This is a genomic window from Actinospica sp. (assembly GCF_035552695.1).
In the GTDB taxonomy this organism is placed as follows: Bacteria; Actinomycetota; Actinomycetes; order Streptomycetales; family Catenulisporaceae; genus Actinospica.
This window is the reverse complement of sequence record NZ_DASZKT010000001.1, coordinates 1-45,259: the sequence shown is the minus strand read 5'-3', so window position 1 is coordinate 45,259 and position 45,259 is coordinate 1. Positions and strand designations below refer to the sequence as shown.

The window sequence follows — 45,259 nt, the reverse complement described above, 5'->3', positions numbered from 1 at the left end:
AGCAGTAGGTGGGTGACCGAGACGTGCAGCAGGCTGAGGGCGCACAACACGGTCAGTGTGTAGCCGAACAGCAGGCATAGCAGGCGGAACGTGCCCGCGCGCGCGTCGCCGAGTCGCCCCGGCACCTGGACCAGGCCGATGACGTCGCTGGTGCCGCTGCGCACCGCGATGACCGCGGTCACCAGGAAGACGACCGCGCCGACGACCGCGATCGTCTCGTGCAGCGTCTGATAACGCCCGGTGCCGAGCAGGCCGCCGTAGTGATACGAGACGATCAGCGCCGCGAGGGCCACGAGCGTGGCCAGGAACGCACGGTTGCGCAGCCATCGCAGTATGCTGTGACGAATGCCGGTTCGCGGTCTCGCCTTCGCGGCCGCGGTCGCGGTGATCGGTTCCTCCGAGTCTGGATGCAGGAGCAGGAGAGCACGCTCCACGTGCGATCTTCCTTTCGGTGGATTTCAAGACTCCGTGCGCGCGGGCCCAAAGGCCCACGGCCGCCTCAGCCTTCGCGCCCCAGGCCGTCGCGCAGCTGCCGACCGAGGTGGTTGAGCTCCTCGCGCGGGCAGGCGTCGATGAGCGCCGGGAGCAGCAGCGTCTCCTGCTCCTCGATGTGCCGCTGGATGTCGATCACCAGCTGGTTGACCAGCGCCTCGTACGCGACGGTGTCCTCGTCCGCGCGGGCGATGCTCAGCGCGATCCGTTCGGCCGCGTCGTCCTGCCGGGTCTGCTTGACCGCGTCGTGCGGCCCGTCCGGCAGGAAGCTGCGCAGCGCCGGATAGAGGTAGCGCTCCTCGGCGCGCGTGTGGCTGACGAACCGGGCCGCGACCCGGCGCACCAGCTCGGCACGCTCGGGGCACGGACCCAGTCCGGCGATCCTGGCGGCGAGGCCCTCGATCTCCTCGTGCTCGCGGTGCAGTTCGGTGGCGGCGTTGGCTCCTTCGGGCATGGGGCGCTCCCTCTCGTCGATTCGCGGTCCGCGCCCGTTACCCGCCACAGGGCGGGCCATGCATGCAGACTCCAGAACGGCGGTTCAGGACGCGGTCAGCGCGGCGAGCGCTTCAGCGTGGTCCCGGTACGTCGGGAGCACTCCGTCGGCGCCGGCCAGCTCGAACACCCGGGCAACCGGATCCGAGGGAATGACCAGGATCGGAACGCTGACGCCGTGTGCCGCCTCGTGGTGTGCGCGCACCAGCGCGGCGAAGCCGCGGGAGTCCATGAACCCGACGCCGGTCAGGTCCACGATGACCGGCCTACCCGGGGCGAGCGCATCGGTCAGCGCCTTGTACAGGCCCTCGGCATTGCCGAGGTCGATATCCCCGGACACCACCAGTGTGACCGTGTCCTCCAGAATCTGGCTGGTAATGGAGAGCGGGGGCATGTCAGGCCTCCTTGGGTCCCGGGTGCCGACGGCGGCTTTCCCGTTTGCGGGCGGTTGCGGGGGTGGTGAACAGCGCGAGCAGCGGACCGACCGGATAGTCGGCGTGCGCGTGGTGCCGAAAGGTCCGGTCGGGGTCGACCGTGTACCGGTTGCGGCGGCCCACCCGAGTGTGGCTGACGTAGCCGGTCTGCTCCAGATCGGCCACGATGCGCTGGATGGCGCGCTCGGTCATATTGCACTCGGCGGCCAGGTCGCGCAGGCGGACGTCGGGATCGCGGGCGATCTCGACCAGCACCCTGGCGTGGGTGCTCAGCAGGGTCCAGTCTCCGGTTCCGGCGTCCGGCCGCTCGTTGTCCACGGAGCAGAGGGTAGCTCAAGACGGCGAGAAACACGATACCGATTTCGTGTTTCCAAGGACCGGTTTCTTCGGCCGGCCGGGCTCCGGGGAACAGCGGCGCGCGCATGAGTCGAACGGTCCTGGGTATAAAGGGGCGTCGCCTCGCTGCGGGCGAGGTCTCGGGCCCCGAAAGGTGGTGAAGCGGTGACGGCGACGCGCGAGGTCGGGGCGGTGAGCGGCCTCGACACTCTCGAAGGCGGCGACCACGTCGCATGGTTCCTCGACCGCGCCGCGGACTTCGCCACGCAGGCCGGGAGGTTCTTCCAGCAGGGCATGACGTGCGGCGACAAGCTGCTCATGTTCGCCCCGCAACGATGCGCGGTGTCCCGGCTGCCGATCGGCGACGGCGTGACGGTATTCGATCCCCGAAAGGCGTTCCTGGCCGACAGCGGCCGTGCGACGGTGCGCTACCGGCGATTCGGCAGCGTGCTGCGTGAGCAGAAGGCGCTGGCGAGCACCGAGGGCTACCGCGGCGTCAGGCTGATCGTCGACATGGACTGGCTTCTCGACAGCACCGTGACACACGAGGACGTCATCGAACTCGAACTAGGGCTGGACGAGGCGACTGCGGCCGAGAAGGCGCTCGTCGTGTGCGCCTACCGGCTCGAGAGCTTCACCGCGGCCGAGATCGCCGATGCGGCCTGCGTGCATCCGGGGACTCTCAACGACGCTCCCGGCGATGTCGGGTTCCGGATGTGGGCGGTCAGCTCGAACAGCTGGCACCTGTCCGGGGAGATCGATCTGCGGGCGAGGAGCGTCTTCCCCGCGTTGCTCACGTCTGCGGCGCGTGGCCGAGAGCGGTTGCGGCTCGACTGTGCGGGTCTGGACTTCATCGATGCCGCCGGAACACGCGCGATCGCCCACGTCGCCTGCGAAACCGCTACGCCGCTGCACCTGGAGCACGCCAGCGACTCGCTACGCAGTCTGTGGCGGCTGCTGGACCTCGAGGCCTACGCGCCAAAGGTGGATCTACGGCCATGAACAACGTCACCACGCGGAACGAAGGCTTTCGGCACGAAGCGCTGCTGTACGCCGGGGACGAGCAGTTCGTCACCGCGACAGCCCAGTTCGCACGCGAAGGCCTGGGTGGTGGCGAGGCCGTGCTCGTCGCGGTGATCGAGCCGCGGGCGTCGATGTTGCGCGCCGAACTGGCGATCGACGCGCCGGAGCTCGAGTTCCTCGACATGGCCGAGGTCGGGCGCAACCCGGCCCGGATAATCCCGGCCTGGCATGAGTGGGTGGAGCGCAACACCGTGGCGGGACGGGCGTTCCGCGGCATCGGGGAACCCGTCTGGGCCGCGCGCACGCGCACCGAAATAGTCGAATGCCAGCGGCATGAGCAGCTGCTCAACACCGCCTTCGACCCGGGTCCGGCCTGGTCCCTGCTGTGTCCTTATGACGTCAGCACCCTGCCGCCCGATGTGATCGAACGTGCCAGCCACACCCATCCGGCCATCGTGAGCGACGGGACGACGCACCCGAGCGCCTCGTATCCGCACGAGGACCTGCTCGCCGAGCAGATGTTCGCGGCGCCGCTGCCGGACGCCGGCCCCGCGTTGTGCGAGCTCTGGTTCGACATCGACGACCTCTCCCGGCTGCGCGCCGCCGTCCAACGATGCGCCCCCGCCCTGCGGCTCGACGCCCGCCGCGTGCCCGAATTCGTCCTCGTCGTCAGCGAACTCGCCGCCAACAGCATCTCCTACGGGGGTGGAAAGGGGCGGCTTCGCGTGTGGCAGGACGGCAGCCACGCGGTTTGCGAGGTACAAGACGAGGGCCTGATCAGCGATCCCCTCGTCGGACGCCGCAAGCCTGAGCCGCGCGAGCGCGTCGGAGGCGCCGGCCTGTGGACCGTGAATCAGCTGTGTGACCTTCTGCTGATCCGCTCCACCAGAGAGCGCGGCACCACGGTGCGCGCATACATGGCCGCTCGGCCCGAAGAAGCGCTGCGGAGCTAATCAAAAGGCATCTTGGGGTTTGTAGGACAAGCGAACGGCAACCCGGAAGACGAGGGATTCGAAAAGAACTTTCCGTCGAGTCCTCACATACCCGAGTGCATAAGGAGCATCTCTCATGGGTGTCATTCTGCTCGTCCTGTTGCTCGCCCTGGTGCTCGGCGGACTGGGCTTCGCCGTTCACGTGCTGTGGTGGATTGCCCTGGTCGTGCTCGCCGTCTGGCTGATCGGCTTCGTCATCAGGGCCGGCGAGAGCGTCGGCGGGCGTCGGCGGTGGTACGGCCGGTGGTGATGAGAGGCGTAGGCCCTCGCACCGAATCCTGGCTCCTCGCTCTCACACGAGGAGCCAGGAGGGCGGAAATATGACACTTCCGGCCAACGAGATCCTCCACGCCGAGAATTACACCGAGAATTACACCGACGAGGATACGGACACCGCCGCCGAACTACGGCAAAAGCACGAGGAATCGATAGCGGACAACTTCCGGCACATCGTGTGTTTCCTGTGCTATCCCGCCTTCGCCACCACACGCGTCGCCCCGCACGACGCCGAGTGTATCTGCGGCAAGCCGGTCAGGACCGGTGACATCCCCGGCCCGAGTACGGCGCCGGAGTGCGTGCTCTGCAACGAGATGGCCGAGGGCCACCGCTCCGCGACCCACGCGGAGACCTGACTCGCGGAGACCTGACTCCTCGTCCTCAGCTCAACTGCTCGGCCAGCGCGAGGATGATTCCGCTCGGCCCGCGGAGATAGCAGAGCAGGTAGCTGTCCTCGAAACGGGCCACTTCGCCGACGAGTTCGGCGCCGTGCGGGCGGAGGCGGGCGAGGGTGTCCTCAATGTCGTCGACGGCGAACATGACGCGGTGCAGCCCCAGCGTGTTCGACGGAGTGATCGCGGGCTCGGGAGTGATCGCCGCAGGGGCGTGATACGTCGACAGTTCGAGCCGGCCCGGAGCGCCCGGGATCCGCATCATCGCGATCTCGCATCGCATATCGTCAAGCCCGACGACCTTCCCCGCCCAGCTTCCTTCGATCTGCGCCCTGCCTTCCAGCTCCATGCCGAGTTCGACGAAGAAGGCAACGGCGGCGTCGAGATCGTCGACGACAATGCCGACGTTGTCCATGCGCTGAATCGTCATGCCCCCGAGGATAGGCGCCCCGCCCGACACCGTCGCGCCGCCACGAGAGCCGCGCCGGTTCCTGCCTGAGCTAGAACCTGCCCTGCGCGTGACGGGAGCCAGAGCGGCGTTCATTGACGTTGATTCGGCACTGGGAGCTCTGATGACGAGCCGACGAGCGGATAACGCCTGTCGGGGGTGGTGGCTAGCATGACTTCCGGGAACGGAGATCACGGAGGCGTTCGATGGCAAGGTTCGTGCTTATCCCCGGGGCCGGCGGCAGCGCATGGACCTGGCATCTGCTGGTGCGCGAACTCGCTGGACGCGGGCACGAGGCGGTGGCGGTGGACATCCGCGAGGACGATCCGGCGCTCGGCCTGGAGGACTACGCGGCAACGGTGCTCGAGGCCGTCGACGGACGTGCCGAGACCGTGCTCGTGGCTCATTCGATGGGCGCGTTCACCGCGCCGATGGTGACCGAGCGAACGCCGGTGCGCATGCTCGTCCTCGTCAACCCCATGACTCCGGTGCCCGGCGAGACGCCCGGCGTCTGGTGGGAGGCGACGGGCCAGCCCGCGGAGCGCGAGGCCGCGGAGCGGGCCGCCGGCCGCGAGGCGACGATGAACGAGGACGTGATGTTCTTCCACGACCTGCCGGAGTCTCTCCGCGAGGCGGCGCGCCAGGACGGCCGCGGACCGTCCGACACCCCGTTCGGACAGCCGTGCGCGTTCACGCGATGGCCGGAAGTCCCGTTGCACGTCATCGTCGGACGCGACGACCGGCTCTTCCCTCTCGCGTTCCAGCAGCGCGTAGTACGCGAGCGGCTCGGCATCGAGCCCGACGTGATGCTTGGCGGCCATCTACTGGCCCTGAGCCAACCGGCCGAACTAGCCGACCGACTCGAGACGTACATCCGCCACGACCGGGTCGGCGACTAGGACGAATCTTCGAGCGCCTGCCTCGGTCTTGGCCGGTCAACTGCGACGCAGCAGCATCACGACGAGAACGATCAACACGATGAGCACGACGGTACCCATGCCGATATACACGATTACGTACTTTCTCACTTGGGATAACGGACGCGGCGGGCGCGTCTCGTGGTCCCGGGTACCCCCTCTCGCCGCACGAAACGGGGTGGCCGCGGCCTGGGGAAACGGCCTTGGGCGCGCGACACGCACGCCTCGATCGTGCTCCGGTAGGCTCGGAAAACCTGCGACGGTGTGCACATGAGCAATGGAGCCGCCGCACCGCCCCCCGGCACCCGTGCCTACTCGTCCGCCCGTACCAAGCTCCTGACCTGCACGGCGGCCGGAATCGCCGCGGGCGTGGTCGCCGCGGTCCTCGGCACCGGCCGCGAAGCGCCCCTGATCGGCTGGGGCACCCTCGCGGGCGCGTTCTGCATCTGGGCGTGGGCATCCGTCTGGCGCATGGACGCGGACGCCACCGCCGCGCACGCCATGCGCGAGAGTCCGGGCCGCGACCTCACCGACCTCATCCTGCTCGGCGCGTCGGTCGCCAGCCTCGTCGCGGTCGGCGTGGTCTTATTCGGCGCCGGCAATCAGAACGGTGCGACCAAGTACATCCAGGCCGCCCTCGCCGTCGCCTCCGTGACCGTCTCCTGGATCCTCGTGCACACCGTATACACCCTGAAATACGCACGCATCTACTACGGCGAACCCGTCGGCGGCATCGACTTCAACGAATCCGACCTCCCCGAGTACAGCGACTTCGCCTACCTCGCCTTCACCATCGGCATGACCTTCCAGGTCTCCGACACCAATCTGCGGAACAAGACGATCAGGCGCACCGCACTACGCCACGCCCTGCTCTCCTTCCCCCTCGGCACCGTCATCATCGCCACCTCGATCAACCTCGTCGCCGGACTCGCGAAGTGACGGCGGACGTGCGGCGACGTGACGTGCGGCTACGTAGCGCGGCGTCCGCCGACGAATGCTCCGTCGGCGAACGCCAGGCGCTCCGCTTCCCGGCCGGGGGGGTGACCGGGAGGGAGCTGGACGCTGCGGAACGGGGGGATATCCCGCCGCGCCTTGCCTCCGAGTACCCGCCCGGCCGGACTCCACACGGGATGCGAGGACCGAAATCCCCGAATGTCACCAAGAGCAGAACCCTGTCCTTGGATCAGGTGTGTCCTGCCAGCAGGGTGACCAGGACCAGCCACGACGTGCGTGCCGGCCGCTATGGCAGGCCGATCTGCACCTTGCCGCCGAGAGTCTTGTAGGTACTGGCCTGGCTGCCGGTGACCTGCGCGTAAGTCATCGAGGTGGTCGGGCTCGAGGGCTGCTCGACCAGGTAGGACGAGCCCGCGGTCACCGGCACCTTGAACGTGCTCGCGGTGGTGGCCGCGAGGATCACGGCGCCGGTCGAGCCGTTGACGACCTCGGCCTGTTTTCCGGGCCAGGGGTTGCGCACGGTCATCGTGGTGGTCGAGCCGGCCTGGATCGCGGCGGTGGCCAGGATGCCGCCCTCGACCTGGACGTCGACCTTCGAGTTGCCCTGGATGGCGACGGTGCCTGAGCCGTCCCACCCGGAAGGCCAGGCCGGGGCGAAGCGCAGGGTGCCGTCGTAGTCGGTGGCCAGTGCTTCGTCGAGGGCCGTGGCGACCGTGGCCGACTGCTCGAGGTAGGGGTCGTTCCAGTTCGTGCCCGTGGTGAGGTTGGCCAGGCCATTGATATGGGTTTGCAGCTTCTCGACGCCCGCGGTCAGATCGGCCTGGACCTGGCTCGCGTTGTCGAGGCGGGCCGCGTCGACGGCGTCGAAGTTCCAGTCGTTGCCGTTCTGGTTGGGCCGGTACTGGTAGGTCCGGTCCTCCAGCGCGGTGAGGTTGTCGCCGCCGACGACCGAGTTGTCGCCGACCACGCCCCAGGGCCAGACCGGTTCCAGTCCGATGTTCTCGCCGTTCTCCAGCTTCGCGGTGGGCTGGTACGAGTCGGCGATCACGTCCGTGCCCTTGGCGTCCACGCTCGCGGTCGTCGTCGGGGAGGTCGGCTGCGGGTTGAGCAGCTGCTGCTTGGTCGATTCGTCGGTACGCGCGTACGGACCGATCTCCGTCTCCGCCGTCTTGAGCTGGGCGACGAGGGAGGAGTCGGTGTTCAGCAGCGTCGCGGCGGAGACGACCGCGGGGAACAGCGCCTGGTCGGCGACGAGGTCCGTGGTCGGGTCCTGCACGGCCCACTGCGTCTCGTGCGCGTTGGCGACCGCGTGCAGGTAACCGTCAGAACCCTTCGTCTGCCAGGCGAGCAGGAACGTGACGGTCTGCTTGAGGATCGGGTAGTACTTCTGCAGGAAGCTGATACTGCCGGTGTCCTCGTACTGCTGCCAGATCCACATCGCGAGCTCCGGCCCGCTCGTGATGTCGAGCGCGTTCCACGCCGGGCTGGACGCGGTGGCACACGAGGCGTTCTGGGTGTTGTTCCCGCCGCTGAAACCGTTGCCGTTGAACCGCATCGTCTCCGGCACGCATGCTCCGGGCTTGCCGCTCATCTGGGCCGTGGTCCACGACTCGATCGCGGGCAGGTCGTTCAGATACATGTCGAAGATCGGTACGTTGAGCGCGTAGTTGCCCGAGGAGAGGTTCGCGGCGATCTCCGCGCGCAGGTTCCAGAGCCAGTAGCCGGCCGGGTACCAGTCCACGTGGTCCTGGTCGTAGTTGAACATGTCCGCGATGCCGGCCTGGCTGCCCGGGTAACCGCCCGCCTTCATCGAGGCGGCCTCGTCGTACAGGTAGAGGGTGCGCAGGTTCTCCATATACTGCGCGCTGCCGTCCGAAGAGCTCATCTCGACCAGACCGCTGCCGGCCCAGTACGTGTGCCACGCCAGGGCCTGCGCCGCGGTCAACGTGGCGGTGGCGGTGTCGGTGTCCGAGCCGACCAACGTCTGCGCCGTGCTGATCGCGTTCCCGCCCGTCCACGTGGGTGCGGCGACGACGATGCGGTACGAGCCGTCGCTGTTGGGCGTGAAGGCGACCTTCACCTGCGTGGAGTTGACCACCGACGCGCTCACGTTTCGCGCCCCGGCGGTGATCGTCGCCATCGCGCCGAAGGTCTTGCCGGACGGGCCGTTCGTGACGTTGTCCACCCAGGTCTGCGCCAGCGCGCCGTAGGCTCCCGACGAGGTCGCGCTCGGGCTGCGGCCGCTCCACAGGTTCAAGGTCGCGGACTGCTGTGTGTTCGGGTTGGCGCCGGTGACCTCGATGATCAGCTCGTCCTTGCCGGACGGCACCCACGCCTGCATCGTCATTCCGCCGCCGGACTCGTCCAAGGCCCCGCGGAAGACGTCCAGATGCCCGGAGAAGTCCGAGGCCGCGGTCATCGTGGACAGACCCGGGATGTTCACCTGCCCCGGGGAGAGCCTGTTGGGCATCGTGTCGCTGCGGTTGAGCTGGGCGGTGAAGCCGTTCGCCGCCCACGCGGCCACCCCCAGCGAGCCGTTGCCCAACTGCAGCGACTGCGCCGCAGCGGTGTTCGGCTCCCCCAGCACCACGTCGGAACGCGAGACCACGCCCCCGATGTTCAGATCGAAGGCTCCGTTGTGCCAAGCGGTCGTCAGCGTGGCGGCGGAGGCGGGTGAAGCAAGTTGAGACACGGCCAGCGACCCGCCGAGTGACAAAGCTACGAGCCCGACGAGCCAGAACCGGCGCCGGTGATGTCGAGTGGGCATGGATCCTCCTCCACGCAGTGATGCATCCGAATGGGCGTGCTATCGAGCGACACATCGGAGGTGTTCTAGCGCATCGCCTCTCGCGCGTCCATGGATTCAGGGAGTTTCGGAACCTACCGCGTCGTTCAAGGGGTCGACTCGGCCAAAGGTTGGGTCTTTGCCCTTGACACCGGTTCACGTGAGTGGAACGTTGTCGGCCACGACAGCAGGGGCATGAGACACCGTCCCCACCCGGCTCTCACCGAACCCCTGCTTCCCACCGGCGCGAGATCGGGCAGCTGACCCACATGTCCGCGACTCGCGAATTCATTCATACATAGAGGAATCATGCGACCAAGACAGCGCTCGCTGCTGATCATCACCGCTCTGGCCTGCACCGGCCTGGCAGGCTTCCAGCTCCTAGGCAGTGGAGCGAACCACGCTGCCGCCGTGGGTACCGCGGTGACCGCAGCCGTCACCGACACCGGCGGTGCCACGCTCTCGCACCGCTCCTCCACCGACACCGGCGCGCTGGGGGTGACCTTCAGCTTCGAGACCAACTCGCTGGCCGGCGGACCGTACACGGACAGTTGGCCGATCCACAACGTGCCGATGTACGAGGCGAACACCGCCGGAACCGCGCAGTTCTGGCTGAACTACGTCGAGCAACTCGTCTCCGCGGGCGTGGACTACGTCGCCGTGGACACCCGCGGCTACATCCCCGGCTCGACCGTCCCCAACGAGGGCGGGGACCCGCGCGAACTCACCCAACTGGTCAACGCCATCAACCAGGCCGGGGACGCCGGCAAGCTGAAGATCGCGGCCTTCGATGACACCCCGGCTTCGATGACCGACAAGATGAACCAGATCGTGCACGGCAGCGGCGGCTATTCCCCGCCGTTCGACTTCTCGGTCACCACCGGCTCCGGCAACGGCGGCTACAAGTACCTGTGGAACAACGACCTCGAAGCCTTCTTCCAGGCCGTGCCCAGCAGCATGCTCTACAAGGTCAACGGGCAGCCGTTGATCTACCTGTGGTCCGACAACAGCTTCGCGTTCGCCAACCAGGGCAACGGGAACTCGGCACGCTATCTCAGCTACGTGCGCAGCCAAGCCGAGTCGACGTTCAACGAGAACCCCTACTTCGTCGTCGACGACAGCTGGGTCAAGAACGACTCGGCCGTCGCCGGCGTCGTGCAGGGCGAGGACGACTGGTTCGGCGTGCCCACCCCCACCTACACGAACCAGGCCTTGGGCGGCCAGACCTTCGGGGCCACCGTGCCCAGCTTCGAGGAGGTCGACTCCACCGCGAACCGGCTGATCGACCCGAACCACGGCAACACGTTCGTCACCGACTTGACCGACACCGTCGGCAAGAACGACACCCTCACCCTCGTCGAAGGCTTCAGCGACTGGCCGGAGAACGCCGCGATGTGGCGCACCGAGGCCGGGTCCTACACCACGACGCACCGCGACTACCCCGGCCAGGACATCAACATCCTGCGCCGCTACTCCAAGACCCCGTTCCCCAGCCCGCTGACCGTGCAGGCCGAGACCGCCGACACGATCACCGGCGCACAAGCCAACCCCTTCAAGGTCTACCGCCCCGACCTCGGCGTGCAGACCACGACCGACACCGGCGGCGGCTGGAACGTCGGCGGCCTCACCACCGGTGAGACCGAGACGTGGGACCAGGTCCCGATGCAGGGCACCGAAAACCTCAGCGTCCGCGTCGCGAGCCCCAACACCGGCTCCCAGTTCCGCTTCGTCATCGACGGCGTCACCGGACCCACCATCACCGTGCCGAACACCGGCGGCTGGCAGACCTGGCAGACCGTCAGCGCCGGCTCCTTCACCTTCAACCCCGGCACCTACCACACCGTCGAGATCCAGTACCTGACCGGCGGATTCAACGTCAACTGGTGGCAGGCCACCGCGGGCTGACCGGAAGGTGCGAGGCCGCCGCATCAGGGTTGGATCTTCGCAACATTCCTTTAGTCCGGATGACATCATTCGGAAACGAGCCGGGACTGAAGTTGGTTACCTGACCGGTCGCGAGGCGGCTAACCACCTGGCACGGAGGATGTCATGCCCGAAATATACTGCGCTGTACGCTGCTCGGGCGGCGTGACGCGGCGCCGCCACGTCCGATGAGGACCGCGATGCGGGTGGCCGGCGCCCACCTTCCAGTGGCGGTGATCGGCGGCGGGCAGGCCGGGCTGTCGATGAGCCACTGCCTGCGCGAGCGCGGGATCGAGCACGTCGTGCTCGAGGCGAACGCGGTCGGGCATGAGTGGCGTAGCCGGCGGTGGGACTCGTTCTGCCTGGTCACGCCGAACTGGCAGTGCAGGCTGCCCGGATTCGCGTATCAGGGTCCGGATCCTGACGGCTTCATGGTGCGCGCGGAGATAGTGGGGTACCTCGAGGCGTACGTGGCGGCGTTCGAACCGCCGCTCGTCGAGGGTGTGCGCGCCACCCGGCTGCGTCGGTCCGCCGCGGGCGGCGTGTTCGAACTGTCCACCACCGCCGGGGACCTGACTGCGGATCAGGTCGTGGTGGCCACCGGGCCGTACCACACGCCGTCCGTGCCGGCGCTGGCGCAGCGGCTGCCGGACAGCGTCGAGCAGGTCCACTCGTCCGCGTACCGCAACGCCGGGCAGTTGCCGGAGGGTGCGGTGCTGGTCGTGGGCACGGGGCAGTCGGGATGTCAGATCGCCGAGGATCTGCATCTCGCCGGGCGCCGGGTGCATCTGGCCGTGGGGAGCGCACCTCGGGTGGCGCGCTTCTACCGCGGACGCGACTGCGTGGCGTGGCTCGACGAGATGGGCCACTACGCGAAGAGCATCGACGAGTTCGATGACGCTGCGGCGGTGCGGATGCGCGTGAACCACTACGTGACCGGCCGCGACGGCGGACGCGACATCGACCTGCGGGCCTTCGCCCGGGACGGCATGCGGCTCTACGGCCGATTGACCGGCGTCAGCGGCACCCGGCTGGAATTCGCGGACGACCTCAAGGTGAATCTCGACCACGCGGACGCGGTGGCCGAGGGGATCAAGGACGCCATCGACGCGCACATCGCCGCGCTCGGCATCGCGGCAGTCCAGGAGGCGCGCTATGTGCCTGTGTGGGAGCCCGACGAGCAGCCCGCCGAACTCGACCTCGCCGAGGCCGGAATCTCCTCGGTGGTCTGGGCCACCGGCTTCCGGCGCGATCACCGCTGGATCGAGGTCCCCGTCTTCGACGGCCGCGGCTATCCCATGCACCGGCGCGGGGTCAGCGGCTGTCCCGGGCTGTACTTCCTCGGCCTGCCGTGGCAGCACTCCTGGGGCTCGGGCCGCTTCGAGGCCGTCGGCCGCGACGCGGCGTTCCTCGCCGACCACATCGACGCCTCCCGTCGCCTCGCGGACGTGTGCGGCACCCTGACCGGCGCCGCGCGGCTCACCGCGGCCCTGCCGATCGGCTGAAAGGAGCCCGAGATCCCCATGGCCTTCGACGCGCACCGGCACATCGGCGTCCTGCCCGCGTATCCCTTCTACGGCGGCCCGCCGGTCAATCCGGACGTCACCGCCCGCGCCACCATCAAGCAGCTGATCTCAGATCTCGATGCCGAGGGCACCGAGCGGGCGCTGGTCATCCCGAACTACGGCGTGCCCGATCCGGCGATCGCCTTCTCCTTCAACGCGTTGGCAATCGAGGCCGCGCAGCGCGACGACCGGATCCGCGCGGGCCTGTGGGTCTCGCCGCGCCCCGAAGACGCCGACCGCACGGCGGCGGCCCTCGCGCTGGCCGGGGAGCCCGGTGTCAGGGCACTGAAGCTGAGCTTCCTGCTCGGCGGGCACCCCGCCGATCCGGCCTGCCGGCCGCAGCTCGACCGGATCTTCGCCGAGGCCGAGCGCCTGGGCCTGGTGGTGCACGTGCACACCTCGCCCGGCGCGGCCTCGGACATCGACGAGGTGGGCCGCCTCGTCGACTGGTACGCCGACCGCGTGCCGGTGCACCTGGTGCACTTCGGCGGCGGGATGAGCGGCCACATCAAGCTCGCCGGCTCCCGGTTCTTCGACTGGATCGCGGCCGGCAAGCGGGTCTACACGGACCTGTCCTGGGCCATCGGCTTCGCGCCTGGCTGGCTGGCCCGGGAGATCGAGCGGCGCGGGACCGGCCACGACCGCGTGCTGTTCGCCAGCGACCAGCCCTGGGGCGACCACGCCGGCGAACACGCGCGGATGGCCGCCGCGTTCGGTGACGGGGAGCTGGCCCGGCTCGCGTTCCGGGACACCTTCGCCGCGCTCTACGACTGACCCGACCCTCCACCCTCTCACCGCAAGGAGACGAACGTGACCGTCGAACTGTCCGACATCGAGAAGCAGTCCCTCACCGAGATCTCGCACCCCTCGCTGCCCGAGGGATCCACGATCTACGGCACCACGAAGGTCTTCCCCGACTACCAGGCCGAGGACGGCGAAACCTATTTCACGCTCGTGCACGGCATCGCGCACGAGTCCTCGGTCAGCTTCGTCGCCGTGCTGCAGGCCACCCGCGCGCTGCGCAAGGGCTTCGAGTCGGCGATCTACTTCTACGGCCCCGGCTCGCTCAACTGCCTGGCCACCCGCGGCTTCCCGACCACCGGGAACTCCGCGTTCCCGGGCGAGCACAACATCAACAACCAGCTCAAGACCTTCATCGCGGAGGGCGGCAAGGTCTACTGCTGCCGCTTCGGGCTCTCACTGCACGGCGCCCGCGAGGAGGACCTGATCGAGGGCGTCATCCCCACCCACCCGCTGGACGTGCAGGACGCGATCATCCACTACGCGCGCAAGGGCGCGATCATCAACTCCACCTACCAGCTCTAAAGGAGGCGCGACGTGAGCGTTGGCACCGAGTCTTCAAGCGCGGTGGACGTACGCATCCTGACCAGGGCCGAACTCGCGCTGCACGGCGTGCGCGCCGAGGTCCCGGTGCGGCGGCCGGACGGAGCCGGGCCCAGCGACGACGGGCACGTGCTGGTCGACGGTGCCAACGCCGCGTTGCCGAACAATCCGCAGAGCCCCTATTCGGTGCGCGAGGGGCGGGTCTGGCTCGGCGAGCAGGACACCGGCCTGACCCTCAGCCCGGTCAGCCGGCCCAGGTTCTACGACCTGAGCACGGCCGACGGCGTGCCGTACGAGCACATAGCCCGGCTGCACGGGGCGGACGTGCTGGCCACGACCGTCGTGCAGACCTGCATCCGATACGAGGAGCCCGAGCGCTGCCGCTTCTGCACGATCGAGGAGTCGCTGCGCGCCGGCGCGACGGTCGCCGCCAAGACTCCGGCGCAGCTCGCGGAGGTCGCCGAGGCCGCCGTGCGGCTCGACGGCGTGCGGCAGATGGTGATGACCACAGGTACGACGACCGGCCCCGACCGCGGGGCGCGAGCACTGGCCAGATCGGTGCGCGCGGTCCTCGAAGCGGTGCCCGGCCTGCCGATCCAGGTCCAGTGCGAGCCGCCCGGCGACCTGGCGTGGATCGGCGCTCTGTACGAGGCGGGTGCGACGTCGATCGGCATCCACGTCGAAGCGCTCGACGACGCGGTGCGCCGCCGCTGGATGCCGGGCAAGTCGCGGGTCCCGATGGCCGAGTACGAGGCCGCGTGGGATGAGGCGGTGCGCGTGTTCGGCCGCAACCGCGTATCCACATACTTGCTGGTCGGTCTCGGTGAGGACCCAGATGAACTCGTCGAGGGCGCCGGGCGGCTGATCGAACGCGGCGTGTACCCGTTCGTGGTGCCGTTCCGGCCGATGCGCGGCACCCTGGCCGCACGCGACGGTATCCCGGCTCCGAGCGCCGAATCGCTGCGCTACGTGACCGAGGGCGTCGCGGCGAAACTGCGCGCGGCCGGGATGACGGGCGCGGACCAGAAGGCCGGATGTGCGGCGTGCGGGGCGTGCAGCGTGCTGCAGAGTGCGGGAGGCTGAGGTGTACCTGGATGGCGGCTCGACCACGGTTGCCGCGGATCCGCCGATGGACATCCTGGCCCTGCTCGGCGATCGCAGCACTCTGGCACGTGTGCCGGACTTCCGGATCGAGCAGGCCGATGACGCGGCCTCCATCGCGGCCTATCGCGCCCTGCGGCGCGAGGTCTTCGTGCACGAACAGGAACTGTTCGACGGCCACGACCTCGATGCGCACGACGAGGATCCGCGCACGATCGCGCTCGTGGCACGGGAGCGGACCGGCCGGATCGTCGGCGGCGTGCGGCTCGGGCCGGTGCACGACGGACCGGATCTCGGCTGGTGGCAGGGCGGGCGGCTCGTCGTGGCGCCCGGCGCGCGCGGACCACGCGGACTCGGCGCCGCGCTGGTGCGTGCCGCGTGCGCCCGGGCCGAGTCCGAGGGCGTGCTGCGCTTCGAGGCGCACGTGCAGGCCCGCAACACGAACCTCTTCGCGCGTCTCGGCTGGCAGCGCGTGCACCCCCTCACGGTCGCGGGAACGCCGCATGTGCTGATGCGCTGGCCGATCGGGCGTATCAGCGCCCTTGCGGCGGCGACGAAGTCCCGGCTCGGCGCGGTGCTCGCCGCGCTCCCCCCGATCGGCGGCAGCGGCTTCGTCGGCGACGACGGTGCTCCCCTGCCGGGCACCGACGTCATCGCGGCCTGCGACGCGATCGTGCCCGCGATGGTCGAGCGCGATCCGGAGTGGGCGGGCTGGTGCGCGGTCCTCGTCAACGTCAACGACCTCGCGGCGATGGGCGCGCGGCCGATCGGCCTGCTCGACGCGCTCGGCGCCGCGGACGCACGGCAGGCGAGCCGCGTTCTCAGCGGGCTGTCACGCGCCGCGGAAGCCTACGGCGTGCCGGTGCTCGGCGGCCACACGCAGTTCGGCGTGCCCGCCGCGCTCTCGGTCACCGCGCTCGGCCGCACCGGGCATCCGGTCCCGGGCGGCGGCGGACGGCCGGGGCACGCGGTGAGCCTGACCGCCGACCTGCACGGCGGCTGGCGTCCCGGATATCGCGGCAGGCAGTGGGACTCCACCTCGCGGCGTTCCGCCGAGGATCTGCGTGCCATGATCGGCTCGGTCGCGGCGGCACGGCCCGCCGCGGCCAAGGACGTCTCGATGGCCGGGGTCGTCGGCACGCTGGGCATGCTCGCCGAGGCGAGCGGGTGCGCGGCGGTGCTGGATGTGGCCGCCGTACCCCGACCGGCGCAGGCGAGCATGGGCGACTGGCTCACCTGCTTCCCCGGCTTCGCGATGCTCACCGCCGACGCCCCGGACGCGCCACCGCTGCCCGCCGGCCCGGCCGTAGGCGCGCGCTGCGGGGTACTGACCGAAGGCAAGGGTGTCGGGCTGCGCTGGCCCGACGGAGAGATCACGGCCGCGCTCGACGGGCCGGTAACCGGAATGGGAAGCGCATGAGCACCCTGCGAATGGCGGCCGCGGCCGCCGAGTTCGGCCGCGACCTGGAGGAGGACTTCGCGATCGTCGAACGGCTCGTCAAGCAGGCCCGCGAGGACGAGGTCCGGCTGCTCGCGCTGCCCGAGGCCTGCCTCGGCGGCTACCTGCTCAGCCTGGACGACGACGCGGACCTGGACGCCGGACCGCCCGCGCTCGCCCTGGACGGTCCGGAGATCCGCCGCCTGGCCGGGCTCGCCGCGGAGATGACCGTCGTCGCGGGCTACTGCGAGGCCGCCGACGGCACCCGCTACAACAGCGTCGTCTGCGTGACCGGCGACGGGGTGCTCGGCAACCATCGCAAGGTGCACCAGCCGCTGAGCGAGGACGCCAGCTACTCCTCCGGCGACCGCTTCCACGCCTTCGACACCCCGGCCGGCCGGATCGGCATGATGATCTGCTACGACAAGGCCTTCCCCGAGTCCGCCCGCGCCCTGGCCCTCGACGGGGCCGAGATCGGGGTCTGCGTCTCGGCGTGGCCGGGCGCCCGCACCAACCCGGCCGCCGACCTGGCCGAAGACCGCTGGAAGCGGCGGTTCGATCTGTTCGACCGGGCCCGCGCGCTGGAGAACCAGATCATCTGGCTCTCGGCGAACCAGGCCGGCACCTTCGGGACGCTACGCTTCGTCGGCAGCGCCAAGGTCGTCGACCCCGGCGGCGAGATCCTGGCGGACACCGGCGTCGAGCCCGGCCTCGCGGTCGCGGAACTCGACGTCGCACGCGCCCTGGAGACCGCCCGCCGCTCCATGGGCCACCTGCGCGACCGGCGCCCGCAGATCTACACCTACGACGCAGGGGAAGCGGCAACCGCATGACCGGCATCCGGATCGCGGCCGCGGCCGCCCATTTCGGCCGCGACCTGGAATTCGACCTGGCCCGCATCGCCAAACTCATCGACGACGCCCGCGGCGAGGGCGCCGACCTGCTCGTGCTGCCCGACGCCGCCCTCGGCGGCTACCTCGCCGACCTGCGCCACCCCGACCCGGAAGCGCTGCCGCCCGCGCTGGAGCCGGACGACCCGCTCATCCACCGGGTGGCCAGGCTGGCCGCCGAGATGGTCGTCTGCCTCGGCTACTGCGAGGGCGGCGACGACGTCAACTACAACGCAGCTGTCTGCGTCAACGGCGACGGAGTGCTCGGCCGCCACCGCAAGGTGCACCTGCCCGCCGGGGAGATAGCCGCGTACGCGCCCGGCGACCGATTCGACGCCTTCGACACCCCGGTCGGGCGTATCGGGATGCTGATCGACTACGACAAGACCTTCCCCGAGTCCGCGCGCTCGCTGGCCCTGGACGGCGCGCAGATCCTCGCGTGCCTCTCCGCCTGGCCGACGAGCATCACCAACCGGGCGCCCCGGATGGCGCAGGACCGCCAGGCCAAGCTCTTCGACCTCTACGACCAGGCCCGCGCCGCGGAGAACCAGGTCGTGCTCGCCTCCTCCAACCAGACCGGCGCGATGGGCGGCATGCGCTTCCTCGGCCAGGCGAAGGTGGTCGGTCCCGGCGGAGACATCCTCGCCCGCACGTGGGCCAAGGCCGGACTCGCCGTCGCCGAGGTGGACGCGGCGAGCGAGATCGACCGCGCCCGACGCATCCTGCACCACCTCAACGAACGCCGGCCCGACGCGTACCGGGAGAAGCGCTCGTGAGGATCGCGCTGCTCTCCTACTCCACCAGGCCGCGCGGCGGCGTCGTGCACACGCTCGCCCTCGCCGAGGCTCTGGCCGCGCTCGGCGAGGACGTCACCGTGTGGTCCCTGGGCCGAGGCGGCGACGAAGAGTTCTTCCGGCCTGTCGATCCGGCCGTGCGCCTGCGCATCGTTCCCTTCCCAGAAGGTCCGTCGGACGAAGGCGTCGGGCCGCGCATCCTGCGTTCCATCGCAGTGCTGCGCGACGCCTTCGCCCCCGCCGCTGCCGAGTACGACGTCGTGCACGCCCAGGACTGCATCAGCGCCAACGCCGTCATGGCGAACGGCCGCTGCATGCGCACCGTCCACCACATCGACCACTTCACCACCCCCGAACTCGCCGCCTGCCACGAGCGCGCCATCGTCGAGCCCTACGCGCACCTGTGCGTCTCCCGCGCGGTGGCCGACGATCTCGCCGACGGCTGGGGCATCAAGGCCGAGGTCATCCCCAACGGGGTCGCCTACGAGCGCTTCGCCGACACCGACCCTTCCGCCCGCGCCGCGTGGCGCGACCGGCTCGGCCGCTTCGTACTCACCGTCGGCGGCATCGAGCCGCGCAAGGGCTCACTCGACCTGCTCGAGGCCTACGCGTTGCTGCGGGCCGGGCATCCCGACGTCAGCCTCGTGATCGCCGGCGGCGAGACCCTTTTCGACTACCGCGACTACCGCACCCGCTGGGAAGCCCGCGCTCGCGAGCTCGGCGTGCGGCCGATCGTCCTCGGCCCGGTCCCGCACGACGACCTGCCGCCGCTCGTCGCCGCCGCCGACGCGTTCGTCTTCCCGTCCGTCAAGGAGGGATTCGGCCTCGCCGCGATGGAGGCGCTGGCCGCGGGCACTCCGCTGGTCGTGCGCGACCTGCCGGTCCTGCGCGAAGTCTTCTCCCCCGCCGCCCGCTTCGCCGCGGACCCCGCCGGCCTCGCCGCCGAACTGCGCGCCGCGCTCAGCGTCGACGACCCCGCCCGCCAGGCCGCCGGGCGGAGCCTCGCGGCGCGCCACACCTGGACCGACGCGGCACGCCGCCACCTCGACTTCTACCGAGTTCATCCGACGGCCCCGTCACAGTCGGCCGGGGGCGAACAGGCCGATCGGCAGACGGGTCGCGCCGTCGCGGACGAGATCCGCGATGATCGTGCCGATGACGGGGACGAACTTGAATCCGTGGCCCGAAAAGCCCGCGGCCACCGTAACCTGCGGATGTCCCGGATGCCTGGCGAGTAGGAAGTTCTCGTCCGGGGTGGTGGTGTAGGTGCAGGCGAGGCCGCGCAGGTACCGCGCGGACAGTCCAGGTATGCGAGTGTTGAGATAGTCGCGCATCCGCTCGACCTCGTGCGGGTGGACGCGGCGGTCGAGGTCGTCGGGGTCGGCGCGCGAGCCGCCGCGGAAGAAGGCGATCTTCACGCCGTCCTCCGCCGCCCCGTAGGAGGGGAATCCGTACAGCTGCATGCCGGCGGCGTCCTCCCAGATGAATACGGGAAAGCGCGGCGCGCGGTACCGCTCGATCCCATCGCTCGGCGCGAACCAGAACAGCAGCTGGCGCTCCACGGCGAGGGACGGCGCGAACTCGGGCAGCAGTCGCGGGGCCCACGCGCCGGGAGCGATCACCAGCGAGCCGGCCGTGTACGTGCCGCCCTTGCTCGTGCGCACGGTGACGCCGCCGTCGTCGCCGTGGGCCTGCCAGTCGAGTACCTGCTCGTTGAAGTTCAGCGTCGCGCCATGCTTGGCCGCGCGATCGAGGTGCGCGAGGACGGTCTCCTCGGGGCGGACGTACCCGCCCAGCGGTTCGTGCAGGGCAACCGTGTCGTCGTCGACGGCGAACGCGGGGAATCGGCGGCGCAGGTCATGCGCGTCGAGGAGTTCGTGGGCGAGACCCCACTGCCGCGCGCTAGCGAGGCTGCCCGCGACCGCGGCGGCCGCAGGACGCCCGATCATCAGGCCGCCGGTGACCGTCAGGATGCCGGGCCGCTCGTGTTCGAGCTCGTCCCAGAGTTCGTAGGCGCGCAGCAGGAGCGGCACGTACGCCGGGTCCTCGAAGTAGGCCTGCCGGATGAGCCGGGTCTCGCCGTGGCTGGCGCCGCGGTCGTGGGCCGGGGTGAAGCGTTCGATGCCGAGCACGCGGCTGCCGCGGGCTGCGAGGTGCGCGGCGGCGGCGCTGCCCATGCCGCCCAGGCCGAGCACGATGACGTCGTATAGCTGCTCTGTCATGCGGCTACCACCAGGTCGGAGGTGGGACGGCTGCAGCACAGCAGGATCCGGCCCGCGGCGATCTCGCGGGGTCTGATGCCGCCGTTGTGCCGCATGTCGACGTCTCCTGATATCAGGGTGCTCTTGCAGGTGCCGCAGAGGCCCTGCGCGCAGGACGAGGGCAGCGCTAGCCCGGCGGCCGCCGCGGCGTCGAGGAGCGTCGTCTCCGGCGGACAGTCGACGGTGACGCCGTGGTCGCGGAATTCGACCCGGAAGCCACCGTTCGAGATGTCGGCCGCGGCCTCGGCGGACCGTGGCGCCGAGAAGCTGAAGCTCTCCTCGTGGAATCGCCCGGCAGCGCAGCCCAGCTCGGACGACGCCTTGCGTGCGGCCTCGCGGTAGGACGTCGGCCCGCAGGCGAGTACCTCGCGGGACGCGGCATCGGGGGCCAAGGTGGCCAGCGTCCGCGCGTCCAGGCGTGCGGACTCGTCCGAGCACAGATAGTGGACGCGCAGACCGGGCACGTGGCCGGCCATGTGGTCGAGTTCCTCGCGGTACGGGATCTCGGCCGCGTGCCGCTGGGAGTGTACGAGCACGACGTCGCGCGCGTCGCCGAGGTCGTACATCATCCGCAGCATGGACAGTGCCGGGGTGATCCCGCTGCCCGCTGTGAGCAGCAGGTACGCGGGCGCGGGATGCGCGGCCAGGATGAATTCGCCCTGCGGCGGGCCGATTCGGACCACCGTGCCGGGCGCGATCCCGCCGTCGTGCAGCCAGCGGGAGACGGCGCCGCCCTCGGCCCGCTTCACGGTGATGGCGATGCGCTCGGGCCGGGTGGGCGGTGAGGCGATGGTGTAGCAGCGGTGCACGGCCCGTCCGTCGATGTCGAACTCGATCGTGACGTACTGGCCCGCCTCGAATCGGACCATCGAGGGCTGACGTGGTGCGAGGACGACGGTCTTGATCTCGGGGGTGATGGAGCGGACCGCGCGGCAGACGAACTCGTCGTCGTCCGTGGCCGGATCCCAGGAGCGGTGCGGGCGGTCCACGCTCAGACCCCGGCCGCGGCCCGGTACTCGGCGAGCCGGTCGGCGTACCAGGTGCAGAAGGCGTCCACCTGGTACTCGGGGGCGAGGTACGGTCCCGGCACGTACGCCGGATCGCTGACACCGCGGTGCGCGCGGGCGACGAAGGTCCGGTCCTGGTCGTTGGTCAGCCGCCAGACGTGCGTGAGCGAGTCGAGCTCGTAGTCGCGTCCCTCGACGGCGTCCTTGTGCACGAGCCAGGTGGTGCGCAGCAGCGACTTGTCCGGGGCGATCGGCAGCACGGAGAAGGTCACGGCATGGTCGGCCAGCGCGTGGAACCAGGCGTTCGGCTGGACGTGCATGGACAGCCGTCCGAGCCGCGCGGTCGGGAAGTCGGCCAGCAGCTTCCGGCAGGCGCGGCGGCCGTCGGCGGTGAAGGACTCGCCGGCCATGTCCAGCGGCTCACGCTCGATGCGGAATCCGGTCTGCCGGGTGTCGAGCTGCTCGTTCGCCCTCCACAGCATGCCCAGCTCGTCGCAGGTGGCGGTGAACTCGCGGTGCGCGGCGGAGTAGCGCTCGAACGCCGGACGCAGCCTCGGGCTGATGTCCTCGGGCTGATAGCCGTAGACCGGGAACAGGGACTTGATGAGCTCGGGGTGGCCGCCGCAGTGGGTGCACTCGCGGTTGTTCTCCATCACCAGCTTCCAGTTGCCGTCCTCGATGATGTCGATCTGCGTCGCGACCTTCGCCTGCGCCAGCCGGTGCGGGGCGAGGTACGGGGACACCGTGGCCGCGTAGTCGTCGAAGTCGGCGGACGGCTCGGCGGCCAGGCAGATGAAGATCAGTCCGGCGACCGGGCGCACGTGGACCGGGCGCAGCGAGAGCGCGGCGCGGTCGAGGTCGGGACCGGAGGACTCGGCGTGCAGCAGGTGGCCCTCGGTGTCGTAGGTCCACTGGTGGTACGGGCAGACGATGTTGCCGGTGCTGCCGCTGCACGCGTCGAGCAGCCGCGAACCGCGGTGCCGGCAGACGTTGTGGAAGGCCCGCACGCTCATATCGTCGTCACGGATGAGGATCACCGAGCGCCGGCCGATGTCGACGGTGATGAAGTCCCCCGGTTCGGCGATCTCCGGTTCGGTGGCGACGAACAGCCAACTGCGGCCGAAGACGGCCTCCAGATCGGTGCGGTACGCCTCCTCGCCCGCGTACAGCGGCCCGGGCAGGCTGTGCCCGGGCGTGCGGACGACGGCGGCGAGGGCTCCGGGCGCGGTCTCGGTCGTGGTCACTGCTTGAGCTCTCCGTATCAGGGTGTGGTGAAAAGGTGGCGGTCCACCCAGCCGTGCAGGTACGCGCGGGCCTGGGCCGGGCCGACCTTCGAACCCGGCAGGTAGGCCTGGACCGCGAGTCCGTCGAAGGCGACCAGGAAGTCGGCCAGCACGAGGTCGAGGTCGCGGAGCCGGAACTCGCCGCTCTCGACGCCGCGGGCGAGGACCTTCCGCACGTCGGTGCGCCACTGCTCGTACGCCGTCTCCTGCCACTGCGCGTGCGCCGCGTCGTGCGCCGACAGGCTCCAGAAGTCCAACCAGAGCCGCCAGTGCTGCGCGGTGCGCAGGTCGTCGGCGAAGAAGCCGTCGACCAGGGCCCGCATTCCGCTGGCGGCGTCCGCGGCGGCGTGGGCGCGCTCGGCGATCGGCAGGTAGAAGGAGTCCATCTCGCCCTGCAGCACGTGCGCGAGGATCTCCGCGATGCCGCTGCTGAAGTGGTAGGTCACCGTGCCGAGCGAGACGGCCGCGGCGGTGGCGATGTCGCGCATGGTGGTGGCGAACGGGCCGCGCTCGGCGATCACGCCGCGGGCCGCCTCGACGATCAGCCCGCGGCGGATCTCAGTGGGCTGACGCTGACGTTCCCCGGCGGTCTTGGCTCGGGCGGGACGCGACGGGGACGGAGTCTGCTGAGTCATGGCGCAAGGCTCTCAGACCGCGGGATGCGCCGTGTCCAGGTCCGCTGGGCCACCGGCTCGCCGTTGAGCGTCGCGCGCAGTTCGTGCGCGGTGACGAAGTCGCCCGCGTCCACCGACATCCTGGCCTTGACATCAATGCCGACGTCCCAGTCGTCGTCCGGCCGCCGGATCCGGATCGACCACTCCGAGCCGCAGTTCGCGCTCGCCGGATCGTGCGCGCGGATCGAGTACGTCTCGCGGGTGGCCGTGTCGAACTCCAGGCCGTCCGGGTACGTGCGGGTGCCGCCGTAGTTCGGGTCCACGATCAGCCGCCACTCCCCCGTCTCGGGGTTGTACCGCACCTCGCGTTCGGCGGCCGACGAGGCGCCGTGGAAGGCCACCTCGAGCGGCGGGGCCTGCTCGGGGGGCTCGAAGCGCACCGGCTCGGACGGGGCGTCCGGGGCGCGGACCGGGAGCGTCAGGTCACTGCCTTCAGGGTGCAGATGCACGTCGGCGGTCTCGGGATAGGGCCACACCCACGGCCAATAGCTGGTCGAGACCGCGAGCCGGATGCGGTGTCCCGGCGGGAACTCCCAGGCGATGGCGGACATCGGCACGCGCAGGTCCATCGGCTCGCCGGGCACGACCTCGACGCCACGGTTCATCCCGGCGCGGCGGCGCAGGTCGAGGGCGCCGCGGGTGACGAGCGTGGACGAGCCGTCGGGGGCGACATCGCAGAGCCTGACGATCACGTTCGCCGACCCGCTCGCCGTGATCCGCAGCCCGGCCTCGGGCAGGCCGAGGATCGCGACGTGCGCGGTCAGCGGCGCGGTGTCGAAGCAGACCGAGCGGCCGTCCTCCTCGCGCTGGTCCGGCGGCAGGTCGGCGGGATTGCCGAAGGGGAAGAACCGTCCGGCGTCGATGCCGCAGTGCTGCGGGGTCGCGACGGGGATCGGGGCGGAGCCGGCGGCGTCGCGGCAGAGCGTCGTGTCGAGCGGGGTGCGCAGCGGCGCGACGTTCGGCGAGGGCCAGGACGGTTCGGTGACCCACCGGCCCGGGTGTTCGGCGTAGCGGGTCGCGGGCCGGACCGAGTCCTGCATCCACGAGCGCAGCGCCGGATCGTTCTCCACTCCGGTCGGTTCGTCCTTGAGCCAGCGGTCCCACCAGCGCAGCGTCTCCTGCAGGAAGCCGATCGCCGGACCGGGCTCGGCCTGGATGTCCGGGTACTGATGAGCCCAGGGGCCCACGATGCCCTTCGCCGGGCCGGGGAGGTTCTGCAGCAGCCGGAAGACGGTGTTGCGGTACGGATCCGCCCAGCCGCCGACCGCCAGGACCGCGGCCCTGATCGCGCCGTAGTCCTCGCACACGCTGCCGTGCCGCCAGTAGTCGTCACGCTCCTGGTGTGCGAGCCAGGTGTCGAGAAGTGGTTCGAGGGCGTCGAGCCGCTGCGTCCACAGGTCCTTCCAGCGTTCGCCGAGGCGTGCCGGGTCCGGCGGGCGCGCGGTGAAGGCGAGCATCGTGGTCGCCCAGCCGAGCATGTCCACGCCGAGGACCGCCCCGCCGAAGTAGTGCACGTCGTCGGCATAGCGGTCGTCCGTGGAGCAGACCGTGACAATGGCCTTCAACGCCTCGGGGGCGAGCGCGGCGACCTGCAGCGAGTTGAAGCCGCCCCAGGAGATGCCGAACATGCCGACGGAGCCCGTGCACCAGGGCTGGGCCGCGAGCCATTCGACGACCTCGACCCCGTCGGCGAGTTCCTGCTCGGTGTACTCGTCGGCCATGGTGCCCTCGGAGTCGCCGGAGCCGCGCAGGTCCACGCGTACTGACGCGTAGCCGTGCGCCGCGTACCAAGGGTGTCGCTGGGCGTCGCGAGGCGCGGTCCAGTCGCCCTTGCGGTACGGCAGATACTCGAGCAGCGCGGGAACCGGTTCGTCGGTCAGCGGACGCCAGATGCGCGCGGAGAGATTCACTCCGTCGGACATCTTGATCAGGACGTGGTCCTGCATCCGCACCTCGGCCACGTCGCTCACGTCGTTCACGGACGCGCTCCGATCTCGACGGGCACGTGGCAACGGATGCGATGTCCCTCGCCGAGTTCCTGCCAGGGCGGCGTCTCACGGTCGCAGAGCCCGTCGATGTGCTCGGCGCAGCGGTTGCGGAACGCGCAGCCTGCCGCGGGAGGCGCGCTCTCCGGCTCGCCGTCCGAGCCGGTCAGCTGCTCGTGCGCTCCGGGTTCGGTGGCCAGCGCCGAGTCCATCAGCAGTCGAGTGTACGGGTGGTTCGTCTCGCCGAAGACGCGCTCGATCGGCCCTTCCTCGCAGACCCGGCCGAGGTAGAGCACGACGACGCGGTCGGCGAGCGCGCGCACCACGGCCAGGTCGTGGCTGATGAACAGGTAGCCGAGTTCATGCTCGTCGCGCAGGTCGTCGAGCAGCCGGAGCACGGAGGCCTGCAGGGAGACATCGAGGGCTGATACGACCTCGTCGGCCAGCACGAGCGCCGGCCCGCCGGCGAGCGCCCGGGCGATGCCGACGCGCTGCTGCTGGCCGCCCGAAAGCTGCGCCGGAAAGCGATCGGCGTGACCGGGTTCGAGCCCGACGTCCGCGAACACCCGGTCCCGCTCCTCGCGGGCCTGCTCGCCGCGCAGCCCGCGCAGGCGCAGCGGGCGCAGCACGGCGTCGCCGACGGTGCGGCGCGGATTGAGCGAGGTGCCGGCGTTCTGGAAGACGAGCTGCACCTTGCGGCGTGCCGCCGGGTCGCGGCGCGCGGCGCTCCTGGTGAGATCGGCGGGTGCCTCGGCGTTCTCCTCCGAGCCGCGCAGGACGATCTCGCCGGACGTCGGCCGGCGCAGCCCGGCGATCGTCCACGCGATGGTGGACTTGCCGCTGCCGCTCTCCCCGACCAGCGCGACGACCTCGCCGCGACGCACCGTGAGATCCACGTCGTGCACGGTCGGTCCGGTCCGCGGGTCCGGTCGGCGCCGGTAGTCGACTGTCAGGCCCTTGATCTGAAGCAGCGGCTCGTCGAGCTCGCGCGGCTGCGGCGGACGGACTCGAGCCTCCCAGGCGGGCGCGGCGAGCACCTCGGATTGACGCAGGCAGGCGGAGAACCGAGGCGTGTCCGCGGCGGCGCCGTCGACGACCGGCGCGAGTCGCGGCGCGGCGCCCGTGGTGCACGCGTCCTGCGCGAACTCGCAGCGCGGTGCGAACGCGCAGCCGGAGGCCTCCTGCGCGTCGGCCACCGAGCCGGGCATCCCGGCCGGCAGTCCGGGCACGGCGATCCGTGCGACGCTGGACAGCAGGCCTCGGGTATACGGATGCGCGGGAAGCCGGAACGCGGCCCGCGTATCGCCGGTCTCGACGACCCGGCCCGCGTACATCACGGCGATGCGCTCACAGACCGCTGACACGGCACCGAGGTCGTGGCTGACCATCACGAGGGAGATGCCGAGTGCCGCGCGCAGGCTGCCGAACAGCGCGAGAACACCGGCCTGGGTCACGACGTCGAGCCCGGTGGTCGGTTCGTCGAGTACGAGCAGGCGCGGCTGCCCGGCGAGCGCGAGGGCGACGGCGACGCGCTGCTGCTGGCCGCCGGACAGCTGGTGCGGGTAGCGGTCGACGAGCTTGTCCGGCTCGGGCAGGCGGACCTGGGCGAGCAGCCGGACGGCTTCTGCGCGCGCGCCGCGCTTGTCCATTCCGCGCGTCGCCCGCAGCACCTCGCCGACCTGCGCGCCGACCCGCATCGACGGGGTGAGCGAGTGCCCGGCGTTCTGCGGCACGAAGCCGATCTGCTGCCGGCGCAGAGTCCTGACGGTCCGCGCGTCGCCCGCGAGGATGTCCCGGCCGGCGATCCGCACGCTGCCTCCGGTCACCCGGGAGCCGCCGCGCAGCTGCCCGACCAGCGCCGAGGCCAGGGTTGACTTGCCGCAGCCGGACTCGCCGACGACCGCCAACGCCTCGCCCGCGCGCAGGCTCAGCGACACGTCGCGCAGCACCGGGATCTCGCGCCCGCCGTGGCGGTAGGCGATCGACAGGCCGCTGACCTCGGCGAGGACTCCGGTGCGTTCCTCGGTGACGACGCTCATCGCAGTCCTCCGGTGATCCGGTCGATGCCGCGCGCCTTCGCGAAGCCGTCGGCGGCCAGGTTGAGCCCGACGATGAGCGTGGCGAGCGCGACGATGGGGGCGATCGTGGCCAGCGGCACGACCGTCAGCAGGCTGCGGTTCTCCGAGACCATCAGGCCCCAGTCGGGCGTCGGCGGGTTGGCGCCGAAGCCGAGGAACGACAGGGAGCTGACGAGCAGCATGATCCACGAGGCGCGCATGGCGAACTCGACGAGCACCACGTCGAGGATGTTCGGCCAGATCTCCCTGGCCATGATCGGCCAGAAGCCCTCGCCGCGGGCGCGCGCCGCGGTCACGTAGTCGAGGCCGACGACGGACAGCGCCGCGGCGCGCACCACGCGGATCAGCGCCGGGCAGTAGACGATGGTGGCCGCGAGGATGATCACCGGCGCGCCGGAGCCGAGCGCGGTGACGACCACCAGCAGCGCGAGGATCGCCGGAACCGAGAGCACCGAGTCGAGGATCCGCATCAGCACCTCGTCGAACCAGCCGCGCCGGTAGGCGGTCAGGCAGCCGAGGACCGTGCCGAACACGACGGTGAGCACCGCGGCGCTCAGGCTGATGAGCATCGCGTACCGACCGCCGTACAGCACCCGGGAGAGCACGTCGCGGCCGAGCTGATCGGTGCCGAGCCAGTGCGCGGAGGACGAGCCCTCGATGGCGTCGAGCGCACTCGGCTGGGTCGGCGGATAGGGGGCCAGCAGCGGCGCGGCCAGCGCCACGACCACGTTGAGCCCGACCAGGAACAGGCCGGCGAGCAGGCTCGGCCGGGTGGGCAGGGCGATGCGGCGCGCGCGGGTACGCGCATTGCTCGCATGCACAGTGAGATTCGTCATCCGGCACGTCCCGGGGTGCGCAGCCGCGGGTTGAGGTAGACCGAGGCGAGGTCGGCCAGCAGGTTGCACACGACGAAGGTCGCGGCGCCGAACACGGCGATGAACTGCAGCAGCGGCAGATCGCGGTTGTGCACGGCCTGGATCATCAGGGTCCCGATTCCGGGATAGTTGAAGACGCTCTCGACCACCACCACGCCGCCGACCAGCCAGGCGATGTTGACGGCGATGACGTTGAGGGTCGGCAGCAGCGCGTTCGGCAGCGCGTGCCGGAACAGCACCCGGCGAGACGACAGGCCGCGGATCCGGGCCAGCGTCACGTACTCGGCGGACAGCACGTCGATCACGCTGGTTCGCATCATCCTGATGATGTAGGCGGCCATGACCACGGTCAGCGACGCGGCGGGCAGCCATACGGCCGGCAGCAGCTGGCCGATCGAGGCGGTCGGCCCCGCCGTGACGACGGCCGGGAACCACTGCAGGTCGATCGCGAAGCCGAGCACGAGCACCGTGGCCACGGTGAACTCCGGCACGCTCATGCCGAGCAGCGCGAAGCCGGAGATCGCCAGGTCCGGCCAGCGGTCCCGGGTCAGGCCCGCGACCACGCCGAGCACCAGCGAGAGGGTGATCCCGGCGAGGATCACGATCCCGGCCAGCAGCGCCGTGTTCCGCAGATAGCCGCCCGCCTCGCTCAGCACCGGCTGGCCGGAGACCAGGGAGCGGCCGAAATCTCCGTGCACGGCGCCGCCGAGCCAGTCCAGGTAGCGCCGCCAGGCCGGGCGGTCCAGGCCCAGCGACGCGTCGAGCCGCGCCACGGCCGCGGGCGTGGCGTTCTGACCGAGCAGCTGCTGCGCCAGGTTGCCCGGCAGGGCCTGGAGCGCGACGAAGACCAGGAGCGTCGCGAGCCACACGGTCAGCACCGAGTACGCGAGCCTGCGTCCGATCGTCTTCAGCAGCATGGTCGTCCCGGTCACGCCGCGAAGCCGATGTGCAGGTAGTCGAATTCGAAGCCGTATTCCTTGTAGTTGACGACCTTCTTGCTCAGCCCGGTCGTGCGATCCGCGAAGAAGGGCACGATCGAACCGCTGCGGTCGACGAGGATCTTCTGCGCGTCCTGATAGTGCTGCTTGCGCTTGGCGGCGTCGGACTCCTTGCGCGCGGCGTCGAGGACCGAGCCGAACTGGGCGTCGGACCAGGTGGTCTCGTTGTACGAGGAGCCCGCGCGGAAGATCTGGTTGAGCAGCTGGTCGACCGGGCGGCCGGTGTACCAGTACGAGACGCAGAACGGCTTCTGCATCCACACGTCCGTGAAGTACGAGTCCGCCGACGCCGTCTGGATACTGATGTTCAGCCCGGCGTTCTTGACCGAGGACTGATACGCGAGCGCCAGCGGGGTGAGCACCGCGTCGTAGCTGGAGGTGTAGAGCTGCTGCGTGGCGGACAGTCCGGCCGTCTTGAGCAGCGACTTGGCCTTGTCCGGGTCCGGGGCGACCTTGTAGTCGAGGTAGTTGGCGTCGGACGGAGGCACCGGGTTGTTGTTGGCGACGGTCCCGCGGCCGTGCAGCGCGAGGTCGAGCAGATCCGTGGGCTGATACGCGATCTTGAAGGCCTCGCGCACGTTGACGTCGGTGAAGGGGGAGGCCTTGGTGAGCATCGGCATCACGTACCACTCGGCGTTCTTCACGGTCGCGGTGGTCGCGATACTGGAGGCCGTGACCGTCTTGCTGGTCGCGTAGTCGATGTTGGTCTGCGCGATGAGATCGACCTGCCCGGCGAGCAACGCGTTGACACGGGCCTGGATGTCGGCGATCGCGGTGAACACGATCGAGTCGAGGATCGGGGCTCCGCCGAAGTGGTTCTTGTTCGCCAGGACCGTGCCCTGCCCGGCGGGCACGAAGGACTTGAGCTTGAACGGGCCGGTGCCGATGCCGGTGCTGCCGATCGTCTTGGCCGAGCCGTCCGGGATGACGTAGCAGTTGTAGTTCATCAGCAGGCTGGGGAACTCGGCGTTCGGAGAGCTCAGCTTGACCACGAGGGTGCCGGCGTCCGGGGTGGATATGCCCGAGGCGGACAGGAACGGCGAGAGGACGGCCGCCTGCGGCGACTCGATCTTGGGGTCGAGGATGTGCGCGAGCGTGTACGCGGCGTCGGCGGAGGTGAAGGCCTTGCCGTTGTGGAAGGTCACGCCCTTGCGCAGGGCGAAGGTCCAGGTCGTGCTGTCCGCGCTGGACTCCCAGGAGGTGGCCAGGTCCGGCAGCACGGAGCCGTCCTCGGCCTGCTTCACGAGGCGGTTGTAGAGCGCGCCGAGGTATTCGTAGGCGGAGAGCGAGCTGGCCGGGTCGAGCGATTCGGCGCTGGAGGCCGGCGGCCGCGCGATGCGCATCGAGCCGCCCTTGGCCGCGGTGCCGGTGGACGCGGTGGCCTCGGCGCTCGCGCCCGAGCTCGCGGAACCGCAGGCCGCGAGGCCGAGGCCGAGCGGGGCGGCGATCGCCGCGGCGCCGAGCAGCGTCCGCCGGGAGAGCCCTGACCCGCGTCCTGGCCCGTCCGCCGCACCATTCATCAGAACATTGTTGTCAATATCAGCTGTACCGCCGTGCTGGTGGTCTGTCATGACCATTCCCCTGACCGCGATGGGTTGCTAATCTTTCGGCTGTACGAATGAACTGTACGTCTGTACGAGTCGCCGGGGTCAATACCCCGTTTCCATTTCGTTAACGCCTCTTCGCGCCGAGCCCCGGGAGTCGCCGTGAACCACCGTGCCGCCGACCCGCTCATGCAGCCCTTCGACCTCAGGCATCTGCGGCTGCGCAACAGGATCGTGAGCACCTCGCACGAGCCCGCGTATGCCGAGGACGGGATGCCCAAGCGGCGTTACGCGCTCTACCACGCGGAGAAGGCCAAGGGCGGCGCGGCCTTGACGATGATCGGCGGCAGCGCGATCGTCGCCCCCGACAGCCCGCCGTCGTTCGGGAATCTGCACCTGTACAAGGACGAGATCGTGCCCTGGCTCGGCCGCGTCGCCGAGGCGGTACACGAACACGGCGCCTACGTCATGTGCCAGATCACCCACCTCGGCCGCCGGACGAGCAACTACAGCGGGGACTGGCTGCCGCTGGTCGCCGCCTCGCCGCTCAAGGAGCGCGCGCACCGCGCGGTGCCCAAGCAGGCCGAAGAGTGGGATCTGACCCGGATCGCCGCGGCGTACGCACAGGCGGCGGCGCGCTGCGCGGCCGGCGGCATGGACGGAATCGAGATCGAGGCGTACGGCCACCTGTTCGACGGATTCCTCTCCCCCGCCACCAACCTGCGTACCGACGAGTGGGGCGGCTCGCTGGAGAACCGGCTCCGCTTTCCGCGGATGGTCGTGCGGGCGATCCGTGACGCGGTGGGGCCGGACTTCATCGTCGGGCTTCGTCCCGCGGTCGACGAACTGCTGCCCGGCGGCCTGTCGGCGGCCGAGGGGATGGAAGCGATGCGCCGACTGGCGGCCGAGGGAATCGACTTTCTCAGCGTCATCCGCGGCCACATCGACACGGACGCGGGACTGGCCAAGGTGATCCCGCCGACCGGCACTCCGTCCGCGCCGCACCTCGACTTCGTCGGCCAGGTCCGCCGCGAGCTGGGCATCCCGGTCATGCACGCCTCGCGCATCGCCGACGTCGCCACCGCACGGCACGCCGTGGCCAACGGGCTCGTCGACCTGATCGGCATGACCCGCGCCCAGTTGGCGGACCCGCACCTCGCCTCGAAGATCGCGGCCGGGCAGGAACACCGCATCCGGCCCTGTGTCGGAGCCGGATACTGTCTCGACGCGATCTATCAGGGCGGCGACACGAAGTGCATCCACAACCCGTCCACCGGACGCGAGCTGCAACTGCCGCACACCGTCACCCGCACCGAAAACGCCACCAAGCGCGTCGTCGTGGTCGGGGCGGGACCGGCGGGCCTGGAGGCCGCGCGGGTGCTCGGCGAGCGCGGCCATGCCGTCACGCTGCTTGAGGCCGCGGACACGCCGGGCGGCCAACTTCTGCTCGCCAGTCGCGCCCCGGCACGCAGAGAGCTGATAGGCATCGTGGACTGGCGCGTTGCCGAGTTCGAAGGCCTTGACGTCAAGGTCCGCTGCAACACCTTCGCCGACGAGCAGACCGTACTCGGCTACGAGCCCGACGTCGTGATCGTGGCCACCGGCGGTATACCCGACACCGCCAATCTCGGTCTCGGCGCCGGGGCCAGGCACGTGATCGAGGGCTGGGACGTGCTCTCCGGCGCGAAGGCGCCACGCGGCGACGTGCTGTTCTTCGACGACAACGGCGGCCACGCCGGACTCGACGCCGCCCGCGCGTTGATCGAGGCGGGCGCGCGGTTGGAATACGTCACCCCGGAGCGGATCCTCGGGCCCGACATCGGCGGCATCAACTACCCGCTGTACGCGAAGGTCTTCGCCGAGACCGATACCCGCACCACACTGCTGCACGAACTGCGCGCGGTCGAGAAGCTGCCGGACGGCCGGCTCAGAGTTCTGCTCTACAGCGAGGCCGCCGACCGCGTGACCGAACGCATCGTCGACCACGTCGTCGCCGAGCTGGGCACCATGCCGAACGACGAGATCTATTTCGGCCTGCTGCCCGGCTCGACCAATCTCGGCGAGGTGGACCTCACGGCGCTACTCGATCTGCGGCGTCAGGCGGTCATGCGCAACGAAGCGGGCGGCTACCAACTGTTCCGCATCGGCGACGCCGTCACCAGCCGCAACGTCCACGCCGCCGTCTACGACGCCTTCCGCCTGTGCCTCGCCATCTGAATCGCTCGTCCCGACACCGCTCGTAGTAGCCTCAGACCCGTCGGAGCGGTCACCGCACCAGCGAGGGATTCCCGATCAGGTTGCCGTTCGCGTCGTAGAAGTCGATCTGAGCGATGTCCGCGTTGAGTCTGCTCGAGCCGTTGACGGTCTCCGCGTCAACCTGGACCCGCACCGTATCGACGCTCGTCGGGGCGGACAGCGTGAACGGGATGTCCTGCGCCGCGTTGCCACTGACCGCCCCCACCTGCTCGAGGGTCCCGCCGCCGACCGACACGCCGACCGAGGCGTCGGTGATCGTCATCGTGTCCAGACGTCGCGTCCGCACGACCACCTTGCTGATCGTGATCGGCTGGCTGAACTGGACCTGCACATAGTGCGGCATGGCGGTGGCGGCCGAGGACCAGAACGAGTTGAGGTTGCCGTCCACCACGTTGTACGGGGTGAAGCTGGTGTTCCAGTAGGCCTCGTCGTCCATCGAGTCCGCGGTGACCGCGCGCAGCGGCAGGCCGGAGGGCCCCGAGCCGAGGCCGGCGGACGTATGGACCGTCGCCTCGGCGACCTCGGCACCGGCGGGAACGGTCGCGAGGATGAACGCCGGGGAGAGCACAGTGGTCGACGAAGCCGGCGCGCCCCCGAAGGAGACCGAACTGTCCGGGGTGAATCCGTTCCCTGTGATGATCACCGGGGTCGGCGTGCTCGCCGGGTCGCTCATCGGGCTGATCCTCGTGACAACGGGCGCGGCCGACGCGGTCAGGTATTGGTACGGCTGCTGCAGTCCGGCGGCGCTCAGGATGTCGGCGGGCATGCTCGCGGGCGTCAGGTGGAGCGGCAGTTGGGTATTGCCTGAGTACTGGAGATCGATCGGCACCGGGCTACAGGGCCACACCGCGATCTGGTCGGCGTGGTAGTTGTCGATGAACCGGATGTGCCCGATCGGCAGGCACCCGCCGTTGCCCGCACCGTTGCCGAACTCGACATTGTTCTGCCAGGTGATCCACTCGCTGCCGATGTCGTCGTAGAGGGTCAGTCCGCCGTGGAGGTCGTCGAAGACCACATTGCCCGTGACCATGGTGCCGTGCTGGAAGCTCGCGTCCTCATTGATGCTTCCGTCGGCGTTGAGGATGGTCTGGCCCTGGTGGCCCTCCAGATAGATCGCTCCGCCGTCGGACAGCACCGAGTGGTAGTCGTAGATCAGATTGTCCGAGATGGTGTTGTCGGAGTCGATGTTCGTGGTGAGGTCCTGATGGCCCGGACCGTCGAGGTGCCCCTCGACCGCGCCGCTGTCGATGCCGTCCCAGGGCACGTCCCAGATGTCATTGTGCGTGACAGTGGTCTGCTGGGTGAAGAACAGCAGAATGCCGTCGGCTCCGGCGTACTCGGCGCCGATGTCGTGGATGTAGTTGTCCGCGATGGTGTTGCCGAGGTTGATTTCCCGGTTGTCCGCGCCGACGTCCGAGGGCTCCGGATCGTTGCTGCTGCCGAGCTCGATGCCGATGCCCGAGATGTCGGTGAGCTCATTGCCCTGGACGAGGTTGTGCTGGCTGCCGTAGGCGAACGCGAGGCCGGCCGCACCGAGATGCGTGAAGGTGCTGTTCTCGACGGTCACGTCCTGGGCCGCGCGCCAGGTCACCGCGGCGGGTTCCTGGGCGTAGGAGCCGAACGGGCAGGTTCCGGCCGGAACGGTGTAAGTGCACGTACCTGTCGGCTGGGTCTGCTGGTCGCCGACGATCCGCAGGTTCGCCTGCACCTCGGAGAAACCGCTGGGGCCGCTCGGGTCGAGCCAGGTCGCGTAGGCGAAGGTCAGGCCGCTGAGGGTCAGGTTGTGCACCGGCTGGTCGAGCGTGCCGTCGCCGCTGACGAGCGTCTGGAGCACCGGCATCTCGACGTCGTCCCGGTCGAGGTTCTGGCCGGCGGTCGCCTGGTAGTAGAGCCGGTGCTGCGTGCCGTCCAGGTACCACTGCCCCGGGTGCAGGAGCTCGTACGCGTCCTCGACGCTGGTCGGGACCGCCGTGCTGGAAAGGTCGGGGAAGTTCGCGCCGTCCGCGGCCTGGATCGGCGGCGTCGGCCGGTCGGTGACGTTGTCCCAGCACGGCTGCTGCATCGTGATCTGCGTGCCCTGAATGCCCGCCACGCGGCAACGGCTCTGGGTCCAGGAGCCGTTGCCGCCGGTGAAGACGAACTCGATGCCTGACGGGTCGCGCCAGCCGGCGTAGCTGCTGTCGGCGGCGGTGAAGCCGGTCTTGGTCTGGGTGAGCGCGACCGGCGCGGTTCCCTGTGCGACGGGGACGCGCGTGCCGTTGAGGTACAGCTGACGGGTCGAGCCGGTCACCGGCGCGGACCAGAGCCCGGTCGCGGCGTCCACCAACTGCCAGCCGGTGACCTGCCGCCCGCCGCTGAGCACCGGATGCGCGCCGGGCGCCGCCTGCCAGATCACCTGATGGCCGCCGGTCCCCGAGTCCGCCGCGGTGAAACTCAGCGTCCTGGCCAGCCGGTAGGTGCCTCCGGCGAGCTGGACAACGATGTCATCGCTCATCGAGCGGGTCAGCGATCTGACCCTGCCCTGCGCCGCGTCGATCGAGCACGGCGACGGCTGCGAGCAGGCCGAGCCGCGACCGTAGGGGGCGACGTAGAGGGTGAGCGGAGCGGCGGCGGAGGCCGGCTGAGCCGGACCGGCCGCTACGGACGCCGCCACACAGGCAAGTGTGAGCACAACGGACTTCCAGCTGCGCATGGTGCTTCCTTCGCGAGTGGCAGTGTGGGTCTGCAACACCGATCGCTGCGGGATCCTATTGGATGCACGGTTGACTGGCCAGCGCTAGATCGTTCGTCTTCAGCGGCTCGGCCCGATCGTGCGCAACGGGCCCATCCTGTTCGACGCCGGCGCGGAATACGCAGCGAACATCCTCGAGGCCGGCCGCCCGGCTGTTTCCGCAACGGGCAGATCGTCACCCGTCCGAGCGATTGTGGCGGGGTAACTCCGGGTTCGATGATGCTTGAAGGCCCGCCGGCCAGGTGTCCGGGCGGCGCCCTGCCAGCCTGTCTCCCAGCTCTCGGAGGTTGTCCATGCCCCTGGCCGGCGACGCGAATCTCGTGTCCTCGATCGACGCCGGCGATGACGTGCGGGTCGCGAGTCAGGTGCACATGCCACTTCCGATGCAGCCGGGAGGCGACCGGTATCGCCGGGATGTGCAGGTCGTGGTGGTCGGCGCGGGGTTCTCCGGCATCGGTGCCGCCATCCGGCTGCGCCAGGAGGGCCTGGGTGACGTGCTGGTGCTGGAGAAGGCCGGGCAGCTCGGGGGCGTGTGGCGGGAGAACACCTACCCGGGCTGCGCGTGCGATGTGCCGTCTTCGTTGTATTCGTACTCGTTCGCGCCCAACCCCCGGTGGAGCAGGGTCTTCGCCGGGCAGCGGGAGATCCACGACTACCTGCGGGCGACCGCGGACCGGTACGGGGTCGGCGAGGTCCTGCGGTGCGGGGTCGATGTTCTGCGGGCCTGGTGGGACGAGCCTGCCGCGCGCTGGCGCCTGGAGACCACCGACGGCCCTTACAGCGCGACCGCGCTGGTCCTGGCCACAGGGCCTTGGCACCGGCCGCTGCTTCCGGATCTGCCGGGGCTAGGCGAGTTCGCCGGACGAGTGTTCCACACCGCGCAGTGGGATCACGCTGCGAGCCTTGCCGGAGCCCGCGTGGCCGTAGTCGGTAGCGGCGCCTCGGCGATCCAACTCGTCCCGGAAATTCAGGCGGAGGCCGACGCCGTCCATGTCTTCCAGCGCACCGCCCAATGGCTGTTGCCGAAACCCGACCTCCCGGTTCCCGGGACACTCGGCTGGACGATGCGCCATATCCCGGGCGCCCAACGCGCCATGCGCAGCTCTCAATACTGGATGCAGGAAGGCCTCGGCTACGCCCTGCGCCACCCCCGGCTGATAGCCCCGATACAGGCCGCAGCCCATGCCCACCTGCGCCTGGCAATACGCGACCCGCAACTGCGCCACGCGCTCACGCCGGACCATCGCCTTGGCTGCAAGCGCCTGCTGACCTCCAGCACCTACTATCCGGCACTCGCCCGGCCGCACGTCCACCTGCATCCGACCGCCGTCACCGCAGTACGGGAGGACAGGGTGATCGGCGCGGACGGCACCAGCGTCGAGGCCGATGTCCTCATCTTCGCCACAGGTTTCCACATCGGCCAGCTACCCCTGGCCCCTGATACCTACGGTACCGACGGCCGTTCACTCCACGAGACCTGGGGCGAAGAACCCGAGGCATACCTGGGCACCAGCGTCGCCGGCTTCCCCAACCTCTTCCTGCTACTGGGACCCAACGTGCTTTCCGGCGCGGCCTCCGCCATCACCGTCCTGGAAGCCCAGCTGAACTACCTCAGCAGCGCACTGACACACCTGACCAGCGGCAGCTACGACTGGCTCGACGTGAAACCGACCGCCCAGACGCAGTACAACACGGCCCTGCAGGAAGCTCTACGCACCACCGTGTACAACACCGGCGGCTGCACGAGTTACTACCTAGGCCCCGGCGGACGCAACACCTTCTGCTGGCCCTGGTCCACCGGCAGCCTCAAAAACCGGCTCAACCGCTTCGACCCCGCCGCCTACACCTGCCACTCAACAGACCGGACCACCGTGATGGCCAGCCGGAAATGACCTGACCCGCATCTGCGGGCGGGACGGTTCGAGGTTTGCTGTCGCGGGCTTCCAGCGCGGGGATGTTCGGTGGCGCATAAGCGAGTGTTGGCGGTGTTGGATCCGTGCCACGAAGCCGTCCGTCGCCACCCGGGCTGTGGAGGCCGACGCTCACGTGTCTGTTCGCGTCGTCGCGACCAACCCTCGCTCATGATGTCGTTGCCCCTCCCCCACCACGAGGCCACCACGGGACTCGTTCGCTCAGAGTGGACGACACCGCTGCGGATACCTCAGCGCCGCTCAGCTTCGAAGACCCCCAAACGGACCAAAATCGGCCTTTTCGGCCCCGGTCCCAGGTGGCGGCCCGATCCGCCGAGGCAATCCCCTTCACCCGGCCCTCGATCAAATCCACAGGAATCACGCAGCACACCCGCCACAGCTAGGCGTCTCCCACCCGGCGAGGCCGCCGGCAGGCACGGCATGGCCGCCGACGCCGCCGGGATGATCATCGCGGTGGTCGTGCCGGGCGCGAGCGGGCACAAGAACACGATCGGCACCCGTCGCACGATCGCGGACGCCCGGATTGCCCCATATTGTAGGTTCCCGGGTACCACACGGGCACAGGCGCACCGCCCATCGGGATGGAGAGGCTGCTGCGGGTTCGGCCGACCTACCAAGGCACGCTCTGGCGATTCTCACTTAGGAAACGGGCAGCCACTTATGTTCGAAGGTGACCAGGCCGCTGTCGCCACGGCACCCCGGACGAGCGACGGGCCATCGCGGGGACGGTTGTCTCACCGACCGCCAAGGGCACTCCCGCTCGGCAGCGACGTGCGGCGCGCACTCGTGCTGACCCTCGTCTGGGAGCTTGTCAGCGAGATCGTCGGCTGGGCGGGCTCGCTGCTGATCCAGCCGAACAAGAGCGATACCACCGCGGCCGTTGCGAGCCAACTGCTCCCCGGCGAACACCTGAGCCACTTCGAGGCGATCTGGGTCCGCTGGGACGGGAGCTGGTACGCGCTGCTGGGCAGCCAGGGCTACGGCCCGCACGTGTCCAACCTGGACGCGTTCTTCCCCGCGTATCCGCTGCTCATCCACATCGTCGGGATCCCGCTCGGCGGCCGGTACCTGTTGGCCGGGATTGTGATCAACCGGCTGCTGCTGTTCCCGACCGTCGTGATCTTCATGAAGCTGGTGCGGCGGGACGAACCGGGCGACGGCCGGGAGACCGAGCTCGCGCCGCTGATGATCCTGTTGATCCCGGGCGCCGTATTCCTTCTCGGCGCGCTCACCGAGACGCTGTTCGTGTTCGCCTGCCTCGCCGCGATGCTGGCGATGCGCCGGGAGCGCTGGCTGCTGGCCGGGGCCGCCTGCGCGCTGGCCACCGGCACGCGGCTGCCGGGCGTGGTGCTCGTCGGGACGCTCGCTCTGGAGTTGCTGCTGCGCCGCGACTGGCTCAGGGCGGTGTATTGCTCGGCGATCGGCATGGCCGGCATCGGGCTGTTCTCGCTGTACACGCTGATCACACAGCACGACCTGCTCGGATTCAAGAACGCGTACAAGCACGGCTCCTGGAACGACCAGACCTTTACCTTGAACGTGCTGCGCGGGCCGTTGCGCTACTTCCACGAGATGCTCGCCGACCCGCCGACTAAGAACTACGGCGGCATCGTCACGTTCGGCTACCTGGCGGCGCTGGCGCTGGTCGTGGTGTTGGCCGTGCTGTGCATCAGACGGCTGAGCTGGCCGCTGCGGTTCTTCGTGGTGGGCACCGCGCTGATCCCGCTTCTTTCGGGGTCGATGTTCTCGTACTACCGGTACGCGATGATCCCGCTGCTGCCGATGATGGTGCTCGCGACTCGCTGGCTCTCCCGGCGGCCGCAATGGCGGGACTCGGCGGTGCTCGCCCTCGCCAGTCTCGCGATCTTCGACATCATGGCGTTCGCCAGCGGCCACTGGGTCAGTTAGGTTATCAGGGTCCTGCTATCTGGCAGCGTGCTGAAGCCCCGGCGGCGCCCACTGCGGAGATCTGCTCGAAACGGAGGGCGAAGAAGATCGGCACGAAGCCGACGAGCGCGCGCAGGCCGAGCGGAACCAGGCGGTGAAGGGCCAAACGCGAGACCCAGCAGGGGTCGGGGGTGATCGGCGTGTTCCGCGCCGAGGGTCACGGAGGGGGCGACGCCGTTCACTCGGATGCCGAACCGGCCGAGGTCTCGGGCGAGCCCGCTGGTGTCATGCGTGGTCCGCCCATTCCGGGCGGCGCATCCCGTGCAGGTTGGCGTACGCGGCCCGCTCGGGCGGCGTCCAGCCCTCCAACAGCCCGGCCTCTGGGCGGTACACCTCGATGCCCAGCGGGCGGCACACCTCCAACGGATCGCGTGCGTCCGGGCCCCAGAGCGGTACTGACAGGTCGCCACCTGGGCAGGTGGACAGCGCGCACAGCAGGTCGGTCTCGGCGAAGAACTCGAAGTAGTCGCCCTTCTGCGCGGGGCAGGCCTTCATGAAGTAACTGTCCTCGTCGTTGAGCCCGGTGCACTGGAAGACGTTCAACACGTCGTGCACGTCGAACTCGGTGAGGCCGTACGCCAGCACGGCCCGCACAAGGTTGGAGTGGCAGTGGAAGTCGAAGTCCTCGCCGGTCAGCATTCGATTGACGTACGGGTCGCAGCGGGTGCCCAGCAGGTCGTGCACACGGCCGCCCTCGGCGTCCGCGCCGTACCCGGCGAGGCTGTCACCGGTGACGGTGAGTAACGGCCGCAGGAAGGGCAGATTGGACCAGACGCGGTCGTAGGTGGAGATGTGCGCGCGCTGCAGTTGGCGGGTGCGGGCGGCCCACATGCGCTCACGCGGGTCGTTCAGGCTCCAGACGTTGAGGTCGCCGACCTGGGGGCCCTCAACGGTGACGATCCGGCACAGGTGACCCTGCGGGACGGTCCAGGCGCGGCCTGAGCGGATGGGGATCTCGAAGGAGTCCACCAGCTCGTGCGCAATGCCCGCAAAGCGGTCGTAGAAGGCGCGGTCGACGTCGAACACGCCGCCCTTGGTGGCCTGGTAGGCGGCGGCTACCGAGGAAGTCATCGGACACCTTTCGTTCGCGAGGCGGCGGCGGACCGGGCGGACGAGGCGGCGCGCACAGCGTCGAGCACCAGCCGTTCTGAGTCGTCGAGGTAGAGCCGCAGGGCGGCCTTGGCCTCCTGGCTGCGCCCGCCCCGCAGCAGATCGCAGATCCCGCGGTCGCGGGCCACCCACGGGGCTTGGAACTCGGCCTCGTCCGCCATGACGGCGAAGGCGAGCCGGAGCTGGGCGATGGTGACATGGAAGAAGGCGTCCATCCGGCGGCTGCCGAGCAGCGCCACGAGCGCCTGGTGGAAGCGCAGGCTGGCGGTGCCGACCTGTTTCCAGTCCTCGGTGGCCACGGCGTGTTCGGCCGCGGCCACCTTCTCCTCCAGGGCATCGAGCAGCCGCTCGGGGGCGAGCGGGCAGTTCTCGACCGCGGCGAGTTCGAGGGTCCGCCGGGTGACGAAGATGTCCTTCACGTCGGCGGCGTCGAGGGTCTCGACCATCGTGCCCTTGTGCAGCTGCTGCACCACCAGGCCCTCGTCGTGCAACGTGCGGAACGCCTCGCGCAGAGTGTTCCGGGAGACCCCGAAGTCGGCGGCCATGACCGAGTCCCGCAGCGGTGTGCCGGGCAGCAGGACGCCTTCGACGATCCACTCGCGCAAGATGTCGGCGACTGAGGCGGATCGTCCCGCCGGGGTCGGCGAGCCATCGATGGTCTGCGACATACCGGATAGCGTAGCGCAGAATCTGTTGAACAATCCATGGCGGGGCTGTCGAGCACACCTGTATCAGGAGGCACTCTTTGGGCTGTTCCGAGAGATCTTCGCAAGTTTACGTGGACGAAACGAGCGTCCGCCACTATCGTCTGCGCCAGCCATTGTTCAACAATCGCGCAGTCCATGTACACCCCAGGTCGGGAGGACCACACATGCGCTCAACGACCGCCGCCCGCCTCGCGGTGGCTCTGGCCACCGCGGGCGCCATACTCGCGCTCGCGGCCTGCTCCGGGGGCGGCACCGCCGGATCCGCGTCCAGCTCCGACGGCACCATCGCCTCCGGCACCCTGACCGTCGGCTCAGACCTCACGTATCCCCCGTACGCCTACCTGAACGGCACGACCCCCGCCGGCTTCGACCCGGACGTCACCCGCGCCCTCGCCGAGCAGGCTGGCCTGCGGGTCACCTACACCGACACCCGATTCGAGCAGCTCATTCCCGGGCTGGGCGCAGGGCGTTTCGACGTGATCGCCTCGGACCTCTACGTCACCGACGAACGGGCCAAGCAGGTCGACTTCATCCCGTACTTCACCACCGGCAATTCGCTCCTCGCGGCCACCGGCGGCTCGTTCCGACCGAAGACCACCGCCGACCTGTGCAGCAAGGCGGTCGCCGTCATCAAGGGCGGCGAGATCGTGCAGGAGCTGCGCGGTGAGGCGAGTGATGCCTGCACGGCGAAGGGCGCGAAGCCGGTCGACGTCCGCGAGTTCGACACCGACCCTGAGGCCACCGAGGCGCTGCTGTCCGGCCAGGTCGACGCACAGCTGACCGACGCGGCCGTGGCCAAGGCGATCGTCACGAAGACCAGCGGCAAGCTGACCATCACCAGCTCGACGATCATCTACCCGGTCACCGCCGGGCTGGCAGTCAAGAAGGGCAACACCAAGCTCAAGGCCACGCTCACCAAGGCACTGGCCGCGCTGGAGAAGTCCGGCGCCTACGCGAAATTGCTCAGCCAGTACAACCTATCCGAGGCCGGAGAGAGCTGACCGTGGGCACCTTCGACTGGCGCTATACGCTGAGTTTGTTCGCCGACTCCGACCTGTGGCGGGCGGCGCTCCTCGTGGTCGAGCTGGCGGTGCTGTCCTGGGTGATCTCCACCGTGCTCGGGCTGCTCGTGGCCCTGATGCGCCAGTCCCGCAGCAGGCTGATGCGCTGGCCGGCCGGCGCCTACATCTGGTTCTTCCGCAGCCTCCCCCTGTTGGTGCTGCTCATCTTCGTGTACAACTCGCCGCAGCTGTTCCCACAGCTCGAGCCGCTTCTGTCCAGCCCGTTCGTGGCGGGCGTGGTGGCGATGGTGCTGAGCGAGACCGCGTACATCGCCGAGATCCACCGGGGCGGGCTGCTGTCGGTGGGCAAGGACCAGAGCGAGGCCGCGCAGGCGCTGGGCATGCCGTACTCGGGGGTCCAGCGACATGTGGTGATCCCTCAGGCGTTCCGAGTGGCGCTTCCGGCGCTGGGCAACGAGTTCATCAGCATCCTCAAGCTGACCTCCCTGGTCAGCTCCATTTCGCTGGCCGAACTGCTGCTCGTCGGCCAGCGGCTCTACACCCAGAACTTCCTGGTCCTGGAGACCCTGCTCGCCGTCGCGCTCTACTACGTCCTGCTGGTCACGATCTTCGATCGGATCCGGGCGCTGGCCGAACGCCGGCTGGACGTACGCCGCCGCGGCACGAGGACCGCCGAGGGCGCGCCGGCGGAAACGCCCTCCGAGGCGGTCCCGGCGACCCGCGCACCGCGACGGGCCCGGACCGCGCACGAGGGCGAGGTGGTCGTCCGTGCCCGCGGCCTGACCAAGTCATACGGCTCGGCCCGCGTCCTGGACGGCGTGGACCTGGAGGTGCACCGGGGCGAGGTGGTGGCCGTCATCGGCCCGTCCGGCTCCGGCAAGACGACGCTGATCCGCACCCTCAACCAGTTGGAGCCGCACGACGGCGGAACCGTCGAGATCGACGGCAAGCCGATGGGAGGCCGGGACCGGGAACTGGCCCGGCAGCGGCGCCACGTCGGCATGGTCTTCCAGCGATTCAACCTCTTCCCGCACCACTCGGTGCTGCGGAACATCACCCTCGCCCCCGTCCACCTGCGGCTGCTCGACCGCAAGGCCGCCGAGCGGCAGGGCCGGGAGCTGCTCGGCAAGGTCGGTCTCGGCGCCCACGCGCACAAGTACCCGCACCAGCTGTCCGGCGGCCAGCAGCAGCGCGTCGCGATCGCCCGGGCGCTGGCCATGACGCCGAGCGTGATGCTGTTCGACGAGCCGACGTCCGCGCTCGACCCGGAACTGGTCGGCGAGGTGCTGGGGGTGATAGCCGGTCTCGCAGCCGAGGGCACGACGATGGTGGTCGTCACCCACGAGATGGCGTTCGCCCGAGAGGTGGCCGACTGGGTGGTCTTCATGGACCACGGCCGGATCCTCCGCCAGGGCCCGCCGGAGGAGATCTTCGACTGCTCCGACGAGCCCCGCCTGCGGCGGTTCTTCGCCGCTGTCGGCGGCTGACGCCGGCGTGTAGCGACTCTCCACTCTGCCTGTGCTCGTGACCTGGCGTTATGCAGGGGTAAGGTTCGCGGGTCGGGCGGCTCGTTCGTGCTCGTTGATCATCCCGCCGAGGACGGGTTCGCAGCGTATTCGCCGCCGCTCGGCGAGGTCGATGATCTCGGCGGGCGGGCGCGATGGTGCCAGGTCAAGACCGCGCTGGGCGCGGTGCTCGTTGTGGTAGCGCAGGTATTCGGCCGGGACCCGGTGCAGACGGCGCTCGCCGAGGATCGGCATCCGTTGGTCAGCTCGGTGCGCAGGGTGCGGATCCACCGCTCGGCGTACGCGTACGCGTTCGCGGGCGGGCATTGCGGCAGGGTCTTTACCACCTCGATGCCCGCGCCGGCGAGGACGTGGTCGAAGGCGTCGGTGAACCGCCCACCGCGATCACGCGGCAAGACCCTGAACTCCTCCGCGCTCTCGCCGAGCTCAGCGCGGCTCGCGACCAGGTGGGCAGGGCAAGCCACGCGAGCACGCGAGTGAAGATCAGAGAGGGCAGTCGAGGCGACACGGCCCCCAATCATCCGTGATCCGAAACCGCGCAACAACCAGTTCACGGGGCTGATGGAAGTAATGAGCCCTACACGGTAGGCGGGTGCCGGTTAGCGGAGGGCGAGCAGCAGGGTCGAAGCGAAGACGACTGCCACCAGCGCTAGGAGCGCGCCGAGAGCCAGCCGACGCTTCACGTGCTGCCAGCGGTGCTCGTATTGGGATTGCAGGGCGCGGGCTCG

At 69.8% G+C, this 45,259-nt stretch carries 38 protein-coding genes and 1 pseudogene; 20 read left to right on the top strand and 19 right to left on the bottom strand.

Annotated elements, in window-relative coordinates:
- From VG296_RS00195 to VG296_RS00180, 4 genes are all read right to left on the bottom strand, one after another.
- Positions 1–434, bottom strand: a 434-nt coding sequence (locus VG296_RS00195) for a hypothetical protein (RefSeq protein WP_325561695.1), incomplete at its 3' end; no start/stop codon positions are given.
- Between the two features lie 65 nt (positions 435–499).
- The gene (locus VG296_RS00190; RefSeq protein WP_325561693.1) at positions 500–946 is read right to left on the bottom strand and encodes a hemerythrin domain-containing protein; all 447 of its coding nucleotides are present in this window, start codon (positions 944–946) and stop codon (positions 500–502) included.
- Between the two features lie 84 nt (positions 947–1,030).
- Positions 1,031–1,378 (bottom strand): STAS domain-containing protein, encoded by a 348-nt coding sequence (locus VG296_RS00185; protein ID WP_325561691.1) that lies wholly within the window; start codon positions 1,376–1,378, stop codon positions 1,031–1,033.
- A gap of 1 nt (position 1,379) precedes the next feature.
- Positions 1,380–1,736, bottom strand: a complete 357-nt coding sequence (locus VG296_RS00180; RefSeq protein WP_325561689.1) for a helix-turn-helix domain-containing protein — start codon at positions 1,734–1,736, stop codon at positions 1,380–1,382.
- Positions 1,737–1,919: 183 nt separating this feature from the next.
- Here VG296_RS00180 and VG296_RS00175 point away from each other — a divergent pair, with 183 nt between their 5' ends.
- From VG296_RS00175 to VG296_RS00160, 4 genes are all read left to right on the top strand, one after another.
- The gene (locus tag VG296_RS00175) at positions 1,920–2,756 is read left to right on the top strand and encodes an MEDS domain-containing protein (RefSeq protein WP_325561687.1); all 837 of its coding nucleotides are present in this window, start codon (positions 1,920–1,922) and stop codon (positions 2,754–2,756) included.
- Positions 2,753–3,730, top strand: a complete 978-nt coding sequence (locus tag VG296_RS00170) for an anti-sigma factor RsbA family regulatory protein (protein ID WP_325561685.1) — start codon at positions 2,753–2,755, stop codon at positions 3,728–3,730. Before VG296_RS00175 ends, VG296_RS00170 begins: the two co-directional genes overlap by 4 nt.
- A 115-nt stretch (positions 3,731–3,845) precedes the next feature.
- Positions 3,846–4,019 carry a hydrophobic protein gene (locus VG296_RS00165; protein ID WP_325561683.1) on the top strand — a complete coding sequence of 58 codons (174 nt, stop codon included), beginning with the start codon at positions 3,846–3,848 and terminating at the stop codon, positions 4,017–4,019.
- A 70-nt stretch (positions 4,020–4,089) separates the two neighbouring features.
- Positions 4,090–4,401 carry a hypothetical protein gene (locus VG296_RS00160; protein WP_325561681.1) on the top strand — a complete coding sequence of 104 codons (312 nt, stop codon included), beginning with the start codon at positions 4,090–4,092 and terminating at the stop codon, positions 4,399–4,401.
- Positions 4,402–4,426: 25 nt separating this feature from the next.
- Here VG296_RS00160 and VG296_RS00155 read toward each other — a convergent pair whose 3' ends face one another.
- Positions 4,427–4,867 (bottom strand): VOC family protein, encoded by a 441-nt coding sequence (locus VG296_RS00155; RefSeq protein WP_349259403.1) that lies wholly within the window; start codon positions 4,865–4,867, stop codon positions 4,427–4,429.
- Positions 4,868–5,091: 224 nt separating this feature from the next.
- On the opposite strand from VG296_RS00155, the gene VG296_RS00150 reads away from it, so the two are divergent.
- Both VG296_RS00150 and VG296_RS00145 read left to right on the top strand, forming a co-directional pair.
- Positions 5,092–5,784 carry an alpha/beta hydrolase gene (locus VG296_RS00150; protein ID WP_325561677.1) on the top strand — a complete coding sequence of 231 codons (693 nt, stop codon included), beginning with the start codon at positions 5,092–5,094 and terminating at the stop codon, positions 5,782–5,784.
- Between the two features lie 288 nt (positions 5,785–6,072).
- Positions 6,073–6,741, top strand: a complete 669-nt coding sequence (locus VG296_RS00145) for a DUF1345 domain-containing protein (RefSeq protein WP_325561675.1) — start codon at positions 6,073–6,075, stop codon at positions 6,739–6,741.
- Positions 6,742–7,042: 301 nt separating this feature from the next.
- On the opposite strand, the gene VG296_RS00140 is transcribed toward VG296_RS00145, so the two are convergent.
- Positions 7,043–9,523 carry a glycosyl hydrolase family 95 catalytic domain-containing protein gene (locus VG296_RS00140; protein ID WP_325561673.1) on the bottom strand — a complete coding sequence of 827 codons (2,481 nt, stop codon included), beginning with the start codon at positions 9,521–9,523 and terminating at the stop codon, positions 7,043–7,045.
- Positions 9,524–9,850: 327 nt separating this feature from the next.
- Here VG296_RS00140 and VG296_RS00135 point away from each other — a divergent pair, with 327 nt between their 5' ends.
- The 9 genes from VG296_RS00135 (at position 9,851) to VG296_RS00095 (ending at position 19,834) form a co-directional block, all read left to right on the top strand.
- On the top strand, positions 9,851–11,446 hold the full coding sequence (locus VG296_RS00135) for a DUF5010 domain-containing protein (protein WP_325561671.1): 1,596 nt from the start codon (positions 9,851–9,853) through the stop codon (positions 11,444–11,446).
- A gap of 206 nt (positions 11,447–11,652) precedes the next feature.
- Positions 11,653–12,969, top strand: coding sequence for an MSMEG_0569 family flavin-dependent oxidoreductase (locus tag VG296_RS00130; protein ID WP_325561669.1), 1,317 nt, complete (start codon positions 11,653–11,655; stop codon positions 12,967–12,969).
- An 18-nt stretch (positions 12,970–12,987) separates the two neighbouring features.
- A complete protein-coding gene (locus VG296_RS00125) occupies positions 12,988–13,803 on the top strand; it encodes an amidohydrolase family protein (protein WP_325561667.1) in 816 nt (271 codons plus the stop codon).
- Between the two features lie 36 nt (positions 13,804–13,839).
- Positions 13,840–14,355 carry an MSMEG_0572/Sll0783 family nitrogen starvation response protein gene (locus tag VG296_RS00120; RefSeq protein ID WP_325561665.1) on the top strand — a complete coding sequence of 172 codons (516 nt, stop codon included), beginning with the start codon at positions 13,840–13,842 and terminating at the stop codon, positions 14,353–14,355.
- Between the two features lie 42 nt (positions 14,356–14,397).
- Complete coding sequence (locus tag VG296_RS00115; RefSeq protein ID WP_349259408.1) at positions 14,398–15,456, top strand: MSMEG_0568 family radical SAM protein; 1,059 nt, start codon at positions 14,398–14,400, stop codon at positions 15,454–15,456.
- Positions 15,457–15,502: 46 nt separating this feature from the next.
- Positions 15,503–16,894: an MSMEG_0567/sll0787 family protein gene (locus VG296_RS00110; RefSeq protein ID WP_349259407.1), complete on the top strand. Its 1,392-nt coding sequence runs from the start codon at positions 15,503–15,505 to the stop codon at positions 16,892–16,894.
- Positions 16,891–17,745 (top strand): carbon-nitrogen hydrolase family protein, encoded by an 855-nt coding sequence (locus VG296_RS00105; protein WP_325561659.1) that lies wholly within the window; start codon positions 16,891–16,893, stop codon positions 17,743–17,745. The genes VG296_RS00110 and VG296_RS00105 overlap by 4 nt, the downstream gene beginning before the upstream one ends.
- Entirely contained in the window at positions 17,742–18,578 is an 837-nt protein-coding gene (locus VG296_RS00100) for a carbon-nitrogen hydrolase family protein (protein ID WP_325561657.1), read from the top strand. Before VG296_RS00105 ends, VG296_RS00100 begins: the two co-directional genes overlap by 4 nt.
- A complete protein-coding gene (locus VG296_RS00095) occupies positions 18,575–19,834 on the top strand; it encodes an MSMEG_0565 family glycosyltransferase (protein ID WP_349259402.1) in 1,260 nt (419 codons plus the stop codon). Before VG296_RS00100 ends, VG296_RS00095 begins: the two co-directional genes overlap by 4 nt.
- Here the strand turns inward: VG296_RS00095 and solA are convergent.
- The 9 genes and pseudogenes from solA to VG296_RS00050 all read right to left on the bottom strand — a co-directional run.
- A pseudogene (gene solA, locus VG296_RS00090) lies at positions 19,736–20,773 on the bottom strand (N-methyl-L-tryptophan oxidase); the annotation flags it as partial. The gene VG296_RS00095 and the pseudogene solA sit on opposite strands and share 99 nt — an antisense overlap.
- 41 nt (positions 20,774–20,814) lie before the next feature.
- Complete coding sequence (locus VG296_RS00085) at positions 20,815–21,846, bottom strand: iron-sulfur cluster-binding domain-containing protein (protein ID WP_325561653.1); 1,032 nt, start codon at positions 21,844–21,846, stop codon at positions 20,815–20,817.
- Positions 21,847–21,848: 2 nt separating this feature from the next.
- Positions 21,849–23,108: an aromatic ring-hydroxylating dioxygenase subunit alpha gene (locus tag VG296_RS00080; protein WP_325561651.1), complete on the bottom strand. Its 1,260-nt coding sequence runs from the start codon at positions 23,106–23,108 to the stop codon at positions 21,849–21,851.
- 17 nt (positions 23,109–23,125) lie between these two features.
- Positions 23,126–23,782 carry a TetR/AcrR family transcriptional regulator gene (locus tag VG296_RS00075; RefSeq protein ID WP_325561649.1) on the bottom strand — a complete coding sequence of 219 codons (657 nt, stop codon included), beginning with the start codon at positions 23,780–23,782 and terminating at the stop codon, positions 23,126–23,128.
- Positions 23,779–25,767 (bottom strand): CocE/NonD family hydrolase, encoded by a 1,989-nt coding sequence (locus tag VG296_RS00070; protein ID WP_349259406.1) that lies wholly within the window; start codon positions 25,765–25,767, stop codon positions 23,779–23,781. The genes VG296_RS00075 and VG296_RS00070 overlap by 4 nt, the downstream gene beginning before the upstream one ends.
- 29 nt (positions 25,768–25,796) lie before the next feature.
- Positions 25,797–27,845 carry a dipeptide ABC transporter ATP-binding protein gene (locus tag VG296_RS00065; protein WP_325561645.1) on the bottom strand — a complete coding sequence of 683 codons (2,049 nt, stop codon included), beginning with the start codon at positions 27,843–27,845 and terminating at the stop codon, positions 25,797–25,799.
- On the bottom strand, positions 27,842–28,720 hold the full coding sequence (locus VG296_RS00060) for an ABC transporter permease (RefSeq protein WP_325561643.1): 879 nt from the start codon (positions 28,718–28,720) through the stop codon (positions 27,842–27,844). The genes VG296_RS00065 and VG296_RS00060 overlap by 4 nt, the downstream gene beginning before the upstream one ends.
- A complete protein-coding gene (locus tag VG296_RS00055) occupies positions 28,717–29,673 on the bottom strand; it encodes an ABC transporter permease (RefSeq protein ID WP_349259405.1) in 957 nt (318 codons plus the stop codon). Before VG296_RS00055 ends, VG296_RS00060 begins: the two co-directional genes overlap by 4 nt.
- A gap of 14 nt (positions 29,674–29,687) precedes the next feature.
- Positions 29,688–31,277 carry an ABC transporter substrate-binding protein gene (locus tag VG296_RS00050; RefSeq protein WP_325561639.1) on the bottom strand — a complete coding sequence of 530 codons (1,590 nt, stop codon included), beginning with the start codon at positions 31,275–31,277 and terminating at the stop codon, positions 29,688–29,690.
- A 186-nt stretch (positions 31,278–31,463) separates the two neighbouring features.
- Here VG296_RS00050 and VG296_RS00045 point away from each other — a divergent pair, with 186 nt between their 5' ends.
- The gene (locus VG296_RS00045; protein WP_325561637.1) at positions 31,464–33,518 is read left to right on the top strand and encodes an FAD-dependent oxidoreductase; all 2,055 of its coding nucleotides are present in this window, start codon (positions 31,464–31,466) and stop codon (positions 33,516–33,518) included.
- Between the two features lie 49 nt (positions 33,519–33,567).
- Here VG296_RS00045 and VG296_RS00040 read toward each other — a convergent pair whose 3' ends face one another.
- The gene (locus VG296_RS00040) at positions 33,568–36,210 is read right to left on the bottom strand and encodes a right-handed parallel beta-helix repeat-containing protein (RefSeq protein WP_325561635.1); all 2,643 of its coding nucleotides are present in this window, start codon (positions 36,208–36,210) and stop codon (positions 33,568–33,570) included.
- A gap of 371 nt (positions 36,211–36,581) precedes the next feature.
- Between VG296_RS00040 and VG296_RS00035 the strand changes: the two genes are divergently transcribed.
- Entirely contained in the window at positions 36,582–38,180 is a 1,599-nt protein-coding gene (locus VG296_RS00035) for an NAD(P)/FAD-dependent oxidoreductase (protein WP_325561633.1), read from the top strand.
- Between the two features lie 810 nt (positions 38,181–38,990).
- Complete coding sequence (locus VG296_RS00030; protein ID WP_325561631.1) at positions 38,991–40,127, top strand: hypothetical protein; 1,137 nt, start codon at positions 38,991–38,993, stop codon at positions 40,125–40,127.
- A gap of 264 nt (positions 40,128–40,391) precedes the next feature.
- On the opposite strand, the gene VG296_RS00025 is transcribed toward VG296_RS00030, so the two are convergent.
- Together VG296_RS00025 and VG296_RS00020 are read right to left on the bottom strand one after the other, a co-directional pair.
- Positions 40,392–41,237, bottom strand: a complete 846-nt coding sequence (locus tag VG296_RS00025) for an urea carboxylase-associated family protein (RefSeq protein WP_325561629.1) — start codon at positions 41,235–41,237, stop codon at positions 40,392–40,394.
- On the bottom strand, positions 41,234–41,944 hold the full coding sequence (locus VG296_RS00020) for a GntR family transcriptional regulator (RefSeq protein ID WP_325561627.1): 711 nt from the start codon (positions 41,942–41,944) through the stop codon (positions 41,234–41,236). Before VG296_RS00020 ends, VG296_RS00025 begins: the two co-directional genes overlap by 4 nt.
- Before the next feature lie 203 nt (positions 41,945–42,147).
- On the opposite strand from VG296_RS00020, the gene VG296_RS00015 reads away from it, so the two are divergent.
- Together VG296_RS00015 and VG296_RS00010 are read left to right on the top strand one after the other, a co-directional pair.
- Positions 42,148–42,984 (top strand): ABC transporter substrate-binding protein, encoded by an 837-nt coding sequence (locus VG296_RS00015; RefSeq protein WP_325561625.1) that lies wholly within the window; start codon positions 42,148–42,150, stop codon positions 42,982–42,984.
- A 2-nt stretch (positions 42,985–42,986) separates the two neighbouring features.
- Positions 42,987–44,492, top strand: a complete 1,506-nt coding sequence (locus tag VG296_RS00010; RefSeq protein ID WP_325561623.1) for an amino acid ABC transporter permease/ATP-binding protein — start codon at positions 42,987–42,989, stop codon at positions 44,490–44,492.
- Between the two features lie 98 nt (positions 44,493–44,590).
- Here VG296_RS00010 and VG296_RS00005 read toward each other — a convergent pair whose 3' ends face one another.
- A complete protein-coding gene (locus VG296_RS00005; protein ID WP_325561621.1) occupies positions 44,591–44,926 on the bottom strand; it encodes a hypothetical protein in 336 nt (111 codons plus the stop codon).
- Positions 44,927–45,259 lie beyond the last annotated feature (333 nt).

Bases quoted from the DNA above. Each gene is read 5' to 3' on its own strand.
- VG296_RS00190 (WP_325561693.1), bottom strand. From the start codon at position 946: ATGCCCGAAGGAGCCAACGCCGCCACCGAACTGCACCGCGAGCACGAG.
- VG296_RS00185 (WP_325561691.1), bottom strand. From the start codon at position 1,378: ATGCCCCCGCTCTCCATTACCAGCCAGATTCTGGAGGACACGGTCACA.
- VG296_RS00170 (WP_325561685.1), top strand. From the start codon at position 2,753: ATGAACAACGTCACCACGCGGAACGAAGGCTTTCGGCACGAAGCGCTG.
- VG296_RS00165 (WP_325561683.1), top strand. From the start codon at position 3,846: ATGGGTGTCATTCTGCTCGTCCTGTTGCTCGCCCTGGTGCTCGGCGGA.
- VG296_RS00160 (WP_325561681.1), top strand. From the start codon at position 4,090: ATGACACTTCCGGCCAACGAGATCCTCCACGCCGAGAATTACACCGAG.
- VG296_RS00155 (WP_349259403.1), bottom strand. From the start codon at position 4,867: ATGACGATTCAGCGCATGGACAACGTCGGCATTGTCGTCGACGATCTC.
- VG296_RS00150 (WP_325561677.1), top strand. From the start codon at position 5,092: ATGGCAAGGTTCGTGCTTATCCCCGGGGCCGGCGGCAGCGCATGGACC.
- VG296_RS00145 (WP_325561675.1), top strand. From the start codon at position 6,073: ATGAGCAATGGAGCCGCCGCACCGCCCCCCGGCACCCGTGCCTACTCG.
- VG296_RS00140 (WP_325561673.1), bottom strand. From the start codon at position 9,523: ATGCCCACTCGACATCACCGGCGCCGGTTCTGGCTCGTCGGGCTCGTA.
- VG296_RS00135 (WP_325561671.1), top strand. From the start codon at position 9,851: ATGCGACCAAGACAGCGCTCGCTGCTGATCATCACCGCTCTGGCCTGC.
- VG296_RS00130 (WP_325561669.1), top strand. From the start codon at position 11,653: ATGAGGACCGCGATGCGGGTGGCCGGCGCCCACCTTCCAGTGGCGGTG.
- VG296_RS00125 (WP_325561667.1), top strand. From the start codon at position 12,988: ATGGCCTTCGACGCGCACCGGCACATCGGCGTCCTGCCCGCGTATCCC.
- VG296_RS00110 (WP_349259407.1), top strand. From the start codon at position 15,503: ATGGACATCCTGGCCCTGCTCGGCGATCGCAGCACTCTGGCACGTGTG.
- VG296_RS00105 (WP_325561659.1), top strand. From the start codon at position 16,891: ATGAGCACCCTGCGAATGGCGGCCGCGGCCGCCGAGTTCGGCCGCGAC.
- VG296_RS00100 (WP_325561657.1), top strand. From the start codon at position 17,742: ATGACCGGCATCCGGATCGCGGCCGCGGCCGCCCATTTCGGCCGCGAC.
- VG296_RS00075 (WP_325561649.1), bottom strand. From the start codon at position 23,782: ATGACTCAGCAGACTCCGTCCCCGTCGCGTCCCGCCCGAGCCAAGACC.
- VG296_RS00070 (WP_349259406.1), bottom strand. From the start codon at position 25,767: ATGCAGGACCACGTCCTGATCAAGATGTCCGACGGAGTGAATCTCTCC.
- VG296_RS00065 (WP_325561645.1), bottom strand. From the start codon at position 27,845: ATGAGCGTCGTCACCGAGGAACGCACCGGAGTCCTCGCCGAGGTCAGC.
- VG296_RS00060 (WP_325561643.1), bottom strand. From the start codon at position 28,720: ATGACGAATCTCACTGTGCATGCGAGCAATGCGCGTACCCGCGCGCGC.
- VG296_RS00050 (WP_325561639.1), bottom strand. From the start codon at position 31,277: ATGAATGGTGCGGCGGACGGGCCAGGACGCGGGTCAGGGCTCTCCCGG.
- VG296_RS00035 (WP_325561633.1), top strand. From the start codon at position 36,582: ATGCCCCTGGCCGGCGACGCGAATCTCGTGTCCTCGATCGACGCCGGC.
- VG296_RS00025 (WP_325561629.1), bottom strand. From the start codon at position 41,237: ATGACTTCCTCGGTAGCCGCCGCCTACCAGGCCACCAAGGGCGGCGTG.
- VG296_RS00020 (WP_325561627.1), bottom strand. From the start codon at position 41,944: ATGTCGCAGACCATCGATGGCTCGCCGACCCCGGCGGGACGATCCGCC.
- VG296_RS00015 (WP_325561625.1), top strand. From the start codon at position 42,148: ATGCGCTCAACGACCGCCGCCCGCCTCGCGGTGGCTCTGGCCACCGCG.